Below are 57,671 nucleotides of genomic sequence, written 5' to 3' on the forward strand. Positions count from 1 at the left end.
ATCGCCAATATTTCGGCGTCGAAAGGGGATAAAGAGACCGCCGAGCTGTTCCGCCAGAAGGCCAGCGATCGCCGCGCGGCGGTGAACCGCTACCTGTGGGATGAAGAGAACGGCTGCTACCGCGACTACGACTGGCGCCGCGAAGTGATGGCGCTGTTCTCCGCGGCGAGCATTGTGCCGCTGTACGTGGGCATGGCCACCCATGAGCAGGCCGAGCGCCTGTCTGATGCGGTAAAAGCGCGCCTGCTGACACCGGGCGGGATTCTGGCAACCGAATACGAAACCGGCGAGCAGTGGGATAAACCCAACGGCTGGGCGCCGCTGCAGTGGATGGCGATTCAGGGGTTCAAGCAGTACGGCAACGACTCGCTGGGGGATGAAATCGCCTGGAGCTGGCTGCATACGGTGAACCACTTCTACAAGACGCACCACAAGCTGATTGAGAAGTACCACATCGCCAGCAGTACGCCGCGCGAAGGGGGCGGCGGGGAGTATCCGCTGCAGGACGGCTTCGGCTGGACGAACGGCGTGGTGCGGCGGTTGATTGGGTTGTATGGGGAGCCTTGAGAGGGGTGCGGTCTGGCCCCCTCACCCTAACCCTCTCCCCAGAGGGGCGAGGGAACTGCGCGGTGCGGTCTTTTCCCCCTCTCCCCTCTGGGGAGAGGGCAAGGGTGAGGGGTCGAATAACTTTAACGAATCACCTCATAAATGGCGGTCTGAATGGACTGCCATTTTTTTGTGGTGGCATCCGGCTGTGACTGCGCGCGTCGCGTTGCCATTTCAAGATCGTGCTTCTGGCGCTTCACCACGGCCGGCACGGTGCAGAACGCTTTCAAATACTCTTTACGTATTGAGGTCAGAGACTCGCCGTTCGACATGGCGTGGCTGAGCGTATTGATGAAACGACGACACGGCTTCTCTTCCGCCATGTTCTGCCGGTAGCGCAGCATAAGCTCCAGAACGTCGTCATAGCCGGCCGACATCGCCTCTTCGGTCCATGACAGCTTCCAGTCCATCCCACCCTGCAAGAAGAGCAGCGCCACGCGGGTATCGTTGCGGTTAATCGCCGAACGGAAATTATTGTCGTCCCAAGTCACCCCCATGCGCGTCAGCGTCTCGCGCGAGGAAGGGGTTTCACGCATCTCCTCCGGCGGAGCCGCTTGCGCCGTATTTTGCGCCGCAGGCTGCGGTTTGCCGCTGGTCACCAGCCAGAAGCCACCTACCACGATGGCAATCACCATCACACCAACCGCCCCCCATAACGCACCGGAGATAAGCTGCTCACGCTGTTCGGGCGTGCGCGGCGCGCGCTGGGTCGGCTTTTCAATCGTGTCGCGAACTTCAAACAGATCCCCACCGGTGACCCGATCCATTTTTTGCGCCTTTTCCCAGAAAGCGTGCAGCTCGCTGGCATCCACCGCCATGAATCCAGCCGGGTTGACGCGCGTTCTTCCCTCTTCAAACGCGCGTTGAACCGGCCGGGAGATCTGCATGTAGTAGTTATCCAGCAGCTGAATTTGCGCCGAACTTAACGTTTTCTGCACCGTGATGTTGTTGCGGATTTGCCGGATGTCGTCGAGAAATGTTTGCAGCGTTTTGCGCGGCTCTACCAGGAGCGTCAGCATGGACGGGTCGTTAAACAGCGAGGCGTAGTAGCGACTGAACTCTTTTTTATCCACCAGCATCTGCGCCAGTTCGCTGAACATCATGCCGCTCAGGACATCGTTGATTTCGCCATGCTTCAGCCAGCGTCGTACGCGGTCAGCGTTAAATAAGGTTTTAAGATGATTATTGAGCCGCACCTGATCGGGCCAGGCCTGCTGAATGAGGCCTTTAATCATTAACTCAATTGCGCGTACCTGCTTGTGCGCCTGCTGCTGCTGAAGCTCGCTACCCGGCACCAGCTCGGTGCTGTAGGTCAGAAGTGGCTGCTGCAGACGAAGATGTTCCAGGGTAGTCACAAACCGCATCGCCGCAATAAGCTGGTTTTCACTGACATCCTGCCCGCTTTCATACTGCGGGACGCGCTGCTGCAGCAGGCGCAGCTGTAGCGTAAATTCCGACATCCCGGCATCATTCAGGTTGAGCTTCTTCGCAACCGCAGCCCATCCTCCGAGGCCTAAACGCGCACTGTCCAGCTGTTCCAGAAACCAGCGTGGATCTTTTCCCTCAGAAACATGTACATTCAGAAGAAGCAAGATTTCCACCGACGCCTGGCGAATGACCGCCAGACAGTGTTCAAACTGTTCGCGGATATGATGTGATGTGCTGAGAGTCATTGTTTTCCTTAAGCGACAACGAAGACATCCGGAATAGGCACTAACGGCCGTTTTTCTTTTTATTTATACGCGCTTAACCATACCTGACTTTCTGTTGAAATAAAGTGACAACCCTAAAATCATTTAAAAAGCTTCAGGAGAATCTCAATGCCAGTTTTAATGACCTCGCGCCTGACCTGCACCCCCGTGCAGGAACAAGACTGGCCCTTTTTCCTGGCGCTGCAGCAGCATCCCGACGTCATGCGCTTTGTGGCGGAGGACCGCCCCGTGGCGGCGATCCGCGAGGCGTTTGATTCGCGCCTGACGCCCTGGACGCCGGGTAGCGCGCACTGGCTGTGCCTCGTCGTTCGTGATGCCCTCTCACAGACCCCGCTGGGCCTTACCGGGTATATTCATCGGGAGGAGGATTGCGCCGAAGTGGGCTTTCTTTTTGCCCCCGAGGCACAGGGAAAAGGTTACGGCTTCGAATCCCTGCAGGCGCTTTGCGATTACGCTTTTCATCAGGGCGGTATACGTCGGCTCACCGCCACCGTCACTGCAGGAAATGTCGCCTCCAGGCGCCTGCTGGAAAAAGCCCACTTCCGGCTGGAAGGCGAGCTACGCGAGAGCTATTACCTTTCCGGTCGCTGGCAAAATGACTGGTTATTTGGGTTATTGCGGCAGGAATACCTGAACAAAAATTCCTGAACAACAGCCATTTGGCGGATATTTCTCCTGCCTCGATTCCTCTACAGTATCGCCACTAAGAGGAAACGAATATGAAAGGTCATGCGCTGAATATTTCTTCCGCCGCCATTGAATTAATAAAGAAACATCAAGGGCTTTCACTGGAAAAATATCGTGATGAAAAGGGTTTATGGGTTATCGGCTACGGACATGCGATCCGCGAAGGGGAACATTTTCGCGGCCTTATCACGCCTCTTCAGGCTGAATATTTACTCTACGAAGATATTCAGCGGGTTGAGACGCTGCTGCAGGAAAAGGGGGTTGGGCCATTAACCCAGCAGCAGCATGACGCTGTAGTACTGATGATATTGAGTTTCGGCGCGGCGTCCGCGCTCCCGAAAGCGGTGCTTCAGGCTGTCGCCCGGGTATAGTACATGGCGGCCTGGGTTCGGTTTTTCACCTCCAGCCGGCGAAAAAGCGCTTCCAGATGTGCTTTTACCGTGGCCGCACTGATGTTGAGATTGCGGCCAATCTCTTTGTTTGATTCACCCGCCGCCAGCAGCTTCAGAACCTCTCGCTGACGCTCGCTCAACGAGAGTAACGCCTGCGCTGACGATTGCTGGCTGACCCACTCGCCGGGAAAGCAGACCATCCCTCTCGACACGGAATCCAGCACGGCAGCAAACCGCTCAGGGTTGGCGTTACGGGGGATAATAGCCATCACGTTTCGCTGCATGAGTTGCTCAACCCATCTGGTCTCTTTTTTTGCCAGAACCATCATCACCCGTACCGACGGGAAGCGATGCATGATTTCGTCCAGGAAAGAACTCTCCTCATCCTGAATTAAATTGCCGTCAATCATGACGATAGCAGACGGTGACGCGGATATTTGCGCCCATAAATCGTCTGCCTGACAAGTCCCCGTTATATTTATTTCAGGAATTAATTTCCGCAAACCGTGTATCGCTCCATGAATAAATATCGACTGCCTGTCAAACATGATTACTCGCATCGTATTTCTCCCTCTGAGAATAGCGAAGGGGGATTCTACAGAGGCGCAATTTAAGAAAAAACTCAATGAATGCAGAGGTTACAAATCCGCCAGTGGTTTTTATATTTACCCGTATTTTGACACATCCATATTAAGGATTTCCTTAAGGGGTTCCCTCCCCTTAACATCAGACATCACAGGAACATACCGCCTGACACTTCAATACGTTGCGCATTCATCCAGCCCAGCCTGTCGCTGAGCAGGGCCGCAATAGCATCGCCGATATCGTCCGGCAGCCCCACCCGCCCCAGCGCCGTCTGCGACGCCAGCATCTGGTTAAGCTGCGCGTTGTCGCGCACGCGTCCCTCGCCAAAGTCGGTTTCGATCGCGCCTGGCGCGATAATATTGACGGAGATTCCGCGCGCCCCAAGCTCCTTCGCCTGATAGCGGGTGAGCACTTCCATCGCCCCTTTCATGGCCGCGTAGGTTCCTGAACCTGGCTGGGTAAAGCGGGCCAGTCCGCTGGAGACGTTGAGGATCCGCCCCCCGTCGTTAAGCAGGGGCAGCAGGCGCTGCGTCAGGAAGAAAGGCCCTTTGAAGTGAATGTTCAGCGCTTCATCAAACTGGGCTTCCGTCGTGTCGGTGTAGGGTGCGTATAAACCCGTCCCGGCGTTGTTCAATAAATAATCAAAGGTTTCACGCTGCCAGACGCTGCTCAGGATCTCCTGAAGCTGGTGAGCAAAATTTTCGAAACTGGCAATATCACCGACGTTGAGCTGTAATGCCGCCGCCTTGACGCCTTTTCCCTGAATTTCGCGCACCACGTCCAGCGCTTCCTGCTGGCTACGATTGTAGGTCAGGATAATTCCCGTGCCGTCTGCCGCCAGCTTTAACGCAGCGTTTTTACCCAATCCACGGCTACCACCCGTCACTAATGCGATACGTTCAGTCATCATAAACCTCGTTTTGGCTATTATGGAGATTGAGAAAGAGCTTATTAGGTGATAGAAGATCAATAAAGATGGGTAATAACGCTTCACTGTTTCAATGCAAACAACAATGAGCTTCATCTATGGATAAAATTCACGCAATGCAGCTGTTTGTTCGCGTCGCGGAACTGGAGAGTTTTTCCCGCGCGGCAGAGACATTAACGCTTCCGAAAGGCAGCGTTTCCCGGCAAATCCAGGCTCTGGAAAACCGGCTTGGCACCCAGCTACTGCACCGCACCACGCGCCGCGTCAGCCTGACGCAGGACGGCATGGTCTATTACGAACGGGCAAAAGATCTGCTGGCGAACCTGGATGAACTCGACGGTATGTTTCAGCACGATCCCTCCAGCATCAGCGGAAGGCTCCGCGTGGATATGCCCGTCGGTGTTGCTCGAAATGTCGTCATCCCCAAACTGCCTGCTTTTTTACAGCAGTATCCGGGTATCGAACTGGAGCTCAGCAGCAGCGATCGCCTGGTGGATGTGATCCGCGAAGGGTTTGATTGCGTCGTCCGCGTGGGTTCTCTGAAGGATTCAGGGCTGATTGCCCGTCCGCTGGGCAAGCTGTCGGTGATCAACTGTGCCAGCCCTGATTATCTGGCGCGTTTTGGCTACCCCGACACGCTGGACGATTTAGGCTCGCACGCCGTGATTCATTACGCCGCGATGCTGGGAAGTCGCCCTCAGGGCTTTGAATTTTATAACGGCAGCACGACGCAGTGGATAAAAACGGGCGGGGTGCTAACCGTAAACAGCACGGAAACTTACCAGGCCGCCTGCCTTGCCGGGCTGGGGATCATTCAGGCCCCGCGCGTTGGGGTACGCGACCTGCTGCGCGCGAAGAAACTGATTGAGATCCTCCCGCAGTATCGCGCGGAACCGATGCCTGTCTCCCTGATTTACCCCCACCGGCGCAACCTCTCTCGCCGGGTTCATCTGTTTATGGAGTGGCTGACCGAACTCACAAAAGCTTACGTGGATTAGTCGCAAGCTATAATTCAGTAACATCCAGCCAAACGAAAAAGGAAAAGACGCGTGACGCCGGAAAATAACCCGCAACGACCCACCCAACATTTAGATTATGAACCCATCAAGAAGATGGAAACCGAGCCAGAAGAGGCTAAAGCCCCCGGTACCGCCAGCAAGGCGCTGGGCACCGTCACCAGCCTGGCGGAGAGAATTCAGCAGTTTCCCATGGTTGCGCATCTGATACGCGCGACCGAGCGCTTTAATGACCGCATGGGGAACCAGTTCGGTGCCGCGATCACCTATTTTTCGTTCCTGTCGATGATCCCCATCCTGATGGTGTCGTTTGCAGCGGCCGGTTTTGTGCTCGCGTCGCACCCGACGCTGCTGCAGGATATCTTCAATAAGATCCTGAATAACGTCAGTGACCCGACCCTTGCCACCACGCTGAAAAGCACCATCAATACCGCCGTTCAGCAGCGTACTACTGTCGGCATCGTCGGTTTGCTCATCGCCCTATATTCCGGCGTTAACTGGATGGGCAACCTCCGCGAGGCCATTCGCGCCCAGTCGCGCGACGTGTGGGAGCGCACGCCTCAGGATCAGGAGAAAATTTGGATTAAGTATTTCCGCGATTTTATTTCGCTGATTGGTCTGCTCGTCGCGCTGGTCGTGACGCTCTCGATCACCTCTGTTGCCGGTTCAGCACAGCAGATGATTATCTCTGCGCTCTATCTTGATTACATCGAATGGCTGAAGCCCGCCTGGCGCGGCATCGGGCTGGCGATTTCTATCTTCGCCAACTACCTGCTGTTCTTCTGGATTTTCTGGCGCTTGCCTCGGCATCGTCCGCGCAAGAAGGCGCTGCTCCGGGGCACGTTGATCGCAGCAATCGGCTTTGAGGTGATTAAGATCGTGATGACCTATACCCTCCCGTCGCTGGTGAAATCCCCCTCCGGCGCGGCGTTTGGCTCTGTGCTCGGACTGATGGCCTTCTTCTACTTCTTCGCCCGCCTGACCCTGTTCTGTGCGGCGTGGATTGCCACCGCCGAGTACAAAGGCGACACGCGGATGCCCGGAAAAACACACCGCTAACTCCGCTCTCGGGCTGATATTTCAGCCCGACTCATCATTTCAGCATATAAATCCAGCCCGTAACTTTTATTTAACCGAAAACCAGTTTTATCCACCAATATTTAAAAACTGTGAAGCATTTCATGGAAGCATTTTGGCTGGCCTGAACATTATCCGCTTTTTGTTGCTTTTATCACCAGAAAGCGGCTTTGTTACAGATTGAAATGTCGCTTTTGCTGTGCGTAATATGGCCTTTCGTTCGACAAAAATAAGAAAATATTATGCAATCAACAGCCACAACACTCGACTCAGGTTCGGAACACGTCCCGGTAAACTCGCGCAATAAAGTTGTCGTCGCATCGCTAATTGGCACCGCCATTGAGTTCTTCGACTTTTACATTTACGCCACCGCGGCGGTTATCGTTTTCCCGCATATTTTCTTCCCGCAGGGAGACCCGACGGCGGCAACGCTACAGTCTCTGGCGACCTTTGCTATCGCGTTTGTGGCGCGTCCGATTGGCTCTGCGCTGTTTGGACATTTTGGCGACCGCATTGGTCGTAAGGTCACCCTGGTGGCCTCGCTGCTGACAATGGGGATCTCCACCGTGGCGATTGGCCTGCTGCCGACCTACGAAACCATCGGCATTCTGGCGCCGGTTCTGCTGGCGCTGGCACGCTTTGGTCAGGGTCTGGGGCTGGGCGGTGAATGGGGTGGCGCAGCGCTGCTGGCGACCGAGAACGCCCCGCCGCGTAAACGCGCGCTGTACGGTTCATTCCCGCAGCTTGGCGCGCCGATTGGCTTCTTCTTTGCCAACGGGACCTTCCTGCTGCTCTCCTGGCTGCTGACGGACGAACAGTTCATGAGCTGGGGCTGGCGTATTCCGTTTGTCTTCTCGGCGGTACTGGTGCTGATTGGCCTGTACGTCCGCGTTTCCCTGCATGAGACGCCGGTGTTTGCGAAAGTGGCTGCGGCGAAAAAACAGGTAAAAGTGCCGCTGGGCACCCTGCTGACCAAACACCTCCGCGTAACCGTGCTTGGCACGTTTATCATGCTGGCGACCTACACGCTGTTCTACATCATGACGGTGTACTCCATGACCTACAGCACCGCCGCCGCGCCGGTAGGGCTGGGCCTGCCGCGTAACGAAGTGCTGTGGATGCTGATGATGGCGGTGATTGGGTTTGGCGTGATGGTACCGATTGCCGGCCTGCTGGCGGATAAATTTGGTCGTCGCGCAAGCATGATTACGATCACCACGCTGATCATTCTGTTTGCTCTGTTCGTCTTCCCGCCGCTGTTGAGTTCAGGTAACCCGGCGCTGGTGATGGCGTACCTGCTGATTGGCCTGAGCCTGATGGGACTGACCTTCGGCCCGATGGGCGCGCTGCTGCCGGAGCTGTTCCCGACGGAAGTGCGTTATACCGGCGCGTCGTTCTCCTATAACGTCTCCTCCATTCTGGGCGCGTCCGTGGCGCCGTATATCGCCACCTGGCTGCAGGCAAATTATGGTCTGTTCTACGTGGGGGTGTATCTGGCGGCCATGGCGGCGCTGACGCTGATTGCCCTGCTGCTGACGCACGAGACTAAGCATCAGGCACTGTAATTTATTGCGGCCTGATGCCCTCGCCCCGACCCTCTCCCTGTGGGAGAGGGAGAAAGGGAGCTACTTCTTCATCTGCGACAAAATCGTCCGGCACTGATTCGCTTCGCCTTCTGACGGCGAGATCAACGCCAGCAGCGCGGCGGCCGGGGTGACCAGCGTCGCGAGGGCTGCGGCCACCGCGCCACGCGCAATCAGCGGTCCGGGCTTGACGCCCGCCTGCGGATTTTTAAAGGTCCCGCGCACGTAAAGCGGCGAGCGCAGGGTAATAATACGAATCCCCTTACTTTCCGGGTCAATGGTCAAATCCAGCTGCTCCGAGGCCATGCTGGCAGTACCGGTCACGTTAATCACCGCGTTTTCCGTGTCGAAGGCAAAAATCTGCGGACGCGCCACGCCGTTAACCAGATCCACATTCGCCGCTGCGCAGTTCACCCGCACCTCATCATCGCCAAAGATTTGCCCGATGATAAAGTTACCGACGTTTAGCCCCAGGATCTCCATCAGGTTGCGGCTGACCAGCCCGTCGTTCATCAGCAGTTTCAGGTTACCGTTGCCGCTGCCCAGCAGCGCCGCCACGGAATTCCCCACCCCGCGAATGTCCGCATCGCCGTTCATTTCACCGAGGGTTTTCTGCATCAGCTCCACGTTCGGCATCAGCTCTTTCAGCTTCAATCGACGCGCCTGGATCTCCGCCCGTCCCTGCATCGGCTTCTTATCGCCTTCCAGGTGAATGTTGGAGGAAATTGTCCCGCCCGCCATGCCAAACTTCAGCGGTTGCAGGCGCAGATCGGCATTTTTCAGGATGATATGCGTCGACAGATCGCTCAGCGGAAGCGTGCTGCCATGCTCAATTTTACGCCCTTTGAAGCGCACATCCGCATCCATCACGTCCCATTTGTCAGTTTCAAAGCGGTCGTAAGGCAACACTTTACCCGCAGGCTGAACGTCCTTTTTGACCTCTTTTGATTTGGTGCCTTTTCCGGAATCCACGCCAATCAGCGGGCCAAGATCGGCCAGACGAAGCTGGCGAGATTCGACATCCCCTTCCAGTTTCGGCCGTGGTTTTCCGGTGGTGTAGGTCAGCGTGCCGTGGATATCGCTGTCGCCGATGCGGCCGTTGAAATCCCGGTAGTCAAAAACGGACGATTTTTCGGTGTCGATTTTGGCAACCAGATGCCCGTCCGTTTCGAACGGCGGGGTATCCGGCAGCAGTACGCCGGTCAGTTCATACAATTCACCCAGCGAGTCACCGGCAAACTTGAGCTGGAGGTCGACGCCCCCCATGTTCATCGGGTCATTAACCGTGCCCACGAACGCCACGCGCGTGTTCCCCGAGCGGAAATCCGCCTGCACCGGGAACGGCGTGCCTTCGCTCCGGAGCGCCAGCATGCCGCCGATTTTTCCTTTCCCGGTCAGCGGCTGGCCGTTATAGCGCCCTTTTGCCGTCAGGCCGAAGACATAGTCACCCGCTTTAGCGCTATCGTCTTTCGCTTTGTTGCCCGTGACTTCGCTAAATGGCAGCGGTTTGCCCAGCGGATCGACCAGGATCTCCACGTCCGCCTTGCTGACCTTATCGTCGATGGCGATCCGCCCGCGATCGAAAAGAATATTGTCGAGACGGAATGACCATGATGAGGGTTGAGCATTCGGATCCTTTTCACCGTCGCTGGCAAGGTTAAACGTCCAGTTATTGTTTTTTTCAGAGAGGCGGATCAGGCGCGCATCGGGCTGCTGGAGCTTGATCCACGGCAGATAGACGGTTTTGGTCAGCAGCGATAACGGTGCCAGCGTGGCCTCCACGCGCGGCAGATGGATCATGGTTACTTCGGGGATATCCGGCGGGTTGCCGAGAATGATGTCGTCGGCGTGGACGTGGGGCCAGGGGATCCAGCTTCGCCAGCCGGTCTCCTCTTTCTGACGCTCCCATACCACACCCAGATCGCCTCGGATGGCGAAGGGACGGTTCAGCTCAGCGGAGACTTTCTGGTTGATGGTCGGCTTAAGGCGGTTCCAGTCAAACGTCGCGATAATGACGACGACGATTGCGATCAACAACAAGAAAATCCCTGTAGTCCAGGAAATGACCCTGGTTGTTTTTGTCATTGTTATCCCCTTTCCTGATGACCTGTCCTGTAAAACTATAGTCCAGACAAAGGGAAGCGGGGTTATCAGAGGATCGTTCTGACGCTTTCGAGGAGATCCATCGGCACGGGGCGAGAGAGGAAATAGCCTTGCGCCGCCGCTGCGGGAGAGTTTTGCACGTCACGCCACTCTTCCAGTGTTTCCACACCTTCAACGATCACGCCCTGGCAATAGCGGTTCATCAGTTGCAATAACAGCGTAAACAGATTCCGTCCTTCCGGGGTCTGACGCAGCATGATAAACAGATCTCGGGCCACCTTGATGTAGTCATAACGCACTTCGCTGAGGGCCGAGAAGTTCGCCATACCGGTGCCAAAGTCATCCAGCCACAGCGGACCAAATTCACACATCGAAGCAAAAGAGGAATCCTGCGGCAGGCGAACATGCTCCACCAGCTCAAAGCGCAGCCACGGCAGAGTGGCGATCAGCTCCTGCAGTTTCGCATTCTGACGCAGCGCCAGCAGGGTCGGGCCGTCCACGTTAACCGAGGCGAGGATAGTATGCTGCTCGAAAAAGGCCTGTTTTGTCGCCAGCATACGGAGCTGCTCTTCCAGCACGTCCAGACGCTGGCGAACGGCAACTTCGGCAAAATAGCGATCCGGCGCGATACGCTGGGAAGGGTTTGACGGGTGCGTGACGACGGTCAAAACTTCAATTGCCATCAGTCGACCGTCCGTTCGGTAGATCGGCTGATACGTGTACGCACGCTCGCATTGCAGCCAGTAGCGATGCTCCTGCAAGTTCTCAATACTTGCCTCAGGCGTAGTGCTCAGCCGCTGGATAACCTGCTCTGACTTCATTTCAGATGTCCTGTTGTTGGGATGGCCTTTCTGGACTCGTCACTGGGTTATCGGCGCGATAATTGAGAACTTTATGTTCAATTCACCGTGAAAATGAAATTAAGATGACAGAAATTTGCCGGAACACGCGCTGGCTCAAATAAAATAATGGAACGTCGTTTTAATATAGTTGACCATCTAATTCACTCAGCGCACACTGCTGAAAATTCTTCTGTTCAGGTTCATGACTATGTCCAAAAAAATTGCCGTGATTGGCGAATGTATGATTGAGCTGTCACAAAAAGGCGCGGAAGTCAGCCGCGGATTTGGTGGCGATACGTTAAACACGTCCGTTTACATTGCCCGTCAGGTTGCGCCTGAAGCACTCACCGTGAACTACGTCACCGCCCTTGGTACGGACAGCTTCAGCCAGCAGATGCTGGAAGCCTGGCAGAGTGAACATGTTGAAACGTCGCTGATCCAGCGTATGGAAAACCGCCTGCCTGGGCTGTATTACATCGAAACCGACAGCACCGGCGAACGCACGTTTTATTACTGGCGTAACGAAGCCGCGGCCAAATTCTGGCTGGAGAGCGATGCTGCCGCAGCCATCTGCGAAGAGCTGGCGACGTTTGACTATCTCTATCTGAGTGGGATCAGCCTGGCGATTTTAAGCCCGGCCAGCCGCGAAAAGCTTCTCTCGCTGCTGCGCGAATGCCGCGCCAACGGCGGGAAGGTGATTTTCGATAACAACTACCGCCCGCGCCTGTGGGCCAGCCGCGAAGAGACGCAGCAGGTTTATCAGCAGATGCTTCAGTGCACGGACATCGCCTTCCTGACACTCGACGATGAAGACGCCCTGTGGGGTGAGAAGCCGGTCGATGACGTGATTGCCCGTACGCACGCAGCAGGCGTGAGCGAAGTGGTGATTAAGCGTGGTGCGGAGTCGTGCCTGGTCGCGATTGCGGGTGAAACGGTGGTTGAGGTCCCTGCGGTGAAGCTGCCCAAAGAGAAAGTGATTGATACCACCGCAGCGGGGGATTCCTTCAGCGCGGGCTACCTGGCGGTACGCCTGACGGGGGGAACGCCGGAAGCGGCGGCACAGCGTGGGCACCTGACGGCCAGCACCGTGATTCAGTATCGCGGGGCGATTATTCCGCGCGAGGCGATGCCTGTTTAGGCTCCCCTCACCCCGACCCTCTCCCCAAAGGGGAGAGGGTGTTTATCGTTCCCTCTCCCCTATGGGGAGAGGGTTAGGGTGAGGGGTCTACTGCCCCTGCGGAATATCCGTCGCGTCCTGGTGGAGATCGTCAGCCGTGGCGGGCTGCGAAGGCTGCGGCGCGGTAGCCATAATGGAATCCCAGGTCTTCTGAAGTTCCTTCATGTCATATTCCGGCTCGCCTTTCGGCTGTAGAAGTATCAACGCCATATCCTGCGACAGCTGCTGACGTAAATCCTGATTCAACATATTCACGGTCAGACCGTTCAGGAAGTCCTGACGAAGCTTCTGGTACTGCTCAGGCGCAATGTCGACAACCTGGTTCTGCAGGGAGCGAATACGCTGGCTGATCAGAATGTCAGTATCGGCGCGAGCGTAGGTGGCAAACAGCTTCTGCAGCTCCAGTTTTTTCTGGGCAACCAGCGCGTTGAACTCCTCTTCAGAGAGCCCCTCTTTACGCACTTTTGCCAGCTCTTTCGCCACCACACCGAGATTGGCATTCAGCTTATCGCCCGGCGATTCAACGTTAATGGCACATTGCGCACGCTGGAACAGCACGCGGCAGTCAAAGCCAAGGCCAATGTTCTTCACGTTGTTTTTGCTGAGCGTCTGCTGAACGTGCCAGAACAGCGCTTCACGCGCCAGATCGGCACGCCAGTAGCGCAGCAGCGCTGCGGACTCGCGAATAGGTTGCCAGGCGTTATCCCACATCACGGAGAGTCGGTCCTGACGCACGGTGTCCGTCATAATGCTGACAGGCTCGGCACGCAGCGGAGAGAGCGTCGGGACAGGGGCTGGCGTTTCGCGTTTGCCCTTCAGATCGCCAAACGCTTTGTTGATCTGCTCAACCACCGCGCGGCTATCCACATTGCCGACGACGATCAGCGTCATCGCGTCCGGGGTGTACCATTTCTGGTAGAACGATTTCACCTGCTCAACGTCCACCGGCTGCTTCAGCGGCTCCGCCGGGTCGTGCCCCAGCAGCGTTGAGCCTTTCAGACGGTAGCGCCACCAGCCCTCTTTGGTATCCGCAGGCCAGGTCGCCACCATGTCGCCGTTGCTCAACGCATAGTTCACGGTGTCCGGCGTAATCGCCAGGTTGCCAGAGGCATCAGAGAGATACGTAAGGGCTTCTTTAAGCAGGTCGTTACGGTTATTTGGCAGGCTCAGGTTAAACATAGTGTAGTCATAGGAGACCACGGCCGGAGGAAGGGGGCGTTTCGGATCGATGGCCTGTTGCCACAACGAACGCACCTGAACCGCTTGCAGGCTGCCGCTCTGCGTGAGCGCCAGACGGGGAATAAAATGGCTAAAACCGGTTTGCTGAGTGCTTTCCGTAAGGGAGCCGGTATTAACGGACAGACGGATTTCAATACGATCGCTGGGCCGCTGCGGGGTGGATAACACCTGCCACTGAAAACCGTTCGCTAACGTGCCTTGTTGCCAGGCCGGGTCTGGCTGGAGCGCATCTGCCTGCACATAACTGGCTGCTGCCATCATCAGCAAACCGCCGGTTAAGAGTCGAATTTTTGTGCCCTGCATGTGAACCCCTGATCAACATTCCTGGTTAAAAAGAGTGTCTCGCGACGCGCTGCACTCTAAAAGATGACGATGAAAACACGTCGATTAGACCGCGCGTTCGGCAAAACGTCACGGTCCGAAGTGAAATATACCCAAAAAAAATCTTGTCGAATTATGACAGGTATGAACAGTTATTATGCGCAGGAGCCCGCATCCCGACAAGGGAATGCGGGCAATTGTGACAAGATTAGGAGGTTAAACCAGGATTTTTGCTATCAGACGCGCGATTATTCAGCGTGTCGTTAAGCTTCTTGTGATCCAGCTCTTTCACCCATTTCGCGACCACCACCGTTGCCACGCCGTTACCCACCAGGTTGGTAAGGGCACGCGCCTCAGACATAAAGCGGTCAATACCAAGGATCAGCGCCAGACCCGCCACCGGCAGATGCCCCACCGCGGAAATGGTGGCCGCCAGTACGATAAAGCCACTACCCGTAACGCCCGCAGCCCCTTTAGACGACAGGAGGAGCACTACCAGCAGGGTAATCTGATGGAAAATATCCATATGGCTGTTGGTCGCCTGGGCGATAAACACGGCCGCCATCGTCAGGTATATCGAGGTACCGTCAAGGTTGAAGGAGTACCCCGTCGGGATCACCAGGCCGACCACCGATTTACGGCACCCGAGCTTTTCCATCTTATCGAGCATACGCGGCAGCGCCGATTCTGAAGAGGAGGTTCCCAGAACAATCAGCAGCTCTTCGCGGATGTAGCGAATGAATTTGAAAATGCTGAAACCAGTCGCACGGGCGATGGAGCCCAGCACCACCACCACGAAAAGAATACAGGTGATGTAGAAGCAGATAATCAGCTGACCCAGCTGTACCAGCGTGCCGACGCCATACTTACCGATGGTGAAGGCCATCGCACCGAAGGCACCAATCGGCGCCAGGCGCATGATCATATTGATAATGCCAAAGATGACCTGCGAGAAGCTTTCAATCACGTTGAAGATAAGCTGGCCTTTGCTGCCCAGACGGTGCAGAGCGAAGCCAAACATCACGGCAAACAGCAGCACCTGCAGAATGTTTCCGCTGGCGAAGGCGCCGATGACGCTGCCGGGAATAACGTCCAGCAGGAAGGCCACCACGCCCTGATCCTTCGCCTGTTCAGCATAGACCGCAACCGCTTTGGCATCCAGCGTAGAGGGATCAACGTTCATACCCGCACCAGGCTGCACCACGTTGACGATGACCAGACCAATAATCAGCGCAAGGGTACTGACCACTTCAAAATAGAGAAGCGCCACTGCACCGGTACGGCCAACCGCCTTCATGCTTTCCATGCCAGCGATGCCCGTTACCACCGTACAGAAGATCACCGGGGCGATGACCATTTTAATGAGCTTAACGAACGCGTCGCCAAGCGGTTTCATTTGCGCGCCCAGTTCAGGGTAATAGTGCCCCAGCAGAATACCGATGGCGATGGCTGTCAGGACCTGGAAATAAAGACTTTTGAAGAGTGAGGTTTTCATAGGGTGTCCTTGGGAAGAAAAACCACAGGCTTTGTAAGGTTATGGTTAACCTGCGGCTCTAAAATAACACCCGTATAACAGGACAGAAATAAACTCAGTTCAAATTTGAAACACAAATGTTAAGAACTTTGAACTGGCTCGCACAAGCCAGCAACAAAATTACACTTTTGCGTTATGGTCAGCGCCGGAAAGGTATCGCTGTTCGAAGACATCCGGCGGCACCGCGGGGGCAAAAAGGTAGCCCTGGCCGCTCTCGACGCCCGCCTCTGCAAGCCAGGCGCGTTGCGCTTCGGTTTCAATCCCCTCGGCAATAAGATGCAGGTTGAGACTGCGCGCCATCTGGACGATGGCCTGCACCATGCTGCTGTCCTCCGGCAGCCCGTCGACAAACGATTTATCGATTTTGAGCACGTCCACCGGCAGGGTTTTCATGTGCTGAAGCTGGCGCAGTCCGGCGTATCCCATACCAAAATCGTCCAGCGCGATGCGAATGCCGGCATTGCGCAGCGGCTTCAGGATGGCAACCGCGTCGTTAGGATCGTCAATGCGTCGGCTCTCCGTCACTTCCAGCGTCAGCGTATCGGGCTTGATCCGGTAACGATGGATCAGCTCCAGCATCTCGGAGACCATCGTTGGATGCATAAGCTGCAGCGCTGACAGATTGACCGACAGCGGCAGCGTAACGCCGCGCTCCTGCCAGGCGGCAAGCTGGCGGCAGGACTCCTCCAGCACCCAATAGCCAACGGTGACCATCAGACCACATGATTCGATGCGCTCAATCAGCCCTTCCGGCAGCTCCCATGAGCCATCCGGCTGCTGCATGCGGAGCAGCGCCTCGGCACTTTTCACTTCACCCGTCTGTAAATTCACCTGCGGCTGCAGCCAGAGGGCAAACTGACGGTTATCAAGCGCGGTCAGGATGTCGCTCTCTTCCGTCAGGCGCTGCTGCGCTTTTTCCATCTGCTCCGGGTCGAAGAACTGGATCTGATTTTTCCCTTTACGCCGGGCGGTAAACGCCGCGGAGAACGCGCGGCGGTACAGCTGCTCCGCCGTTAAATCACCGTAGTACATGGCGATACCGATGCTGGCGCTCGGACGAAGCTGGATACCCTGAACGGGCAGCCGCTCATTTATGACAGTGAGTACTTGCTGACCTAATGTAATGGCGTGCCACGGCTCTTTCACGCCGTTGGCAATCACCACCAGGTCGTAACCGCTGACCTGGGTCAGCACCATACGCGGGGCAAGGACGGACTTCACCTTTTCCACCAGCGTCAGCAAGAGCATTTCACGCTGGCTCTCCTTTAGCACGCCGGCCGTATCCTGCAGGGTTTCACAGGCGATCACCATCAGCGCCGTGGTTTGCTGCCGCGCAACGGTCTGCTCCAGCATCGCCATCAGAAACGCTTTATTGGGAAGCTCCGACACCGGGAAGCGCGTAGCGCTGTTGTTTAACTCATCCTGCTGGCGCTGGATGCGCTGCTGGTTGAGGTTGTAGCTGCGCACCAGCATCCCGATCTCATCGTCATGATGCAGGCGCGGCAGCTCAAGCTGGTGCCCCAGCTGATCCTGCGGCGCAAGCGAATTCAGCTCGCGGGCGATACGGCGCAGCGGGTGAACAATCAGCCGGTTAATGCACCAAGTCAGCGCCACGCTGAGGATAAGGGTCATAAGTAAGCAAGTGGTCACTAACGTAACCACCCAGCTCATGACGAATTTATACATCCGGTACGAGTCCGCCTGCAGAACCAGGTAGGCCAGCGGCTGCGGATTGGCAGGGCGCTCAAGCGAATAGACAGGCAGAGAAATTTGCACCGGCAGCTCAAACAGGCGCATCACCATCATCGGGACGGGACGCTCCGGGATAAAGCTCATCCGCAGCGCCTGGAACTGGTTGGGCAAGACGACATCGGCGCGGCTAACGACGCCGGCAGGCTGAATGCGTTTTAAGATGGTTTCCGCTTCGGGAATATCTCCTTTCAGGATCGAGGCGGAGAGCGGGCCGCGCACCGAGCGGGCGATACTTTCTAACTGCGAAGCCGTGTTATAGCGATTCTGCTGTACGGAATGAAACAGCAAAATTACGCAGAAGAGCAGTACAAACAGCATAGTGACGGCAGAGACCATCGCCATCTGTTTGATCGTTAAGGAACGGCTGACACGCAAAATGACTCTCCACAAAACTCGAAGCGCAGGGCGCGCCAGGGTGTAAACCTGGCGCGCCTGAGTATACCCGATTGCCGCGCTATTAAGAGAGACTTACAAATGGATTAAGGAAAATCCGATTACCAGTCTGCGTAAGGAATAAGCGGCTGCGGCGGTAAGTCCATATCACCCTGCCAGCCTGCAGCAGAGTAACGCACATAAATCAGCGCATGGCTTGGGGTATAGTCTTTCGCTTCCTGAATATCCACACCCATGCCCACAAACCAGTTGGACGTGACCCGGCGTTCGATAATCGCCCGCGCGGTATAACCCGTCCCGGAGGAGCTGCTGCCGGTTTCCATCGCGCCCCGGTCAGTATAGCGGCCTGGCTCATCGGTCGGGATCAGGCTCTGGATCGGGTAGCGCAGCTCGTCTTTGGTTTTGGAGTGGGACCAGGACACCGAGCCTCCCAGCTCCCAGGACCAGTTTTCCGTGCGCTTACGCCAGGTTACAGGCAGCGCGAAGGAGACATACTCCTGCGGACTGTAGTAGCCGCCCTGACCGAGGGAATAGCCGCTCAGATCTTTGTCGTAGTGCCAGAGCATATTGGACACGCCGACCGTCAGGCGCTCGTTGTTTTTATTGATGAGCTTGTAGTAGTAACCCGTCATCCAGCGGACGCGCCAGTTATCTTCCACATTTTTACCCGTCAGCGTTTCCGCGTTCAGGCTGGACCAGACGCCGTTCGCCTCACCTTTGTCATAGCTGATGCTCACGCCACCGCCGGTTGCGCGTACGCCGCCCCAGGTGGTGCCGGTATTGGTATCTTTTTGCCCGGCGAAGGCCAGCAGCGAACTGGAGATAGGCCGACGATGGGCGTTGACGGTATAGCCGATGGGACCTAAATCACTGCTGTAGCTGATGCCGCCCACCACGTCGACGACGTCAAAGCCCATTGGCGTGGTGCCAATATCCATCGCCCAGGTTTTATTCTGCCAGCCGACGGCGACGCTGGCGCCGCTGTCGCTCTGGCTGGTGTTGCCGCTACACGGCGTGTCGTAGCAGGTCCCCCATTTAGGATCGTAAGTCCCATTATTGTTATCAAAAGTACCGGCATCCATGTTGACCAGATCGCTTCTGAAGAACATGCGCCCGTCAGAGAGCGGTGCGTCCACCTGGAGCATGGTGGTATGCGCTTTCAGGTCGGAATAGCCGCCCGTGCCGCTGGAGCCCCAGTAGTCGTGCTGGAGCGTGACGTTAACATCCTGCTGACGGTACAAATCACCAGCGTCACTGCGCACGCCGCGCTTCAGCCAGTCATCTTTTTCATCGTTACGCGTCAGACGAGTGAAACTGTCGTTGTCCACCGGACGCGTCGTGGTGATGCCGGACGACACCATCGCATCTTTATACGTCTCCAGCGCCTGCTGCGGCTGGCCGTTTTGCGTCTGGAAGCGGGCAGCATCACGCAGCACCAGCGCGCTCTCCATGGAGGCGGGCTGCGATTTGGCCTGAGGAATGATTTTGCTGAAGGTCTGTTCAGCGGCAGCGGAATCGCCCAGGCCCGCCTGCGCCATCGCGATCCGGCGCTGCATATTGAGCGAGAGTGGCTGGTCATTTTGCCCGGCGGGCAGTTTCGCGAGCTCGGCACGGGCGGCATCTTTGTTACCTTCCGCGCTGTAAATCTCGGTCAAACCGAGGATCGCGTCCTCGTTCTGCGGCTCACGCTGCAGGACGGCGTTGTAGGTGGTTTTCGCCGACGCCAGATCGCCACGCTGCTGCGCCCAGTCCGCCAGCGTCAGGTCGATGCGGGTGGAGGTCGGCTGCTGGCGCAGAAGGTTTTCCGCCTCCTGCTCTTTTCCGCTGTCGCGCAGACGGTTAGCGGTTTCCAGCACCTGGTTGCTTTGCAGGCGGTCGGCAAGTTCCTGAATATTGCCGTTCCACTGGCTGCGCGGCAGGGTATCCAGATGCGCCAGCGCGGCCCGGTCCTGGTCGTTTCCGGAAAGATAGAGCCCGTTGGCATAGACCTGCTCCGGGTCAGACGGCTTCTGGCTGGCAAGCTGGCGCATCAGGGTATCCGCCTGGCTGCGCTGACCCGCGCTGTAGAGATCGCGCGAGAGACGATACGTTATCCAGACGTCACCGGGCGAGAGCGCCAGACGACGACGCTGGATTTCTGCCGCCTGAGCGTATTTCCCCTGACTCTCCAGCTGTTCTGCCTGGGCAGACAGCTGCTCGTTAGTCAGGCTACGCTCAATATCATCAATGCTCCGGCGCTGGCTGGCAGAGAGCGACTGGATAAACTGCGAGGCTTTCTCCGGGGACTGCGCGCGGTAAATATTGGCAAGCCCGCGAACCGCATTGCTGTTGCCGCTGTCCATACGCAGTGCCTGACGGTAATAACGCTCTGCCGCGTCGTTATCTTTACGCGCCGCGGCGGCATCTCCCAGCCCCAGCACCGCGTAGCTGTCGGTATTGTCGATGTTACGCGCCTGCTGAAAGTATCGTTCCGCCTGCGCCGGGTTATTCGCCTTCAGCGCCGCATCCCCCTGCTGGATCAGCAGCCAGTAGCGGTTAATCTTCAGTAAACTGTCCCATTTACCGCGGTTATCGCTCTGCGGATCGAGGGCAATCGCCTTTTCAAACTGTGCCACCGCGCGGGCGCGGTCGCCTTTCTGGGAATAGGCTTGTCCAAGGGCGCCCACCGCTTCACTGTCGGCATGGTTGGCGCTAACGGCTTTTTGCAGCTCCGCCACCGCCTTACTCCCCTGCCCGGCATCCACCGCCGCCAGCCCTTCTGCTTTCGCGCGGAACGCCGGGTCAGCGAGCTGTTTTTGCTGCGCCTCAAGCTGGGCGCGCGCCGCCGCGACGCTATCGCCGTCGCTGAATACGGTCAGGTATTTTTGCAGCGCGGTAACGCTGGCGCTGCTGGCGGGCTGGTCTTTAATCTGCTCATACCACATGTCAGACGCCTGGCTGCGGCCGCCGGTAGATTTAGCCATCTCCTGCAGGACCGCAAAGCCTTCATCACGGCGTCCGCTCTGGAACAGAAGCTGAGCCAGCGTCGCCTGCAGCTGCGTATTACCGGGGCTGCTGCTGTTAATTTTTTTTAGCTGGTTAATGGCCGAAGCGCGACGGGCAGGATCTTTCGCCACCACATTCCAGTATTCCGTCGCCACGTCGCCGCCCGGCGGGTTGCCGTCAAAGAGCTTGTCATAGGCGGCTATCGCCTCCTGCGTGTGCCCTGTTGTGGCGAGTAAGCGCGCCTGCTGAAGCTGCTGGCGGCCATCCGGCGTGGAAAGCAGCATCGTGTTGCGTGAGGACTGGTAGGCGCTGGAGCCCGGGGCGATCCCTTTCAGGCGATCCAGCTCTTTTTGCGCTCCGGCGTTATCGCCCTGGCGCAGCAGGTAGCGAAAGCGGGCGGCAATGACGTCAGGGTTGTTCGGATCGATCAGCTCAAGACGGTAGAGCGACTGCCGAACCAAATCCTCACGATGGGTCGATTCGCCCAGCCGAACCTGCTCCAGCAGCTGTTTCTGCTGCGGAGAGTTGACGGCCTGCGCCAGCGGCATCAGTGCCAGCCCAAGCGATAGAGTGAGTAGATTTACTGTGAACTTGCGCATTCCTGGCCCCAATCCGGTATTAATTCACCCTTAGCGGTGAAGCGAAAACGATGCTGATCCCGTCCCTGACCAAAGAGAGTCAATACATAGCTGTAGTAGGCATTTTTATCGGGAAAATGGTCTGCCACGCGCTGGCGCTGAACCGCCTGGGCATCGCGCTGTTGTAAAAACGGCAGCATGGCGGCAGAGAACCCGACCGGGCCATTGCCGGTGCGTTTCCCCGTCGCCACATCCACTTTCTCCGGTGGCACGCCCTGTTTGATTGTCGTTGCCGCCATCGGCTGGAAGCGCGTCAGCAGCCGGGCTTTTTGAGGATCTTTATCGCTCATCATGCCCACCCAAAGATAGACACGTATGGCGTCATAGCCCCCCACCAGCGTCTTATCCTGCTGTAACTGCCAGCCTCTGTTTTTCTGATACTGCACCCAGTCCGGCGAGAACCCCTTCGGCGCGCTTTCCAGCAGCAGCCGCAGATTGGTTTCACGCAGCGTGGTCCACGGGGCTCCGTAGCGGGTGAAATAGCTCGCTAGCTGTGGAGGAAGGTAGCTGGGGTTAAAGCGCCAGGCGTTTTCATCGGCAAAGCCGACTTTACCGGGAAGCAGCATTGAGCCGAGCCCCGGCACTTTCACCACTTCCTCGCTGGCAATGCGTTTTAGCAGCGCCTTGCCCGTTTGGGTATAGTCCGGGTGTTTCCATAACCGGCCCGCTTCGAGCAGCGACCAGGCAATCCAGACATCGGCATCTGAGGCGGAATTAGTATCAATCACCCCCCAGTTTTCTTTGTCTTTCTGCCCCCAGAGCCAGGCGGGCAGACGATCGTTGAGATTGCCGCTGGCAAGGTTATCGCGCGTCCAGGTCAGCAGCAGGTCAAACGCGTTGCGATCGTTAGCGGCCAGGGCAAAGAACAACGCATAGCTTTGCCCTTCCGACGTCGTAATTTTGCGCGTGTCACTGGGATCAATGACGCGCCCGCCCTCGCTGATGTAATCCTTTTTAAACTGCTCCCAGGCAGGCCAGGTACAGGCGGCGCGAAGCGGGAGCGCCGCCAGCATCAATGCTACAACTACACACCAGCGAATGGCTTTCATCACGTCTTACTCATCGGGGTTAAGGCGACGACGGCTGATGATACGCAGCAGACGCCACAGCACCCATGCCAGCAATACCACGCTGACCGCAGCCAGGATGGCGAGCAGAACCGGATGGTTAGACAGCGCATACCACAGACGTTCGAACCACGGCAGATGGCCGACGTAGTACACATCACCCACGCGCAGGCTGTTGACGCCGGACTCGCGGATCACCGACACCGAGCCAAACATCGCGGCGCGTTTACCGCTGTCGTTCATCGCGGTATTCAGCAGCTCATAGCCACGGGGGCTGTCCGCCAGCAGAGCTATCACGCTACGCTGATCGTTGTAAGGGGACTGGAAGCCCACCACTGCAGCCATCGCTCCCTGAGAGGTTACGGCCGTCTGCGCGCTGGCCTTGCGATCGTTCACATCCGGCATAATGCTCGGGAACTCGGTCTGACGCAGCGGCGTGTTAACCCAGGACTCAGTGGCTTTTACCAGCAGATCGATACGTTTTTCATCCTTCAGCTTATCCGGGATGGTGCCGATCACCATAATATCCGCATCTTTGTTCTGGATTTGGCTGCCATCATCCGTCAACGTGACGTTAATTGCCGGTAATCCAGTTTGCGCGCCTACGGTCGCCATGGTGTCGAGCAGGGTCGTCACCTGACCTTCGTTTGGCGCTTTTGGCATCACCACAATGGATTCAGAGAGATCGGCCATGCGGCTGAACGGGAAGCCCGCGTTAGCAAAGGCACGCAGATCCGGCATCGCCAGGAAATGGTAGTACTTCGAGAAGTCGATGGTCGACTCATCGCCGATCACGACGTGGTTCTGTACCGGCTGGAAGGTGATGCAGTTCTCCACCGAACCGCCAGGCATCGGGTTCATGTACTGGAAATCAAAACGCAGCTGGTTAATCGCGCCAAGCTTCAGTGCCGGAATAGAGACGTCCGTTTTGCCGTCCAGCAGCCCCTGCAGCACCGGCAGGCGGAGCATCAGCCGGTTAGTGTCCTGGGTGCTTTGCAGGCTGAACGATTGCAGGAACTGGTTGTTCAGGCTGATATCCATGCGCGAGCTGTCTTTCGTCGCCGGCGCGGTATAGCGATAGTTGAGATTGATATCAATGCCGTTGGTGCGCAGCAGGTACAGATCCGGCGGCAGGTTCAGTGACAGGTTAATCGACGATGGTTCCAGCCCGGACGCCTGCAGCTGCTCTTCATAGGTTTTCAGTTCACCAAACGTCACGGCACGATCGGTACGCACCCAGTTTGGCGCGTCATAAGGTTTACGTGCCAGCAGCGGCTTAACCTCGTCCACCACCACGCTGTTGCCGCGGAACAGGACGTTGCCCTGGGCAATTGCTTTTGCCGCCTGAACCAGATCTTTATCGTCACGACCAAAGACCACCAGCAGCTTCACGTACGGGTTATCCGGGTGGCTTATCATCTCAATAGTTGGCGCTTTGACTTCCGGGTGGTCGCGCAGGAAGGCCGGACGCTTGGCGTTAGTTGCAAAGACAATCGCGTTTCTGTCCGGCATTTTGTCATACATCACCGGGAAGTTCTGACCGCGCCAGCCGGAGCGGGAGCCAAACCAGGAGGCCACAATGGTCGCCGCCAGCTGCTCGGTCACGTCAGGGGATGACGCAAACACCATCGGCAGCGTGAGCGGACGGTTATCACGCGGATCGAAGAACGGAACCGGGAATGCCGAAAGATCGTTTTTCAGCGCCAGCGGCTGGTAGGTCATCTGCAGCGAGGAGTTGCGCCCGACGTCCAGCCACAGCGTGTTGCTGGCGGGGTTTTCGCAGACATCGCGGTAGTGACCAACAAACTCCAGACGGATACGGTTAAAGTCGGTGATGAACAGCGGGTTAATCGGTACCTGCGCCTGGGTTTTCTTACCCAGCTGCTCTTTGGTCACCGGCAGAACGTCCATCAGCTCATCATTGAGGTAGACCTTAAGCTGAGACTGCGTCGGCAGAAGGGATGGCGACGGCGTATATTCAAGGTTCAGTACCGCATTCGAAACAACCTCATCGCTGCGCATACCAAATTCAATGCTGCCGTTAGGATTGACGCCGCGCAGCACCATGCTGCCCGGCGGCGGCGCGATTTGCGCGAAGGTCAGCTTCACGTCCCGCGACGGTGTGTTCTCCGCGACAACGGGCGCGTTAGCCCCCCGCACGCCCGGCATCACCTGCCCGATGACCGGGTTCTCGGCCGGGAGGGTGTTCCCCTCCGTTGGCTGGTTCGGAATGATGTTTTCTGTTTGACCGGGTGCCGCCGTGATAACCGGATCGGTTGCCTGCGCGACGACAGGTACCGTCGGCGCAGGCGTAGCCGCTGCGTTACCAGGTGCTGCGTTAGCCATTGTTGCGGGGAGTGCACTCACTCCCATTGCCACTGCACATAACCAGGAAAGTTTTGTTTTCATCGCGTTATCATCATTGTTGAGCCATAACCGGGTCCGCCTGCTTCGCCTCATCCCGCTCAGGACGACGAGGAACAAACGACACGACCCAGGAAACCAGCGAAGTAAGTGACCGGAAAATTAATTTCACCGACGACGGGGCAAATTCTGCAAGGTGACGATAGCCACGGAACCCCAGCTTCAGAATATCCAGCAGGCTTTCCAGAGGTTTATCTTCCGGGAAGCTGTCCTGCCAGAGAGCCCATGTATCCGCACGGGCAAACGTACACTGCACAAAATCAATATGTTGCTTTTTGGTCAACGGCATCAGCTGCAGACCGACCTCACTGCCTGCCACACGCACCACCTGCGTCGGGAAGACATACTCTTGCTGGCCGCGCTTGAGCAGCAGGTTAACCTTCTGCCCTTCCAGCACTTTCGCCTGGCCGTTGATTTTGATCCCCAGACCACCGTCAGAGAAATCGTGCACCGTACAGGAGAAGAGGTGGCCATCTTCACGGGCAATCGCCGCAGGCATACAGATTTCAACGCGATGCGCGCGACGAACCTGTTTACTCTCCACCGACACCGCCACCGCGCCGCCGAGGATTATCAGGTTGTAGAACACCCAGGCCATACTCACAAACACGGTCAGGATTTCGTTTTCCGGGCCGTAGAAGTAGCGCCAGATGCCGGCGATAACGCCGACAATATTCAGCAGCACGAGGAAGATGTACGGGCGGGAGATCACCCAGTCGACGTACTCCTCTTCCACCAGACCGCCCTTCGCGGTGACGTTGAATTTACCTTTATGCGGGTTAATCAGCGCGACCATCGTCGGCGGCGCGATGTACCACGCCAGCACCGTTTCGTAGATTTCACTCCAGAAGGAGTGGCGGTATTTGCCCTGGATCTTCGAGTTCGTCAGGCTCGCGTGGATCATGTGCGGCAGAACGAACAGCGCAATCATCAGCGCGGGGGCGTAGATGATATAGGCGTGAAGGAGCAGGAACGCCAGCGGCGCGGTCAGGAAGATAAGCCGCGGGATGCCGGACAAGAAGTGGAACATAGCGTTGACGTAGCAAAGACGCTGCGCCAGCTTGAGGCCTTTCCCTATCAGCGGGTTATCGAGACGGAAAATCTGCACCATGCCGCGCGCCCAGCGAATACGCTGGCCAATGTGCGCCGAGAGTGATTCCGTCGCCAGACCGGCGGCCTGGGGGATACGCATATAGGCAGAGGTATAGCCCCGACGGTGCAGGCGCAGAGAGGTGTGCGCATCTTCGGTCACCGTCTCAACGGCAATACCGCCAATTTCATCCAGCGGCTTACGGCGGATAACCGCGCAGGAGCCGCAGAAGAAGGTGGCATCCCACATGTCGTTCCCGTCCTGCACCAGCCCATAGAACAGCGTGCCTTCGTTCGGGGTTTTGCGGAAGCGGCCAAGGTTACGTTCAAACGGGTCCGGCGAGAAGAAATGGTGCGGCGTCTGCATCATCGCCAGCTCTTTCTCTTTCAGGAACCAGCCCATGGTCATCTGCAGGAACGAGCGCGTTGGCACGTGGTCGCAGTCAAAGATCGAGACGAACTCCCCGGTGGCATACTTCAGGGCGTTGTTGATATTACCGGCCTTCGCATGCTCGTGAGTCGGACGGGCGATATACTCGACGCCGACCTCTTCTGCAAACTGGCGGAACGCCGGACGATTGCCGTCATCCAGGATCCAGACTTTGAGCTTATCTTTCGGCCAGTCGATGCCCAGCGCGGCATAGATGGTGTTTTTCACCACGCTCAGATCTTCGTTGTAGGTCGGGACGAAGAGATCGACAGTCGGCCACTGCGTGGTGTCCTTTGGCAGCGGAACCGGCTGGCGGTTGAGCGGCCAGATCACCTGGAAATAGCCCAGAACCAGCACAATCCAGGCATAGGTCTCAGCAAACAGCAGCACCAGACCGCACACCAGGCTGACCGGATCGTCCCAGTTCAGCGTTGAGGTGTAACGCCACCAGATGTAGCGGCAGGAAACCGTCAGCGACAGCACAATCAGCATCAGCGCCGAGAAGCGGCCCGGAATACGGCGAACCAGCAACGCCACGCCCCACAACAGGATCAGGAAGGTGAACTGCGCCAGGGGATTGAAGGGTTGCGTGATACAGACCAGCGCCAGAATGAGCGAGAACACGACAATCACGCCAAGGATAAAACGCCGCAAGCCCGGATGGAGGTGCCCGAGCTCTTTATGGTTATCCAGATGGCTGGTTTTATCGCTGACGCTATCGGGCAGTTTATCCAGCCACTGGTGATAGCGTTCTCGTAACTGCTGTACGCGGGAATAGCTGCGCCAGTGCGGCGTTATTTTCTCCGCACGGGATGACGTGACCGCCAGCCAAATGGTCTGAATAAGATAGCGCGCCGGATCCAAAGGCCGTGGCCGGTCGGGGTTAATGTGTGGATATAATTCGCCGTGGCGTGCACGTATGCGCTGCCAGCGCGGGTGTTCGAGTGGAATGAATGTCCAGGCCAGAATCAGCCAGAAACAGCCGAGCGCGGCGCTGAATGCCGGGGCACCATGCCGGCGAAAGTGCCGGTAATGGTCGCTTAAACGCGAACTGACCGGTGGGATAAGAAGCCAGCTGGCGAGTCGACTCATACCGAACTCCCTGCCGGCTCCGCCTTGCTGGCGAAGTTCAGCAGACACCAGTTAGCCAGCGTCAGGATCTCTTCTGCTGCCAGCGAGTCGCTGCGGTATTCGCCGAGCGGCTGCTTGGAGGCGAGGCATTCCGCCATCCCCTCATCGCGATGAATCACAATGGGCAGCAGACGGCGCTGGCTTTGCAGCCACACCTGATAGAGATCGTCCTGAATTTGGCTACCGATACGTAAATCGTTAATCAGAAGATGCGCGTTTTGAGGCAGACCCTGCTGATGCAGTCGAATATGGCAGTTCGCATCCACGTTCACCACGGAAAGTACATGGTCGCACTGGGCGATGAGCTGTCGGGTCAGCGTCCCGGCGCCGTGCGGCAGATCCAGCAGGATCCACTGGTAGTGCCCCTTTTCTTTCAGACTCTGCAGCGCAAGCGTGAACTGCGAAAACAGACGCTGATAGGCGGCCTCATTCTCGCGTTCCGTGGTGGTCAGTTGGCCAAAAGGCAACAAATCAAGCTGGGAGGTATAGCGCAGACCCGCATCCCGCCAGTCTTTGTCATCAAGCAGCGCGCGGGCCCAGCCCTCTTCGCGAGTGAAGTCGACGTTGAACGACATACGCAGCAAATTATCGGCGCAGGCATCAATCACCAGCACCGATTCACCTAAAAGCTGTAATGACCACGCCAGCGCCGCGGTAACAGATGTGGTACCCACACCGCCACGGACGCCCTGTAATCCGAGTATGGCCATCAATGGCTCCCTTATTGTTGATGGGCGAATTCAGCTAATAACGGCCAGCGTTTAATAGCCGCGGCCAACTGTTCCCGCTGGGAAATATCGGTGTAATCTATTTCAGGTAGAGAAAAGGCCTGCGCCAGCGCCAGAAAATCGTTTTGGAATGTGTAACCCAGAGTCGAATCGACTGGGGTTCCAGGTTCGTTATTATCCATTCTTATTCCATCCCTTTGAGGAAAATCGCACGCTCGGAAGTTGCAGGGCATCCTGCCCTGACAAATTTCATTTACATGCTAAATCTGATGTTCTTTAATTTCAATGTTAGGTTTATTTCTACGCTTTCGCTAGTAAACTGAGATACAGACAAATTAGACGAAAAGAGGGACATCGTGGACTCCATATTTTCTATTGGCATCCAGTCATTATGGGACGAATTGAGCCACATGCCAGTCGGTGGAGTCTGGTGGATTAATACGGATCGTAATGAAGATGCTATCAGCCTGGTAAACCAGACAATTGCCGCTCAGGGTAAGGATTCCCGCGTGGCCGTCATTAGCATGGGCGAAGAGCCGAAGAAAATTATCACGCTGGAAAGTGACTGCGGACCTCAAAAAGTACGTTTATTTTCCATGTCAGCGGAAGCGGATAGTCTATACTTTTTGCCCCGCGACGTTCAGTGCTCTATTGATCCGGATCACTATTTAGTGATTCTTAAATGCGCAAATAACACACTGCAAAATATTCCTGCCGAAAAACTGCTGTCGTGGCTGGAAAAAATCAATAAATGGGCAAAATTTCAAAATTGCACGCTATTGGTCGTCAACCCCGGCAGTAATAATGACAAGCTATTCTCACTTTTAATGGGTGAATATCGCTCCCTGTTCGGACTGGCAAGTCTTCGTGACCAGGCAGGCAGCTATCTCTACGATATTGCCTTCTGGTGCAATGAAAAGGGCGTGAGCGCCAGGCAACAGCTGACCCTTAAACCTGTTAAGGGGAAATGGCACCTGGCACAGCAGGAAGAAACTGTGGTGCAGCCGCGCAGTGACGAAAAACGCATCCTGAGCCATATTGCAGTTTTAGAAGGTGCTCCTGCGCTATCGGAAAACTGGTCGCTGTTTGAGTCTAACGAAGCGCTTTTTCATGAAGCGCGCACCACCCAGGCAGCCACCCTTGTTTTCTCGTTGATGCAGAATAACCAGATTGAGACGCTGGCGAGACAAATTCACACCCTGCGCCGCCAGCGCGGCAGCGCGTTAAAAATTGTGGTGCGCGAAAATAATACCAGCCTGCGCGCAACTGATGAGCGTCTGCTTCTGGGCTGTGGGGCAAATATGGTTATTCCATGGAATGCACCACTGTCACGCTGCCTGACGCTCATTGAAAGCGTTCAGGGCCAGCAGTTCAGCCGCCATGTACCGGAAGACATCTCCACGCTGCTCTCCATGACCCAGCCGATGAAGCTGCGCGGCTACCAGAAATGGGATACGTTCTGCGATGCCGTCGGCAACATGATGAGCAACACGTTACTCCCCGCGGACGGTAAAGGGGTCATGGTTGCCCTGCGCCCGGTACCGGGTATTCGCGTTGAGCAGGCGCTCACCTTATGCCGCCCGAACCGTACAGGGGACATTATGACCATTGGCGATAATCGCCTGGTGTTGTTTTTATCCTTCTGCCGGGTAAACGATCTTGATACCGCGCTTAACCACATCTTCCCCCTGCCTACCGGGGACATCTTCTCGAACCGTATGATTTGGTTCGAAGATAATGCTATTAGCGCGGAGCTGGTGCAGATGCGCGCACTTCAGCCTGAACAATGGGTTAAACCGCTCGCAATCACGAGCGATGTAAAACCGATCCTTAATGCCAGACATGATGGACATGTCTGGCGTCGGGTTCCGGAACCCCTTCGCTTATTAACTGAGAATGGGGAGAACGCACCATCATGAATATCAGCGATATCATTCAACTGGTCGTATTCTGTGCGCTGATCTTTTTCCCGCTTGGCTACTATGCGCGCCATTCCATACGCCGTATCCGTGATACGGCCAGAGTGATGTTTATAAAACCTCGCTATGTAAAACCAGCCGGAACACTGACACGGGCATCACACGTCAAGGCAGACCGTAAACATGACTAATTCTACCTATACCGCTTCGTCACCCTCGCCGCTCTGGCAATACTGGCGCGGCCTTTCCGGCTGGAACTTCTACTTTCTGGTGAAGTTTGGTCTGCTGTGGGCAGGCTATCTGAATTTCCATCCCCTGCTTAACCTGGTGTTTATGGCCTTCCTGCTGATGCCTCTGCCGAACATCAGGCTGCATCGTTTACGTCACTGGGTTGCCATCCCCGTCGGCTTTGCGCTGTTCTGGCACGATACCTGGCTTCCAGGACCGGAAAGCATAATGAGCCAGGGATCGCAGGTCGCGGGATTCAGTGCAGACTATATGCTTGACCTGGTTGAACGTTTCATTAACTGGCAGATGATTGGCGCCGTCTTTGTCCTGCTGGTTGCCTGGCTGTTCCTGTCTCAGTGGATCCGCGTCACGGTGTTTGTCGTCGCCATTATGATCTGGCTTAACGTGCTGACGCTGGCGGGGCCAAGCTTTTCCCTGTGGCCTGCCGGCCAGCCGACGACAACGGTGACCACGACGGGAGGAAGCGCAGCGGCTACCGTTACGACGGCAGGCGATACGCCGGTGGTGGGCGATATTCCAACGCAGACCGCACCGCCAACCTCCACCAATCTCAATGCGTGGCTTTCCAGCTTCTATACCGCAGAAGACAAGCGACAGACGAAATTCCCCGACGCGCTGCCGGCAGATGCTCAGCCGTTTGAGCTGCTGGTGATTAACATCTGTTCCCTCTCCTGGGCCGATGTGGATGCCGCCGGTTTGATGTCTCACCCGCTGTGGTCCCACTTTGACATCCAGTTTAAAGATTTTAACTCTGCCACCTCGTACAGCGGCCCGGCGGCTATACGCCTGCTGCGCGCAAGCTGCGGTCAGACTTCGCATAAAAACCTCTATCAACCCGCTGGTAACCAGTGTTATCTGTTCGATAACCTCGCGAAGCTAGGCTTTACGCAGCACCTGATGCTGGGGCATAACGGCCAGTTCGGTAACTTCCTGAAAGAGGTGCGTGAACAGGGTGGCATGCAGGCGCCGCTGATGGATCAGACCGGTCTTCCCGTTACGCTGCTGGGCTTCGACGGTTCGCCGGTTTATGACGATACCGCCGTGCTGCAGCGCTGGATGCAGACCATCGAAAAGGACAGTAATCCGCGCAGTGCGACGTTCTATAACACCCTGCCGCTTCACGACGGTAACCACTTCCCGGGCGTGAGCAAAACGGCGGATTATAAAGTGCGTGCGCAGAAATTTTTTGACGAGCTGGACGCGTTCTTCACGGAGCTGGAAAAATCCGGCCGTAAAGTAATGGTGGTAGTGGTACCTGAGCACGGTGGCGCGCTGAAGGGCGACAGAATGCAGGTGTCAGGTCTCCGTGATATCCCAAGCCCGTCCATCACCAACGTACCAGCAGGCATTAAATTCTTTGGCATGAAGGCACCGCACCAGGGTGCACCGATTGAGATCGCTCAGCCAACCAGCTATCTGGCGATCTCAGAACTGGTGGCCCGCGCCGTTGACGGTAAGCTGTTTGTGGAAGATAACGTGAACTGGGATCAGCTCACCAGTAACCTGCCGCAAACGGCAGAAGTCTCCGAGAATGCCAACGCGGTGGTGATTCAGTATCAGAACAAGCCGTACGTTCGTCTGAACGGCGGGGATTGGGTACCGTATCCGCAGTAACTGATTTACCCCTCACCCTAACCCTCTCCCCATAGGGGAGAGGGGATAGTCTGTGCGTTATTATTGCGCTGAAATCCGCACCAGCAGGTAGCGCAGACGGATTTTTGCATCGTTCACTCCATCCGGTTATTCGGCGCTTCGCAGGGAAATCTCACCGCCCACCCAGGGCTTGATCGCGCCATCCTGCTCCAGAAGCAGCGCGCCCTGTGCGTCAATACCGCGGGAAACCCCGTAGATTTCTTTATCACCAATCAGCAGTTTCACCGGGCGGTTAATAAAGTTATCCAGCTTTTCCCAACGAGACAGGAACGGTGCCAGACCTTCCTGTTCAAAAAGCGTGAGTGAGCTACGTAGCTCTTTAATCATGCGCACGGCAAGGGTGTTACGATCAATGACGATCCCCGCCTCCTGGAGGTTGGTCCAGGCCTGATTCACCACGTCATTCTGGACAGTACGCATCACCATATTGAGGCCCGCACCAATGACAATTTGCGCCGCATCACCGGTCTTGCCCGTCAGTTCGACCAGGATCCCGGCAAGTTTACGATCGTTGAGGTACAGATCGTTTGGCCATTTAACACGGACCCGATCGGCACCCAGATCGTGCAGTACTTCCGCCATGACAATACCAATGACCAGACTCAGGCCAATGGCTGCGGCAGGCCCCTGCTCCAGACGCCAGTACATGGACAGATAGAGATTAGCGCCAAATGGCGAGAACCATTTGCGACCGCGACGGCCACGACCGGCCTGCTGATACTCGGCAACACAGGCATCGCCGGATGAGAGTTCGCTCAGCCGATCCATAAGGTACTGGTTCGTCGAATCAATCACCGGCAGCACCGCAACATTGCCGTGTCCAAGCTGGCTGCGGATGACGTCTTCATTCAGCAATTGAATTGGCTCCGGCAGGCTGTAGCCTTTTCCGGGTACCGTGAACACATCAACACCCCAGTCGCGGAGGGTCTGAATATGCTTGTTAATGCCGGCACGGCTCATGCCAAGCTGCTCGCCCAGTTGCTCGCCAGAGTGGAACTCCCCGTCTGCAAGGATGCTAATCAGGGTTAACGGAATGGTATTGTCCTTCACGCAATGGTCTCCACGGCATTCACTTCACCTGTGCAACCAATGAAGCGGACTTCTGGCTCCAGCCAGACGTTAAACTTTTCGCCCACACGCTGACGAACATAATGAGCCAGCTGCACAACATCATCGCTGGTCGCATCGCATTGATTAATCAGTACCAGAGCCTGCTGCTGGTGAACGGCAGCGCCACCTACTGAAGCGCCTTTTAACTGGCATTGATCGATCAGCCAGCCTGCAGCCAGCTTCACGCTGCCATCGGTCTGAGGGTAATGTGGCGCAGTGGGCCATCCTTCAAGGAAGGCTTTTGCATTTTCGCTGCTGATAACCGGGTTTTTGAAGAAGCTTCCAGCATTTCCATTTACTTTCGGATCGGGAAGTTTAGTCATCCGCATATGGCAAACAGAGTCAAATACGTCGCGGGGGGTGACGGTAGCCGGATCGAGCCGCGTTAAATCACCGTAGGTGAGTACGGGCTGCCAGTTTTTCGACAGGCACAGGCCCACGGCGATAATCACGTAGCGATCCTGATATTCATGCTTGAAGATACTGTCACGGTAGCCGAAACGGCACTGCTCTGCCGTTAAGCGCTTAGCCGTTCCGGTCGCCAGTTCGATGCAGTCGACATACTCACAGACATGCTTCAGTTCAATGCCGTAAGCGCCGATGTTTTGAATGGGTGACGATCCGGCACAGCCTGGTATAAGCGCCAGGTTTTCCAGACCCGGCATCCCTTTTTCGAGGGTAAATTGCACCAGGTGATGCCAGTTTTCTCCGGCACCCACGTGCAGATGCCAGCTATCAGCGTGCTCTTCCACACCAATACCCATGATGCGGTTAACAATTACCGTGCCCGCGAAATCGTCGAGAAACAGGACATTGCTTCCTTCGCCCAGAATCAGTACGGGTTCGTTATTTTCTGTTGCGCTTTGCCATGCATCCAGCAGCTGCTGTGCTGTATCGGCACGTACAATTTGATTAGCATTACGTTGAATGCCAAAGGTATTCCAGGGCTTAAGGGAGTGGTTCATAGACGCTTTCCTGATGCAAAAACGCAGGTAGTTTACCGTATAAGCAGAGCGTTGGGGGATTAGTTTGTGCAGCGCAGAAACGCAAAAAGGCCATCCTTGCGGATGGCCTCTTCACTTAATTGATGCCTGGCAGTTCCCTACTCTCACATGGGGAGACCCCACACTACCATCGGCGCTACGGCGTTTCACTTCTGAGTTCGGCATGGGGTCAGGTGGGACCACCGCGCTAAAGCCGCCAGGCAAATTCTGTTAATCTGTATCAGGCTGAATATTGTTTGTGTCTCTCACCGCCAAAACACCTTCGGCGTTGTAAGGTTAAGCCTCACGGTTCATTAGTATCGGTTAGCTCAACGCATCGCTGCGCTTACACATCCGACCTATCAACGTCGTCGTCTTCAACGTTCCTTCAGGAGACTTAAAGTCTCAGGGAGAACTCATCTCGGGGCAAGTTTCGTGCTTAGATGCTTTCAGCACTTATCTCTTCCGCATTTAGCTACCGGGCAGTGCCATTGGCATGACAACCCGAACACCAGTGATGCGTCCACTCCGGTCCTCTCGTACTAGGAGCAGCCCCCCTCAATTCTCCAGCGCCCACGGCAGATAGGGACCGAACTGTCTCACGACGTTCTAAACCCAGCTCGCGTACCACTTTAAATGGCGAACAGCCATACCCTTGGGACCTACTTCAGCCCCAGGATGTGATGAGCCGACATCGAGGTGCCAAACACCGCCGTCGATATGAACTCTTGGGCGGTATCAGCCTGTTATCCCCGGAGTACCTTTTATCCGTTGAGCGATGGCCCTTCCATTCAGAACCACCGGATCACTATGACCTGCTTTCGCACCTGCTCGAGCCGTCACTCTCGCAGTCAAGCTAGCTTATGCCATTGCACTAACCTCCTGATGTCCGACCAGGATTAGCTAACCTTCGTGCTCCTCCGTTACTCTTTGGGAGGAGACCGCCCCAGTCAAACTACCCACCAGACACTGTCCGCAACCCGGATCACGGGTCCACGTTAGAACACCAGCCATTAAAGGGTGGTATTTCAAGGACGGCTCCACGCAGACTGGCGTCCACGCTTCAAAGCCTCCCACCTATCCTACACATCAAGGACCAGTGTTCAGTGTCAAGCTATAGTAAAGGTTCACGGGGTCTTTCCGTCTTGCCGCGGGTACACTGCATCTTCACAGCGAGTTCAATTTCACTGAGTCTCGGGTGGAGACAGCCTGGCCATCATTACGCCATTCGTGCAGGTCGGAACTTACCCGACAAGGAATTTCGCTACCTTAGGACCGTTATAGTTACGGCCGCCGTTTACCGGGGCTTCGATCAAGAGCTTCGCGTTGCCGCTAACCCCATCAATTAACCTTCCGGCACCGGGCAGGCGTCACACCGTATACGTCCACTTTCGTGTTTGCACAGTGCTGTGTTTTTAATAAACAGTTGCAGCCAGCTGGTATCTTCGACTGATTTCAGCTCCACCCGCAGGGGCTTCACCTACATATCAGCGTGCCTTCTCCCGAAGTTACGGCACCATTTTGCCTAGTTCCTTCACCCGAGTTCTCTCAAGCGCCTTGGTATTCTCTACCTGACCACCTGTGTCGGTTTGGGGTACGATTTCGTGTTACCTGATGCTTAGAGGCTTTTCCTGGAAGCAGGGCATTTATCACTTCAGCACCGTAGTGCCTCGTCATCACGCCTCAGTGTTAAAGTGAACCGGATTTGCCTGGAACACACACCTACACGCTTAAACCGGGACAACCGTCGCCCGGCTGACATAGCCTTCTCCGTCCCCCCTTCGCAGTAACACCAAGTACAGGAATATTAACCTGTTTCCCATCGACTACGCCTTTCGGCCTCGCCTTAGGGGTCGACTCACCCTGCCCCGATTAACGTTGGACAGGAACCCTTGGTCTTCCGGCGAGCGGGCTTTTCACCCGCTTTATCGTTACTTATGTCAGCATTCGCACTTCTGATACCTCCAGCAGCCCTCACAGGCCACCTTCGACGGCTTACAGAACGCTCCCCTACCCAACAACGCATAAGCGTCGCTGCCGCAGCTTCGGTGCATGGTTTAGCCCCGTTACATCTTCCGCGCAGGCCGACTCGACCAGTGAGCTATTACGCTTTCTTTAAATGATGGCTGCTTCTAAGCCAACATCCTGGCTGTCTGTGCCTTCCCACATCGTTTCCCACTTAACCATGACTTTGGGACCTTAGCTGGCGGTCTGGGTTGTTTCCCTCTTCACGACGGACGTTAGCACCCGCCGTGTGTCTCCCGTGATAACATTCTTCGGTATTCGTAGTTTGCATCGGGTTGGTAAGCCGGGATGGCCCCCTAGCCGAAACAGTGCTCTACCCCCGAAGATGAGTTCACGAGGCGCTACCTAAATAGCTTTCGGGGAGAACCAGCTATCTCCCGGTTTGATTGGCCTTTCACCCCCAGCCACAGGTCATCCGCTAATTTTTCAACATTAGTCGGTTCGGTCCTCCAGTTAGTGTTACCCAACCTTCAACCTGCCCATGGCTAGATCACCGGGTTTCGGGTCTATACCCTGCAACTTAACGCCCAGTTAAGACTCGGTTTCCCTTCGGCTCCCCTATACGGTTAACCTTGCTACAGAATATAAGTCGCTGACCCATTATACAAAAGGTACGCAGTCACACCACGAAGGTGCTCCCACTGCTTGTACGTACACGGTTTCAGGTTCTTTTTCACTCCCCTCGCCGGGGTTCTTTTCGCCTTTCCCTCACGGTACTGGTTCACTATCGGTCAGTCAGGAGTATTTAGCCTTGGAGGATGGTCCCCCCATATTCAGACAGGATACCACGTGTCCCGCCCTACTCTTCGAGTTCACAGCCTGTGCATTTTCGTGTACGGGAGTATCACCCTGTACCCTGCGACTTTCCAGACGCTTCCACTAACACACAAGCTGATTCAGACTCCGGGCTGCTCCCCGTTCGCTCGCCGCTACTGGGGGAATCTCGGTTGATTTCTTTTCCTCGGGGTACTTAGATGTTTCAGTTCCCCCGGTTCGCCTCGTTAACCTATGTATTCAGTTAACGATAGTGTGTCGGAACACACTGGGTTTCCCCATTCGGACATCGCCGGGTCAAAGGTTCATATCACCTCGCCGGCGCTTTTCGCAGATTAGCACGTCCTTCATCGCCTCTGACTGCCAGGGCATCCACCGTGTACGCTTAGTCGCTTAACCTCACAACCCGAAGATGTTTCACTTCTGATTGCGAAAATTTGAGAGACTCGAACACACATAACATGTGTGTCGTTTCAATTTTCAGCTTGATCCAGATTTTTAAAGAGCAAAACTTCTTAATGCACTCAAAAGTACATTCAGAAGTTCATCATTCATCAGACAATCTGTGTGAGCACTGCAAAGGCAGGTTCTTTAAGGTAAGGAGGTGATCCAACCGCAGGTTCCCCTACGGTTACCTTGTTACGACTTCACCCCAGTCATGAATCACAAAGTGGTAAGCGCCCTCCCGAAGGTTAAGCTACCTACTTCTTTTGCAACCCACTCCCATGGTGTGACGGGCGGTGTGTACAAGGCCCGGGAACGTATTCACCGTGGCATTCTGATCCACGATTACTAGCGATTCCGACTTCATGGAGTCGAGTTGCAGACTCCAATCCGGACTACGACGCACTTTATGAGGTCCGCTTGCTCTCGCGAGGTCGCTTCTCTTTGTATGCGCCATTGTAGCACGTGTGTAGCCCTACTCGTAAGGGCCATGATGACTTGACGTCATCCCCACCTTCCTCCAGTTTATCACTGGCAGTCTCCTTTGAGTTCCCGGCCTAACCGCTGGCAACAAAGGATAAGGGTTGCGCTCGTTGCGGGACTTAACCCAACATTTCACAACACGAGCTGACGACAGCCATGCAGCACCTGTCTCAGAGTTCCCGAAGGCACCAATCCATCTCTGGAAAGTTCTCTGGATGTCAAGAGTAGGTAAGGTTCTTCGCGTTGCATCGAATTAAACCACATGCTCCACCGCTTGTGCGGGCCCCCGTCAATTCATTTGAGTTTTAACCTTGCGGCCGTACTCCCCAGGCGGTCGACTTAACGCGTTAGCTCCGGAAGCCACGCCTCAAGGGCACAACCTCCAAGTCGACATCGTTTACGGCGTGGACTACCAGGGTATCTAATCCTGTTTGCTCCCCACGCTTTCGCACCTGAGCGTCAGTCTTTGTCCAGGGGGCCGCCTTCGCCACCGGTATTCCTCCAGATCTCTACGCATTTCACCGCTACACCTGGAATTCTACCCCCCTCTACAAGACTCTAGCCTGCCAGTTTCGAATGCAGTTCCCAGGTTGAGCCCGGGGATTTCACATCCGACTTGACAGACCGCCTGCGTGCGCTTTACGCCCAGTAATTCCGATTAACGCTTGCACCCTCCGTATTACCGCGGCTGCTGGCACGGAGTTAGCCGGTGCTTCTTCTGCGGGTAACGTCAATCGACAAGGTTATTAACCTTATCGCCTTCCTCCCCGCTGAAAGTACTTTACAACCCGAAGGCCTTCTTCATACACGCGGCATGGCTGCATCAGGCTTGCGCCCATTGTGCAATATTCCCCACTGCTGCCTCCCGTAGGAGTCTGGACCGTGTCTCAGTTCCAGTGTGGCTGGTCATCCTCTCAGACCAGCTAGGGATCGTCGCCTAGGTGAGCCGTTACCCCACCTACTAGCTAATCCCATCTGGGCACATCTGATGGCAAGAGGCCCGAAGGTCCCCCTCTTTGGTCTTGCGACGTTATGCGGTATTAGCTACCGTTTCCAGTAGTTATCCCCCTCCATCAGGCAGTTTCCCAGACATTACTCACCCGTCCGCCACTCGTCACCCGAGAGCAAGCTCTCTGTGCTACCGTTCGACTTGCATGTGTTAGGCCTGCCGCCAGCGTTCAATCTGAGCCATGATCAAACTCTTCAATTTAAGTTTGATGCTCGTGAATTAAACTTCGTAATGAATTACGTATGTTCACTCAGAGACTTGGTATTCATTTTTCGTCTTGCGACGTTAAGAATCCATGTCACTTTGAGTGCCCACACAGATTGTCTGATAAATTGTTAAAGAGCAGTGCCGCTTCGTTTTCGCTGCGGCGCGGGGTGTGCATATTACGCTTTCCCGCTTCAGAGTCAAGCGTTTATTTTGCTTTTCTCTGCTGACCCGGCGGCGTGTGTGCCGTTGTTCCGTGTCAGTGGAGGCGCATTATAGGGAGTTATTCTTCAGTGACAAGCACAAAATACAAAAAACTTTTCGTTCGCTCACTTTTCAAACTTAACGCTTATTTAAGTCGCGAATCGCCCGCTAAATGCGCAATTTCCCGTGCAAAACCGGCTACCTGAGACCAGTCGGTATAAACCACTTCTTTACGCGTATCGGTTTCCCCCCCGGTCATCTTCATAATCAGGCGGATCATAAAGCGGTCATACCAGCGGTAGCGAGGGTAGCGCAGCGCGCCGGCAAAAACGGCACACAGGTCTGGCTGCCACGGCGAGCTGAGCAAAAACTTGCGCGTGTAGCTGTTGGTCTGCGGCGTACGCTTCTCGGCTTTACGGGCAACCAGATTGACCGAGTAAAACGCGCCCGGCAATTTGTTGAGTACCGCCGTGTGCTTTTTCACGAAGCGATCCAGCGCCGGATGGAAATGCCCGTAACGAATGGAGGCGCCAATCACCACGCGATCGTACTCCTGCCAGGCAATCTGCTCCGCGCGATTCAGGTTCACCACATCCGAGTAAATGCCCAGCTCTTTTAATTCCGACGCCAGATACGCGGCAATCTCACGCGTTTGCCCGTCTCGCGTAGAGAAAAGAATCAGTGTTTTCATCAACGGCTCCTTATTCGCGCCAGAATGTTGGGGTGAACAGCACCAGCAGGGTAAAGACCTCAAGACGACCAAACAGCATATTGGCAATGAGGATCCATTTCGCGACCGGGTTCATACTGGCAAAGTTATCCGCCACAACCCCCAGGCCAGGCCCGAGGTTGTTCAATGTTGCGACGACGGACGCAAAGGCGGAAAAATCATCCACCCCCGTCGCGATGATCGCCAGCATGCTGACGATAAAGACCAGCGCATACGCCGAGAAGAACCCCCACACCGCCTCGAGGATACGTTCCGGCAGCGCGCGGTTACCCAGCTTGATGCTGTAGACCGCATTCGGGTGAACCAGACGCTTCAGCTCACGGTTCCCCTGCTTGAACAGCAGCAGAATACGAATCACCTTCAGGCCACCGCCCGTAGACCCGGCGCAGCCGCCGATAAAGGCAGAGCACAGCAGCAGTACCGGCAGGAACAGCGGCCAGCGCGCGATGCTGTCCGTGGTAAACCCAGCGGTCGTCGCCATCGACACCACCTGGAAGAACGCCTGATTAAGCGTGGTTAGCGCAGAGTTGTAAACATCATGGAACCACAGCACCAGGGTGCAGATGACGACCAGTGTAAGCTGGACGCCAATGAACATGCGGAACTCAGGATCGCGCGAGTACACCTTCAGGCTACGCCCGCTGAGTAACGAGAAGTGCAGACCGTAGTTACAACCGGAGATCAGCAGGAAAATGGCAATGATGGTGTTTATCGTTGGACTGTCGAAGTAGCCCACGCTGGCGTCGTGGGTGGAGAACCCGCCGATAGCAATTGTCGCAAAGCTGTGTCCGATAGCATCGAAAGCAGGCATCCCGGCAAACCAGAGCGCCAGCGCGCAGGCTACCGTCAACAGAACATAAATCAGCCACAGGGTTTTCGCCGTCTCGGCAATACGCGGGCGCATCTTGTTGTCTTTCAGCGGTCCCGGCATTTCAGCCCTGTACAGCTGCATCCCCCCGACGCCCAGAATCGGGAGAATAGCCACCGCCAGAACGATGATCCCCATCCCCCCGAACCACTGCAGCATCTGGCGATAAAAGAGAATAGCGTGCGGTAACGAATCCAGCCCCACCAGCGTCGTCGCCCCGGTGGTCGTTAATCCGGAGAAGGATTCAAAAAAGGCGTCCGTGATGCTGAGATTAGGCTGTTCAGAGAAGATAAAGGGCAGCGAACCGACGCTTCCCAGCACCGTCCAGAACAGGACCACAATCAGAAATCCTTCGCGAGATTTCAGCTCACCTTTCTGACGACGGTTCGGCCACCACAGCAGCGAGCCGATCGCCAGCGCGACAAAGAAGGTCTGGGTAAATGCCCGCCCCGCGCCGTCCCGGTAGATAAGCGCCACCAGTCCTGGGAGAATCATCGTCCCCGAAAAGAGTATGACCAGCAGTCCAACGATTCGGGTTATGGCACGAAAATGCATCTCTGCCGTTTCCTTTGGTATTCAAAAAAGTGAGGTGGGGATTATTCTTCAATCGGCAGCAATTGCAACGAACCGCGACTGAAATCAGCCAGTTTTGCTGAAAAAGCAGCCAGTTCCGCCTGAGGAAGCGCCACGCGTAATTGCACCATTGCCTGGTAATCACTGTGCGCAATCACGCCGTTAAATTGTTTGAGCAGCGTTTCAATGCCCGATAGCTGAGCGTAATCGCACAACAAAGTATATTCGGTGAGCGGCGTTTTGCGGATGGTCGTCAGGATATTCAGTGCCTGCTGAACTCCGCCACCATACGCTTTAACCAGCCCGCCCGTACCTAACAGAATGCCGCCGTAGTAGCGCACCACCACGGCGGTAATTTCACCCACGCCGCTGCCCATCAGCTGTGAAAGCATGGGTTTACCGGCCGTGCCCGCCGGTTCACCATCGTCGGAAAACCCCAGTTGTTGTGAATCGTCAGGCGGCCCTGCCACCCACGCCACGCAGTGGTGACGTGCGTCAGGATGCTCGGCCCGGACGGACTCGACAAACGCCTTTGCCGCCTCTACGCCATCGGTATGCGCCAGCAGCGTAATAAAGCGGCTTTTCTTGATTTCCTCGACAAAGGTGACCGGTTCAGCCGGTATCAACCAACTTTCCATCAGGCCAGCTTCAGGTCTCGCGTCATATTCTCGATACCGTTTTCGTGAACCACCACGTTATCTTCGATACGAATGCCGCCAAACGGCTTCAGCGCGTCGATTTTTTCCCAGTTGAAGTGTTTGCTGAACTGACCTTCACGCCACGGCGCCAGCAGGGATTCGATAAAGTAGATCCCTGGTTCAATCGTCAGTACCATACGCGGCTCAAGAATACGGGTGCAACGCAGGTAAGGATATTTAGACGGTGCCGCCAGGTGCGTGCCGGTATCATCCTGCATAAAGCCCGCAACGTCGTGAACCTGCAGGCCCAGCGGGTGGCCGATACCGTGCGGCATAAATGGCCCGGTCAGATCGTTCTCGACCATCGCCTCTTCGCTCATGTCTTTCACAACCTGATGCTTACGCAGCAGTTTGGCGATGCGCTGATGGAACTGGATGTGGTAATCCACGTAGCTGGTTCCGGCTTTCATGGTGCCAATCAGCGCCAGCTGTTCATCGTTCACGTCTTTAATCAGCTGCGCGAAATCGGTGTCCGCATTTGCCGCCCAGGTACGGGTCAGGTCGGCCGCATAGCCGTTGTACTCTGCGCCTGCATCCAGCAGGAAGCTGCGCATCTCAGACGGAACCTGGTGATCCAGTTTGGTGTAGTGGAGAACAGACGCATGCTCGTTCAGCGCGACGATGTTGCTGTACGGCACGTCGGTGTCGCGGTGACCGGTTGCGGTCAGGTAGGCCTGGTTAATGTCGAACTCGCTCATGCCTGACTGGAACGCCTCGTGCGCGGCACGGTGGCCATTCACCGCCGTTTTTTGCGCTTCACGCATGCAGTAAAGTTCGTAGTCAGTCTTATACGCGCGATAGTAATGAAGGTAATCCAGCACGCCTTTCGGGTTGAGTTTATCTGCCGGAATATCCAGACCGAGCGCACGTTCAGGTACGGGGCCGATGTAGCCGATGTTGCCGCGCGCCGCTGGCAGCTGGCTGCCAATACCGTCCGCTTTCGGCAGAGCAATAACCTCAATTTCTTCCGTCCAGAAAGAGGTCGGCAATGGTTCAACGTTGTGCCAGTAATCGACCGGCAGGTAGAACCACAGTTTCGGCTTGTTCACGCCATCCACCAGCAGCCAGCAATTTGGAACCTGAGTCACCGGCACCCAGGCTTTAAACTGCGGGTTGACCTTAAACGGGTAGGCGTGATCATCAAGAAAAGTATTCATCAGCTCGCCGGAGTGGATCAGCAGGGCATCCAGCTTGAAGCGGGCCAGTACATCGCGGGTACGTTCCTGTAGGGTAACGATATGATTTTTATAAAGCGAAGCCAGTGAGTCCATCATTCTTCCTTTCGTTTTTTTGACCTCAAGTCATCGCATCTTAGCACACCTCACTCCGGCTGCGTGATTTCCACCGACCGTGATCAATGCAGCATTTTCTTAATGAGTAATTTGCATTTTATTAACATAAATTCCACACTCCGTTTCATCTGGTATGACCAGATCCACTTGCTGGATTCAGGAGACTGACATGCTTTACAAAGGCGACACCCTGTACCTCAACTGGCTGGAAGACGGCATTGCCGAACTGGTGTTCGATGCCCCCGGCTCAGTGAATAAGCTTGATACCGCGACGGTGGCCAGTCTTGGCCAGGCGCTGGAAGTGCTTGAAAAGCAATCTGAATTAAAAGGGCTGCTGCTGCGCTCTAACAAAGCGGCCTTTATTGTCGGTGCCGATATCACCGAATTCCTTTCGCTGTTCCAGGTTCCGGAAGAACAGCTGAGCCAGTGGCTGCACTTTGCCAACAGCGTCTTTAATCGCCTGGAAGATCTGCCTGTTCCAACGATCTCTGCCGTGAACGGCTACGCGCTGGGCGGCGGGTGCGAGTGCGTGCTGGCGACCGACTACCGTTTGGCGACGCCGGACCTGCGCATCGGCCTGCCGGAAACCAAGCTGGGCATTATGCCGGGCTTTGGCGGATCCGTGCGCATGCCGCGCATGCTGGGTGCAGACAGCGCCCTGGAAATCATTGCCGCTGGTAAAGACGTAGGCGCGGAACAGGCGCAGAAAATCGGCCTGGTCGACGGCGTCGTGAAGCCAGAGAAGCTGGTTGAAGGCGCACTTGCCATACTGCGTCAGGCGATTAACGGCGATCTCGACTGGAAGGCCAAGCGCCAGCCGAAGCTGGAGCCGTTAAAGCTCAGCAAGATTGAAGCCACCATGAGCTTCACCATGGCCAAAGGCATGGTGATGCAGACGGCGGGTAAACACTACCCGGCGCCAATTACGGCGGTGAAAACCATTGAAGCGGCAGCCCGATTTGGCCGCGACGAAGCCCTGAAGCTCGAAAATCAAAGCTTTGTTCCGCTGGCGCACACCAATGAAGCCCGCGCGCTGGTTGGCATCTTCCTCAACGATCAGTTCGTGAAGGGCAAAGCCAAACAGCTGACCAAAAACGTTGAGACGCCAAAACATGCGGCAGTGCTCGGCGCCGGTATTATGGGCGGCGGCATCGCTTACCAGTCGGCCTGGAAAGGCGTACCGGTAGTGATGAAAGACATCAACGAGAAATCTCTGACGCTGGGCATGACCGAAGCGGCCAAGCTGCTGAATAAGCAGCTGGAACGCGGAAAAATTGACGGGCTGAAGCTTGCAGGCGTGATCTCCACCATTCAGCCTGTGCTGGAATACAGCGGTTTCGACCGTGTCGACGTGGTGGTCGAAGCCGTCGTCGAGAACCCGAAAGTCAAAAAAGCGGTGCTGGCGGAAACGGAAGACAAGGTTCGTCCTGAGACCGTACTGGCCTCTAACACCTCCACCATTCCAATCAGCGAGCTGGCGAGCGTGCTGAAGCGTCCGGAAAACTTCTGCGGGATGCACTTCTTCAACCCGGTACACCGTATGCCGCTGGTCGAAGTGATCCGTGGGGAAAAAACCTCTGACGAAACCATTGCTAAAGTGGTGGCGTGGGCAAGCAAGATGGGTAAAACACCGATCGTCGTTAACGACTGCCCGGGCTTCTTTGTTAACCGCGTGCTGTTCCCGTACTTCGCCGGTTTTAGCCAATTGCTGCGCGACGGCGCGGACTTCCGCAAAATCGACAAAGTAATGGAAAAACAGTTCGGCTGGCCAATGGGCCCGGCATATCTGCTGGACGTGGTGGGCATTGATACCGCCCACCACGCCCAGGCGGTGATGGCGGCAGGCTTCCCGCAGCGCATGCAGAAAGATTATCGCGACGCCATTGACGCGCTGTTCGACGCCAACCGCTTCGGCCAGAAAAACGGCCTGGGCTTCTGGCGCTATAAAGAAGACAGCAAAGGTAAACCGAAGAAAGAAGAAGATGCCGTGGTCGATGGCCTGCTGGCCGACGTTAGCCAGCCGAAGCGCGACTTCACGGACGATGAGATCATCGCCCGGATGATGATTCCAATGATCAACGAAGTGGTGCGTTGCCTTGAAGAAGGCATTATCGCCAGCCCGGCAGAAGCCGACATGGCGCTGGTATACGGCCTCGGCTTCCCTCCGTTCCACGGCGGCGCGTTCCGCTGGCTGGACACGCTCGGCAGCGCCCGCTATCTCGATATGGCCCAGCAGTACCAGCACCTCGGCCCGCTTTATGAGGTGCCGGAAGGGCTGCGTAACAAAGCGCGCCATAACGAACCCTACTATCCAGCAGTTGAGCCAGCCCGTCCGGTTGGCGAGCTGAAAACGGCTTAAGGAGTCACAATGGAAAAGGTTGTCATTGTTGATGCGATTCGCACCCCGATGGGCCGTTCAAAAGGCGGCGCGTTCCGTAACGTGCGTGCGGAAGACCTCTCCGCGCACCTGATGCGTAGCCTGCTGGCGCGTAACCCGGCACTGGACCCGGCAGCGCTGGATGATATCTACTGGGGCTGCGTACAGCAGACCCTGGAGCAAGGTTTCAACATCGCCCGTAACGCGTCGCTGCTGGCGGAGATCCCACACTCGGTTCCGGCGGTCACCGTCAACCGTCTGTGCGGTTCGTCCATGCAGGCGCTGCACGACGCGGCGCGCATGATCATGACCGGCGATGCCCAGGCCTGCATGGTGGGGGGCGTGGAGCACATGGGTCACGTACCGATGAGCCACGGAGTCGATTTCCACCCGGGCATGAGCCGCAACGTGGCGAAAGCCGCGGGGATGATGGGTTTGACCGCCGAGATGCTCTCTCGTCTGCACGGCATCAGCCGTGAAATGCAGGATGCCTTTGCCGCGCGCTCTCACGCTCGCGCATGGGCGGCGACGCAGTCCGGTGCCTTTAAAAATGAAATCATCCCCACCGGCGGTCACGACGCGGACGGCGTACTGAAGCAGTTCAGTTACGACGAAGTCATCCGCCCGGAAACCACCGTAGAATCGCTTTCCACGCTGCGCCCTGCGTTTGATCCGGTCACCGGTACGGTATCGGCGGGTACTTCGTCAGCGCTGTCCGACGGCGCCGCCGCGATGCTGGTAATGAGCGAAAGTCGCGCCCGCGAGCTGGGTTTAACGCCTCGCGCTCGGGTACGTTCGATGGCGGTGGTGGGCTGCGATCCTTCGATCATGGGCTACGGACCGGTTCCGGCCTCGAAGCTGGCGCTGAAAAAAGCGGGGTTAACCGCCAGCGATATCGATCTGTTCGAGATGAACGAAGCGTTCGCCGCGCAGATCCTGCCGTGCATTAAAGATCTGGGGCTGATGGAGCAGATCGACGAGAAGATCAACCTCAACGGTGGCGCGATCGCTCTCGGTCACCCGCTGGGCTGCTCCGGGGCGCGTATCAGCACCACGCTTATCAACCTGATGGAACGCAAAGATGCCCAGTTTGGTCTGGCAACGATGTGTATTGGTTTGGGTCAGGGTATCGCGACGGTGTTTGAAAGAGTGTAAATCAGGAAAAGTATCTCAAAGCCTATGGCGTCAGAACGAGCGCAGCCAACGCAGTTATGGCGTCATTGGCGAAGAGAGACAGTTTAGTTGCCGTTCTTCCCGCCTGTCAGGGGCGGGTTTTTTATTTAGATAAACGCAAACGCATCACCGAACAGACGGTCTTCACGCGCGTCACGTTCGTTACAGAACAGATCGCGGGCAATTTTCGCCATCTCGAAACGGCCTGCAATGTAGATATCATGTCCCGCCAGCGTACCGTGATCCTGCAGTACCGCCGTCAGCACCGTTCCACTACGTCCACGCCAGCCCTCTTCAGGCTGCTCGACCACTGGCTCGATGCGCAGATTTGGATGGTTGATGCTCAGCGCTTCCAGTTCAGACAGGTCATACAGGTGCTTCTCTTCGCGGCCGCCCCAGTAGATGGTGATATCACGTTCCGGGTTACGCGCCAGTGCGGTCAACAGAATAGAGCGCACATATGAGAAGCCTGTACCACCAGCGATCAGGATCAGTGGACGGTCTTCGTCATCACGTAACCATGCCTCGCCGTGAGGAATATCGACCACAATCTCACGCTCTTTCAGGATGCGGTCCATCACGGCCATCGCGTACAGGTTAAGCTCAGACGCACCAATATGCAGCTCAATAAATTCCTGCTCTGCTGGCGTAGAGGCCATAGAGAAAGGACGCTTATCACGCTCATCCATCACGACCATCAGGTACTGGCCAGCACGGAATGAGAATGCCGCTTCAGGAACCAGGCGGACGCGATATACGGTGTCGGTAATAGCATCTACCGACGTCACTTTACAGCTTAAGGTTGTCATTCGCTCTCTCTGTCGGGAAGTCTATAGGGCTTAACGGTCAGCTCAGGGTTTACCGTTATTCATTATGGCCAGTTCGTCCCAGATCGCGTCAATTCGCGCGGTCACGGCAGGATCTTTTTTGATCGGGCGACCCCATTCACGGTCGGTTTCGCCAGGCCATTTATTTGTGGCATCCAGTCCCATCTTTGAGCCAAGACCGGAAACCGGCGAGGCAAAATCCAGATAATCTATCGGCGTGTTTTCGACTAACACCGTATCACGCGCAGGATCCATTCGCGTGGTGATTGCCCAGATGACGTCATTCCAGTCGCGGGCGTTAACGTCATCATCGCAGACAATAACAAATTTGGTATACATAAACTGGCGCAGGAAAGACCATACGCCCATCATCACGCGTTTAGCATGACCTGGGTACTGTTTCTTCATCGTAACCACCGCCATGCGATACGAGCATCCTTCAGGCGGCAGATAAAAATCAACGATTTCCGGGAACTGCTTTTGCAGGATCGGCACAAATACTTCGTTCAGCGCCACGCCCAGCACCGCCGGTTCATCCGGTGGACGGCCAGTATAGGTAGAGTGATAAATCGCATCTTCACGCTGGGTAATGTGCGTGACGGTAAACACCGGGAAGTTATCCACTTCGTTGTAATAGCCGGTATGGTCGCCGTAAGGGCCTTCTGGCGCCATTTCACCCTGCTCAATGTAACCTTCCAGCACAATTTCTGCACTGGCCGGTACTTCGAGATCGTTAGAGATACACTTCACGACCTCGGTTTTGGTCCCGCGCAGCAGGCCGGCAAAGGCATATTCAGAGAGCGTATCCGGGACGGGCGTGACCGCCCCCAGAATGGTGGCCGGATCGGCGCCTAAGGCGACAGACACCGGGAAACGTTCACCCGGATGCGCAGCACACCACTCCTGGAAATCCAGCGCGCCGCCGCGATGCGACAGCCAGCGCATGATGAGCTTATTTTTGCCAATCAGCTGCTGGCGATAAATACCGAGGTTTTGCCGCTCTTTATGCGGCCCGCGCGTCACGGTGAGGCCCCAGGTGATCAGCGGCGCAGCATCTTCAGGCCAGCACTGCATAATCGGAATTTTGGTGAGATCCACCGCCTCACCTTCCAGCACTTTCTGCTGGCACGGCGCGCCGCGCAGTCGTTTGGTGGGCATGTTCAGCACCTGCTTAAACTGCGGCAGCTTGTCGAACAGATCGCGGAAGCCTTTCGGCGGCTCTGGCTCTTTCAAAAATGCCAGCAGTTTACCCACTTCACGCAGCGCGGTAACGTCTTCCTGCCCCATCCCCAGGGCGACACGACGCGGAGTGCCGAACAGGTTGCACAGCACCGGCATGGAGTAACCTTTGGGATTTTCAAACAGTAATGCGGGACCACCGGCACGCAGAGTCCGGTCAGCAATTTCTGTCATTTCCAGATAAGGATCAACAGGAAGCGTAATGCGTTTCAATTCACCCTGCTGTTCCAGCAGCGTCAGGAAGTCGCGGAGATCGTGGTATTTCATGCAGTTAGTCATGGCCTCTCTGTAAGCGCTTCATTATACGGCGTAAGCCTTCTCGATGCTGTAATTTTGTTAAATTCGCGTGAACTTATCCGTTGTGTTCGAATTTCCCCCATTATAATCAACTTAGCGATCCCTCCAGGGTTTTGATATGCTTGCGCCCCGAACTAAGGGAAAGAGTGATTATGCAGGCCTGGTATTTACTGTATTGCAAACGCGGGCAACTTCAGCGCGCGCAGGAACATCTTGAACGTCAGTCAGTAAATTGTCTGACACCCGTGATCACGCTTGAAAAAATGCAGCGCGGGAAGCGCACAACCGTCAGTGAGCCTCTATTCCCGAACTATCTGTTCGTGGAGTTCGACCCTGAGGTGATCCACACCACCACCATCAGCGCAACGCGCGGCGTCAGCCACTTCGTTCGTTTTGGTGCCCACCCGGCCACGGTTCCGTCGACCGTCATTCATCAGCTGTCTGTTTATCAACAGCCTGAAGGGATCACCGATCCGGAAACCCCTTACGCGGGCGATAGCGTCGTCATTACGGAAGGCGCATTCGAAGGCCTGCAGGCGATTTTCGCCGAGCCGGACGGTGAAGCACGCTCAATGCTGTTGCTCAATCTGCTGAACAAGCAGGTGCTGCAGAGCGTGAAAAACACCGACTTCCGCAAAGTCTAAACGTTTATCCCGAACAGGCGACGCACGTTGTCATCCGTCTGCGCGGAAAGCCAGTGCGGATCCTCTCCGCGCCAGTGCGCTACGCGCTCAACAATGTGCCCCAGCCAGGCGGGCTCATTTCGCCGCGATGCCGGTTTGGGCTTCATATCTCGCGGCAGCAGATATGGCGCATCGGTTTCAAGAAGCAAGCGTTCTGCCGGGATCGCCGGCAGCAGCTCGCGAAGCTCAAGCCCGCGACGCTCATCGCAAACCCAACCGGTAATGCCCAGATAAAGCCCTCGCTTCAGGCAATCTAGCGCTTCCTGCCGTGAACCGGTGAAGCAGTGCAGCACTGCGCCCGGCAGTTTATCCAGCCACGGGTCGAGCAGTGCGAGAAAACGTTCATGCGCATCGCGACAGTGCATAAAGACGGGCATCTCAAGCTCTGCAGCCAGCGCAAGCTGGGCAGTGAATGCCTTTTCCTGTTCGTCAGGCGTCGAGAAGTTGCGGTTGAAATCGAGCCCGCACTCGCCAATAGCCACCACCTCTGCTGTTTTCGCCAGCGCGCGCAGTGTTTCTGCGCCCTCCTCAGTCCACTGACTGCTGTCATGAGGGTGAACGCCTGCGGTTGACCAGCAGCGTTGATAACGTTGCGCCAGCCGCTGCGCCTGCTCACTCTCATGCAGGTTGGTCCCGGTCAGCAGGAGTCCTTTGACGCCGGCGTCAAAAGCCCGTGCAACCACCTCGTCACGATCTTTCGCAAACTGTGAACTGGTCAGGTTGAGTCCGATATCAAACATGCGAATCCCCATAGAACAACCGCCCTGACGGGCGGCTGGTTTTACTCTTCAGTGGTCTTTTCGGACGCGTCGTCTTCATCGTCCGACCGGCGTCCTTTACCCACGTAAAAACGCGAGAAGAAGACGCCAACCTCAAACAGGCAGTACATCGGTATTGCCAGCAGCGTTTGCGAGAAGACGTCCGGCGGCGTCAGCAGCATGCCGACTACGAAGGCGCCTACCAGGATATACGGACGCTTCTTACGCAGGTCATCAGGGGTGGTTACCCCAACCCAACAAAGCAGCACAATGGCCACCGGCACTTCAAATGCCACGCCGAACGCCATAAACAGCGCCATCACAAAGCTGAGGTAGCTGGCGATATCCGTCGACACCTGGACACCTTCCGGCGCGGTGTGCGTCAGGAAGCCGAAGGCCAGCGGGAAGACAACGAAGTAGGCAAACGCCATGCCGATATAGAACAGCAGCGAACTGGATACCAGCAGCGGGATGACCAGCTTGCGTTCGTGCTTATACAGTGCCGGCGCAACAAACGCCCATACCTGATAAAGGATGACCGGAGCAGAGGCAATCAATGAAACCCAGAAGGTCAGCTTAATCGGGGTAAAGAACGGAGAAGCAACGTCTGTTGCAATCATCGTTGCGCCCAGCGGCATCTGCTTGATCAGCGGCGCAGAGACCACCTGATAGATATCGTTGGCGAAATAGACCAGGCAAAGGAATATGAGGAATACCGCAATAATGCAGTTTAACAGGCGCTTACGCAGCTCAATAAGGTGCGTAATAAGCGGTTGAGTATCATCTACTGCCATGGTTACGCTTTATCACTCGACGAGGGGGATGATTCGGAAACGGGCGCGGCGGGTTTAGCTTCAGCCGTTTTTACTATCGGCTCTTCCGGCTGTGCCTGTTTTTTCAGTTCAGTTTCCTGCGGCGTTTGCTCAGGCACTGCGGCCTGGTGCTCCGCACTCGCTGGCGTCACGCCCTCACGCTGCGCTTCGCTGTCCTTCACCACCGGGTTATGAATAGTGTTCGCTTCATCGCTCGCTTTTTCAGGATCGTTAACGCTGTAAGAGCGCTTCATGGATTCCGCCGCTTCGCGCAGTTCATCCATTGAGGCTTTCAGTTCCGGCGTCAGGTTATCCATGCTCGCCTTCTCGACCTTTTTCAGGCTTTCCTGAAACTCCTGCAGCTTAAGTTCCTGCGCCAGCTCATTCTGAACGGTCGAGGCCAGCGATCTTAGCGCACGAACCCAGCCCACGACGGTTTTTACCGCAACCGGCAGACGCTGCGGTCCCAGCACGATCAGACCAATCACAAAGACCAGCAGCAGCTCACTAAAACCAATGTCGAACACGACTTACACCTGCTCTTTATCGTGGCGTTTAGCGTCTTCCTTTTTGGCATCTTCTTGCTTGTCGGAGATGGATTTAGCAGTAAAGTCAGCGTCCTGGCTGGTTTTATCCTGCTTGCTCTCATCATCGCTCATCGCTTTCTTGAAGCCTTTGATAGACGCGCCCAGATCGGAACCAATAGAACCGAGCTTTTTGGTGCCAAACAGCAGCACGACGATGACGGCAATAATGACTAATTGCCAGATACTGATACCACCCATACATATTCCTCAGGGATAGATGATTAATTGGTCAGATCGCATTATACGTATGCGACCCGTCGATGGCGACGCAAACTCAGCGCGTTTTTCTCCATCCTGCAAGCCAGACAACAACCCCGCCAGCCATCAACCAGGCGGGCATCATCTGCCAGTCAGGACGGTTGATCAGCAGCAGCGTACCGCTCAGCAGCAGCGTTGCGCCAATCCCAAAAAGATAGCGTGACTGTCCCTGGCGCACACGGCTGGACTGAAGCTCGCGGGCGATTTTATCCATGCTGTGCTGAAGATTCTTGCTCTGACGCAAACTGTCGTAAACCAGCTCAGGAATTTCAGGCATTTTTTCTATCCAGAACGGGCCTTTCTCTTTAAGAGACCGAACCAGCGCCGGAAGGCCAACCTGATCCTTAATCCAGGATTCCAGGAAAGGTTTAGCCGTCTTCCACAAGTCTAACTGAGGATAGAGTTGTCGACCTACACCTTCAACGTAAAGTAATGTTTTCTGAAGTAAAACTAACTGCGGCTGAACTTCCATATTAAAGCGGCGAGCCGTATTGAACAGGTTTAACAATACGTGGCCAAAGGAGATTTCTGCCAGCGGTTTTTCAAAAATTGGTTCGCAAACGGTCCGGATCGCAAACTCGAACTCTTCGACGTTGGTGTCCGGCGGAACCCAGCCGGAATCAACGTGCAGCTCAGCCACTTTTCGGTAGTCGCGGTTGAAGAACGCGATGAAGTTTTCAGCCAGATAACGTTTATCTTCTTTGTTCAGCGAGCCCACAATCCCACAGTCGATACCGATGTACTTCGGATCCTCAGGATGCTCGTAGCTCACGAAGATATTACCCGGGTGCATGTCCGCGTGGAAAAAGCTGTCGCGGAAGACCTGGGTAAAGAAGACCTGAACGCCACGTTCGGCCAGCAGCTTCATGTTCGTTCCCTGCTTCTCCAGGGCCACCACGTCCGAAACCGGAATACCGTAGATGCGCTCCATGACCATCATGTTTTGGCTGCAGTAGTCAGAATAGACTTCAGGCACATAGAGCATCGGGCTGTTTTCAAAGTTCCGACGCAGCTGAATAGCGTTTGCCGATTCGCGCAGCAGATTAAGCTCATCAATCAGCGTTTTTTCATACTCCCGCACCACTTCCATCGGGCGCAGTCGGCGACCATCAGGTAACAAACGCGGTACCCAACGCGCCAGACGATAAATCAGCTTCATGTCGGCTTTGATGATCGGCAGGATATCCGGGCGGATCACCTTGATCACCACCTCTTTACCGTTCTCTTTCAGACGCGCAGTGTGCACCTGAGCGATAGAAGCCGACGCCAGCGGTTCTATTTCGAAATCGTCAAACCAGGCTTCAACGGGAAGATTTCCCATCGCCTCTTCGATCTGTTTCTTCGCTCTCACCCCATCAAACGGGGCGACACGGTCCTGAAGCATCGCCAGTTCATCGGCAATGTGCGGCGGGAAGAGATCGCGGCGGGTTGAGAGCATCTGCCCGAACTTAATCCATACCGGGCCGAGCTCCTGCAGCGCCAGACGCAGGCGTTCACCCAGCGGCTGACCTTTATGGCGATTTGGCATCCAGAACAGCGTCCGCCGCCAGATTCTGAGCGGCAGCGTGATACGCATTTTGGGGATAAGCTCGTCGAGCCCGTAACTCAAAAAGGTGTGGATGATAAAATAGAGGCGCCGAATTTCACCAGGCGTCATTTGCCCTCCAGTTTTTCCAGCCGTTTGGTTAACGCATCAACCGCGCGTTCAACAGCAGCAGTCTCTTCCGCAAACCACGCCACTTCCAGCGGTCCGGGGGCCATGCGCCACTCTTCCGTCAGTACTTCCGCGGCATAGCGCTGTTGACGTTGCAGATTTTTGCGCAGGAACGCCGTGCCGCCATGAATAACTTTCCCGATCCCTTCAGCGGCGATGTCACCAATAAAAGGCGCCAGCAGCTCTGCCGGATCGAATTCAGCCAGATCGCTGAGCGCAACAAAGTTCTGCACGACCTGGATGTCACCTTCTACTTCCAGCTCACCGCTGCGGATAAGCGCCGTTAATTGCTGGCGATCGCGCAATTTTGGCAGCACGCTCATATGGGTAATGACCGAGCAATCAGCCTCGCCTTCCCACTCACCCAGAACGTCAAGCTGGCGTTCGCTGAAGACCAGCACGAGCGGCGTCGAGAACTCTTTTAATACAATGCGCAGTACCTTCCCGTTTAGCCGCTGACGTGCGGCTTTCAGCGCCGGAGCGCGATACAGGAAGGCATTCAGCACATTCTCGATGCCTGCGGTGACTAAGGGTTTAAAGGGCACGGGACACCTCCACTCAGAATTTGTAACCGCGATGCAGCGCGACGACACCCGCCGTCATGTTGAAGTATTCAACGTTCTCAAATTCTGCATCCTGCATCATGGCTTTTAAGGTGTCCTGATCCGGGTGCATGCGAATTGATTCCGCCAGATAGCGATAGCTTTCCGCGTCGTTTGCCACCAGCTCGCCAATACGCGGCAGCACGTGGAAGGAATAGGCGTCGTAGGCTTTGCTCAGCGGGTCGATAATCGGTTTAGAGAACTCGAGCACCAGCAGGCGTCCACCCGGCTTCAGCACGCGGTACATGGAGCGCAGCGCTTTTTCTTTATCGGTGACGTTACGCAGACCGAAGGAAATAGTGATGCAGTCAAAGGTATTGTCCGGGAACGGCAGCGCTTCGGCGTTGGCCTGCACGTATTCCACGTTACCCACCACGCCGATGTTACGCAGCTTTTCGCGTCCCATTTTAAGCATGGAGTCATTAATATCAGCCAGTACAACGCGACCGGTTTCACCCACCAGACGGGAGAATTTCGCCGTCAGATCGCCCGTACCGCCAGCCAGATCGAGAACCGTTTGTCCACGACGCACACCGCTGCAGTCAATGGTGAAGCGCTTCCACAAGCGATGAATGCCGAACGACATCAAGTCATTCATCACATCGTACTTCGCCGCCACGGAATGAAATACGTGGGCCACCATGTCAGCTTTCTGCGCTTTGGCTACTGTCTGAAAGCCAAAGTGCGTCGTGTCTTGTGAATCGTCAACCATCTCAGAGCCTGCTAATCAGTCAAATGTTCGTGAAGTGTAACAGATTGGGCGCAATTGCCCTACGATTCAACCACCGCGAAAGAAACGCGCCGGCTGTTCATCTGGCGATAAACCTGCCGCTAAATCGTTGTCCTGGCTGAGGGTATTTTGTTCATCCCTGCCCTCACGCAGACGGAACTCTTCGTCCTGCGCTGTCGCCTGTTCGACCAATTCCGGATTAATCTCGCGTTTAACCTCCACCCCCAGGCTGCGGAATGCTTCAGCCTGCGCAAGCAGGTTGCCACGCCCCGAGGAGAGCTTTTTCATCGCCTGGCGGTAGTTATCCTGCGCACGGTCCAGGCTTTGTCCGACGGAAGACATATCGTCCACGAACAGACGCATTTTGTCGTACAGCTTGCTGGCGCGATCGGCAATCTGCTGGGCATTGCGGCTCTGGTGCTCATAGCGCCACAGGTTGGCAATGGTCCGCAAGGCCACTAACAGCGTGGTGGGGCTGACCAGCATAATGTTATTTTTCAGCGCTTCAGTGATAAGCTCAGGCTGTCTGTCGAGCGCCAGCAAAAACGCGGGTTCGACCGGGATAAACATCAGCACGTAGTCCAGCGAGCGCAGCCCCGGCAGCTGCTGATAATCCTTTCTGCCCAGCAGGCGAATATGGTTACGCACGGAAGCAATGTGCTCCTGCAGCGCCGATTCGCGCGTGTAGTCATCTTCGGCATTGAAGTAACGCTCATAAGCCACCAGCGTCATTTTGGCGTCAATGACCACATCTTTGCCCTGTGGCAGCCGCACAATCACATCCGGCTGCATGCGCGAGCGGGCGTCGTTTTCGATACTTACCTGCGTTTCGTATTCATATCCTTCCCGCAGGCCGGAGGCTTCCAGCACGCGGGTAAGTACCACTTCCCCCCAGTTACCCTGAGTTTTGTTATCGCCTTTCAGCGCCCGCGTCAGGTTGACCGCCTCCTGTGCCATCTGCGCATTCAGCTGCTGAAGATTGCGAATCTCATGGGCCAGCGTGTGGCGCTCGCGGGCTTCCTGACCAAAGCTGTCCTGCACCTGACGGCGAAAGCCGTCCAGCTGTTCGCGCAGCGGCGTCAGGAGGCTGTTCAGGCTCTGGCGATTCTGTTCGTCAACGCGGCGGTTGCTGTGCTCGAAAATGCGGTTAGCGAGGTTCTCAAACTGCTCGCTGAGGCGCTGCTCGCTGTTGATCATCTGGCGGATTTTGTCTTCGGCGTGCAACTGAGTGGACTCAAGGCGGGTAGTCACTTCGCGGAGATCGGCCTCCAGCGAGGTATTGATATCACGCAGGTTACGCAGTTCGTTATTGAGCAGCTCGCACTCGTCGCGCCAGTGGTCGCTCAGCGCAACCTGTTGTTTTGCCGCGCTAAGCTCGGCGACGATCTCTTCCCGCTCAGCCAGCTGCTCGGCTTTCTGCTGCGCGTGCTGGTAACTGGAAATCAGCCAGCCTATCCCTACGCCCGCCAGCGCAATCACCGCATAAATCAGGATTGAGATATCCACAATGCCCCCTGCATCAACGTATTACCCGCACAAAATAAGATTGTGCTGTATAAACGTCCAGTTTGAAAGGGTTTTCCTGCGAGGCGCTACGCAAAAAATAAAGGCCGAACGCGTCGGCCTTTTATCTCAGAGAGGAGAACTAGATCAGGCGGCGAGCCGCTTCAACCACGATTTTCACCGCATGACTTTCGGTCTGCTTCATGGTTTCGGCGTTCGGGATCTCCTGCTGGGTACGGTTGACGATAACGCCCGCCACCATACCGGCACGCAGACCCTGGCTTGCGCACATGGTCAGCAGCGTTGCGGATTCCATTTCGTAGTTCATCACGCCCATAGACTGCCACTCTTCCATTGAGCCTTTGAAGCGGCTTACCACGCGGCCAGAGAAGGTGTCGTAACGCTCCTGGCCCGGGTAGAAGGTATCGGAAGAGGCGGTTACGCCCACGTGAGT

Annotated in this window: 44 protein-coding genes and 3 rRNA genes (2 of these 47 only partly in view); 13 read left to right on the top strand and 34 right to left on the bottom strand. The window is 55.9% G+C overall.

Features of this window, described 5'->3' with window-relative positions; genetic code table 11:
* Positions 1-567: the end of an alpha,alpha-trehalase gene (locus ACR42C_RS21690; protein ID WP_116342834.1), read on the top strand. Its footprint begins 1,083 nt before the window's first position; the window shows 567 of its 1,650 coding nt (coding positions 1,084-1,650); its start codon lies off the left edge, out of view; its stop codon occupies positions 565-567.
* A gap of 122 nt (positions 568-689) precedes the next feature.
* Here the strand turns inward: ACR42C_RS21690 and ACR42C_RS21695 are convergent, their stop codons facing one another.
* On the bottom strand, positions 690-2,279 hold the full coding sequence (locus tag ACR42C_RS21695) for an STY4199 family HEPN domain-containing protein (protein ID WP_479984553.1): 1,590 nt from the start codon (positions 2,277-2,279) through the stop codon (positions 690-692).
* A 147-nt stretch (positions 2,280-2,426) separates the two neighbouring features.
* Between ACR42C_RS21695 and ACR42C_RS21700 the strand changes: the two genes are divergently transcribed.
* Together ACR42C_RS21700 and ACR42C_RS21705 are read left to right on the top strand one after the other, a co-directional pair.
* Positions 2,427-2,966 carry a GNAT family N-acetyltransferase gene (locus ACR42C_RS21700; protein WP_479984554.1) on the top strand — a complete coding sequence of 180 codons (540 nt, stop codon included), beginning with the start codon at positions 2,427-2,429 and terminating at the stop codon, positions 2,964-2,966.
* A 71-nt stretch (positions 2,967-3,037) separates the two neighbouring features.
* A complete protein-coding gene (locus tag ACR42C_RS21705) occupies positions 3,038-3,376 on the top strand; it encodes a glycoside hydrolase family protein (RefSeq protein ID WP_320719796.1) in 339 nt (112 codons plus the stop codon).
* Here ACR42C_RS21705 and ACR42C_RS21710 read toward each other — a convergent pair.
* Positions 3,355-3,957: a response regulator transcription factor gene (locus tag ACR42C_RS21710; protein ID WP_163331100.1), complete on the bottom strand. Its 603-nt coding sequence runs from the start codon at positions 3,955-3,957 to the stop codon at positions 3,355-3,357. The genes ACR42C_RS21705 and ACR42C_RS21710 overlap by 22 nt on opposite strands.
* A 173-nt stretch (positions 3,958-4,130) precedes the next feature.
* A complete protein-coding gene (locus ACR42C_RS21715) occupies positions 4,131-4,889 on the bottom strand; it encodes an SDR family NAD(P)-dependent oxidoreductase (RefSeq protein ID WP_166712748.1) in 759 nt (252 codons plus the stop codon).
* Between the two features lie 119 nt (positions 4,890-5,008).
* On the opposite strand from ACR42C_RS21715, the gene ACR42C_RS21720 reads away from it, so the two are divergent.
* From ACR42C_RS21720 to ACR42C_RS21730, 3 genes are all read left to right on the top strand, one after another.
* Positions 5,009-5,908 carry a LysR family transcriptional regulator gene (locus ACR42C_RS21720; protein WP_151413439.1) on the top strand — a complete coding sequence of 300 codons (900 nt, stop codon included), beginning with the start codon at positions 5,009-5,011 and terminating at the stop codon, positions 5,906-5,908.
* Positions 5,909-5,959: 51 nt separating this feature from the next.
* A complete protein-coding gene (gene yhjD, locus ACR42C_RS21725; RefSeq protein WP_320719798.1) occupies positions 5,960-6,985 on the top strand; it encodes an inner membrane protein YhjD in 1,026 nt (341 codons plus the stop codon).
* A 260-nt stretch (positions 6,986-7,245) separates the two neighbouring features.
* Complete coding sequence (locus ACR42C_RS21730; protein WP_116342850.1) at positions 7,246-8,568, top strand: MFS transporter; 1,323 nt, start codon at positions 7,246-7,248, stop codon at positions 8,566-8,568.
* Between the two features lie 60 nt (positions 8,569-8,628).
* Here ACR42C_RS21730 and ACR42C_RS21735 read toward each other — a convergent pair whose 3' ends face one another.
* Together ACR42C_RS21735 and pdeH are read right to left on the bottom strand one after the other, a co-directional pair.
* Positions 8,629-10,671 carry an AsmA family protein gene (locus tag ACR42C_RS21735; RefSeq protein WP_479984555.1) on the bottom strand — a complete coding sequence of 681 codons (2,043 nt, stop codon included), beginning with the start codon at positions 10,669-10,671 and terminating at the stop codon, positions 8,629-8,631.
* 65 nt (positions 10,672-10,736) lie between these two features.
* Positions 10,737-11,510, bottom strand: coding sequence for a cyclic-guanylate-specific phosphodiesterase (pdeH, locus tag ACR42C_RS21740; RefSeq protein WP_479984556.1), 774 nt, complete (start codon positions 11,508-11,510; stop codon positions 10,737-10,739).
* A gap of 229 nt (positions 11,511-11,739) precedes the next feature.
* Between pdeH and kdgK the strand changes: the two genes are divergently transcribed.
* Positions 11,740-12,669, top strand: coding sequence for a 2-dehydro-3-deoxygluconokinase (kdgK, locus tag ACR42C_RS21745; protein ID WP_479984557.1), 930 nt, complete (start codon positions 11,740-11,742; stop codon positions 12,667-12,669).
* A gap of 87 nt (positions 12,670-12,756) precedes the next feature.
* Here kdgK and ACR42C_RS21750 read toward each other — a convergent pair whose 3' ends face one another.
* From ACR42C_RS21750 to bcsR, 9 genes are all read right to left on the bottom strand, one after another.
* A complete protein-coding gene (locus tag ACR42C_RS21750; RefSeq protein ID WP_479984558.1) occupies positions 12,757-14,250 on the bottom strand; it encodes a M16 family metallopeptidase in 1,494 nt (497 codons plus the stop codon).
* Between the two features lie 226 nt (positions 14,251-14,476).
* Entirely contained in the window at positions 14,477-15,763 is a 1,287-nt protein-coding gene (locus ACR42C_RS21755) for a dicarboxylate/amino acid:cation symporter (protein ID WP_028014754.1), read from the bottom strand.
* 159 nt (positions 15,764-15,922) lie between these two features.
* Positions 15,923-17,929 carry a biofilm formation regulator HmsP gene (gene hmsP / locus ACR42C_RS21760; protein WP_479984559.1) on the bottom strand — a complete coding sequence of 669 codons (2,007 nt, stop codon included), beginning with the start codon at positions 17,927-17,929 and terminating at the stop codon, positions 15,923-15,925.
* 119 nt (positions 17,930-18,048) lie between these two features.
* Positions 18,049-21,531: a cellulose synthase complex outer membrane protein BcsC gene (gene bcsC / locus ACR42C_RS21765; protein WP_479984560.1), complete on the bottom strand. Its 3,483-nt coding sequence runs from the start codon at positions 21,529-21,531 to the stop codon at positions 18,049-18,051.
* A complete protein-coding gene (bcsZ, locus tag ACR42C_RS21770) occupies positions 21,513-22,619 on the bottom strand; it encodes a cellulose synthase complex periplasmic endoglucanase BcsZ (RefSeq protein WP_479985218.1) in 1,107 nt (368 codons plus the stop codon). The genes bcsC and bcsZ overlap by 19 nt, the downstream gene beginning before the upstream one ends.
* 6 nt (positions 22,620-22,625) lie before the next feature.
* Entirely contained in the window at positions 22,626-25,046 is a 2,421-nt protein-coding gene (gene bcsB, locus ACR42C_RS21775; RefSeq protein WP_116342866.1) for a cellulose biosynthesis cyclic di-GMP-binding regulatory protein BcsB, read from the bottom strand.
* A gap of 10 nt (positions 25,047-25,056) precedes the next feature.
* Entirely contained in the window at positions 25,057-27,672 is a 2,616-nt protein-coding gene (gene bcsA / locus ACR42C_RS21780) for a UDP-forming cellulose synthase catalytic subunit (RefSeq protein WP_479984561.1), read from the bottom strand.
* The gene (bcsQ, locus tag ACR42C_RS21785) at positions 27,669-28,421 is read right to left on the bottom strand and encodes a cellulose biosynthesis protein BcsQ (RefSeq protein WP_028014760.1); all 753 of its coding nucleotides are present in this window, start codon (positions 28,419-28,421) and stop codon (positions 27,669-27,671) included. Before bcsQ ends, bcsA begins: the two co-directional genes overlap by 4 nt.
* 11 nt (positions 28,422-28,432) lie before the next feature.
* Complete coding sequence (gene bcsR, locus ACR42C_RS21790; RefSeq protein ID WP_116342870.1) at positions 28,433-28,621, bottom strand: cellulose biosynthesis protein BcsR; 189 nt, start codon at positions 28,619-28,621, stop codon at positions 28,433-28,435.
* A 174-nt stretch (positions 28,622-28,795) separates the two neighbouring features.
* Between bcsR and bcsE the strand changes: the two genes are divergently transcribed.
* From bcsE to bcsG, 3 genes are read left to right on the top strand one after another with little or no spacing between them, the layout of a single operon-like run.
* On the top strand, positions 28,796-30,358 hold the full coding sequence (gene bcsE, locus ACR42C_RS21795; RefSeq protein WP_320719806.1) for a cellulose biosynthesis c-di-GMP-binding protein BcsE: 1,563 nt from the start codon (positions 28,796-28,798) through the stop codon (positions 30,356-30,358).
* On the top strand, positions 30,355-30,549 hold the full coding sequence (bcsF, locus tag ACR42C_RS21800; RefSeq protein ID WP_014885605.1) for a cellulose biosynthesis protein BcsF: 195 nt from the start codon (positions 30,355-30,357) through the stop codon (positions 30,547-30,549). Before bcsE ends, bcsF begins: the two co-directional genes overlap by 4 nt.
* The gene (gene bcsG, locus ACR42C_RS21805) at positions 30,542-32,221 is read left to right on the top strand and encodes a cellulose biosynthesis protein BcsG (protein ID WP_320719808.1); all 1,680 of its coding nucleotides are present in this window, start codon (positions 30,542-30,544) and stop codon (positions 32,219-32,221) included. The genes bcsF and bcsG overlap by 8 nt, the downstream gene beginning before the upstream one ends.
* A gap of 126 nt (positions 32,222-32,347) precedes the next feature.
* On the opposite strand, the gene birA is transcribed toward bcsG, so the two are convergent.
* The 9 genes from birA to pepQ all read right to left on the bottom strand — a co-directional run bounded on the left by birA (position 32,348) and on the right by pepQ (position 43,636).
* Positions 32,348-33,310, bottom strand: a complete 963-nt coding sequence (gene birA, locus ACR42C_RS21810) for a bifunctional biotin--[acetyl-CoA-carboxylase] ligase/biotin operon repressor BirA (RefSeq protein WP_116342876.1) — start codon at positions 33,308-33,310, stop codon at positions 32,348-32,350.
* Positions 33,307-34,335 (bottom strand): UDP-N-acetylmuramate dehydrogenase, encoded by a 1,029-nt coding sequence (gene murB / locus ACR42C_RS21815; RefSeq protein WP_479984562.1) that lies wholly within the window; start codon positions 34,333-34,335, stop codon positions 33,307-33,309. Before murB ends, birA begins: the two co-directional genes overlap by 4 nt.
* A gap of 124 nt (positions 34,336-34,459) precedes the next feature.
* Positions 34,460-34,575: ribosomal RNA gene (gene rrf, locus ACR42C_RS21820) — 5S ribosomal RNA — on the bottom strand.
* Positions 34,576-34,646: 71 nt separating this feature from the next.
* Positions 34,647-37,551 (bottom strand): 23S ribosomal RNA (locus ACR42C_RS21825).
* A gap of 198 nt (positions 37,552-37,749) precedes the next feature.
* Positions 37,750-39,289 (bottom strand): 16S ribosomal RNA (locus ACR42C_RS21830).
* The 16S, 23S and 5S rRNA genes sit together here, the layout of an rRNA operon.
* A gap of 352 nt (positions 39,290-39,641) precedes the next feature.
* Positions 39,642-40,187 carry a menaquinone-dependent protoporphyrinogen IX dehydrogenase gene (hemG, locus tag ACR42C_RS21835; RefSeq protein WP_192984991.1) on the bottom strand — a complete coding sequence of 182 codons (546 nt, stop codon included), beginning with the start codon at positions 40,185-40,187 and terminating at the stop codon, positions 39,642-39,644.
* Positions 40,188-40,197: 10 nt separating this feature from the next.
* A complete protein-coding gene (trkH, locus tag ACR42C_RS21840; protein WP_116343725.1) occupies positions 40,198-41,649 on the bottom strand; it encodes a Trk system potassium transporter TrkH in 1,452 nt (483 codons plus the stop codon).
* 41 nt (positions 41,650-41,690) lie between these two features.
* Entirely contained in the window at positions 41,691-42,305 is a 615-nt protein-coding gene (locus tag ACR42C_RS21845; RefSeq protein WP_063155602.1) for an IMPACT family protein, read from the bottom strand.
* Complete coding sequence (pepQ, locus tag ACR42C_RS21850; RefSeq protein ID WP_316380886.1) at positions 42,305-43,636, bottom strand: Xaa-Pro dipeptidase; 1,332 nt, start codon at positions 43,634-43,636, stop codon at positions 42,305-42,307. Before pepQ ends, ACR42C_RS21845 begins: the two co-directional genes overlap by 1 nt.
* A 190-nt stretch (positions 43,637-43,826) precedes the next feature.
* Between pepQ and fadB the strand changes: the two genes are divergently transcribed.
* Together fadB and fadA are read left to right on the top strand one after the other, a co-directional pair.
* The gene (gene fadB, locus ACR42C_RS21855) at positions 43,827-46,016 is read left to right on the top strand and encodes a fatty acid oxidation complex subunit alpha FadB (RefSeq protein WP_163330929.1); all 2,190 of its coding nucleotides are present in this window, start codon (positions 43,827-43,829) and stop codon (positions 46,014-46,016) included.
* 9 nt (positions 46,017-46,025) lie between these two features.
* On the top strand, positions 46,026-47,189 hold the full coding sequence (gene fadA, locus ACR42C_RS21860) for an acetyl-CoA C-acyltransferase FadA (protein ID WP_479984563.1): 1,164 nt from the start codon (positions 46,026-46,028) through the stop codon (positions 47,187-47,189).
* 125 nt (positions 47,190-47,314) lie between these two features.
* Here fadA and fre read toward each other — a convergent pair whose 3' ends face one another.
* Positions 47,315-48,016: an NAD(P)H-flavin reductase gene (gene fre, locus ACR42C_RS21865; protein ID WP_116343720.1), complete on the bottom strand. Its 702-nt coding sequence runs from the start codon at positions 48,014-48,016 to the stop codon at positions 47,315-47,317.
* Positions 48,017-48,058: 42 nt separating this feature from the next.
* Positions 48,059-49,552, bottom strand: a complete 1,494-nt coding sequence (ubiD, locus tag ACR42C_RS21870; RefSeq protein ID WP_162874999.1) for a 4-hydroxy-3-polyprenylbenzoate decarboxylase — start codon at positions 49,550-49,552, stop codon at positions 48,059-48,061.
* 170 nt (positions 49,553-49,722) lie between these two features.
* On the opposite strand from ubiD, the gene rfaH reads away from it, so the two are divergent.
* A complete protein-coding gene (rfaH, locus tag ACR42C_RS21875) occupies positions 49,723-50,214 on the top strand; it encodes a transcription/translation regulatory transformer protein RfaH (RefSeq protein ID WP_020882871.1) in 492 nt (163 codons plus the stop codon).
* Here the strand turns inward: rfaH and tatD are convergent.
* The 9 genes from tatD to udp form a co-directional block, all read right to left on the bottom strand.
* Positions 50,211-50,993 carry a 3'-5' ssDNA/RNA exonuclease TatD gene (gene tatD / locus ACR42C_RS21880; protein ID WP_163330931.1) on the bottom strand — a complete coding sequence of 261 codons (783 nt, stop codon included), beginning with the start codon at positions 50,991-50,993 and terminating at the stop codon, positions 50,211-50,213. The genes rfaH and tatD overlap by 4 nt on opposite strands.
* Positions 50,994-51,034: 41 nt before the next feature.
* A complete protein-coding gene (tatC, locus tag ACR42C_RS21885; RefSeq protein WP_116343717.1) occupies positions 51,035-51,805 on the bottom strand; it encodes a Sec-independent protein translocase subunit TatC in 771 nt (256 codons plus the stop codon).
* A 2-nt stretch (positions 51,806-51,807) separates the two neighbouring features.
* Entirely contained in the window at positions 51,808-52,350 is a 543-nt protein-coding gene (gene tatB / locus ACR42C_RS21890) for a Sec-independent protein translocase protein TatB (RefSeq protein ID WP_320720840.1), read from the bottom strand.
* Between the two features lie 3 nt (positions 52,351-52,353).
* The gene (tatA, locus tag ACR42C_RS21895; protein WP_013099238.1) at positions 52,354-52,608 is read right to left on the bottom strand and encodes a Sec-independent protein translocase subunit TatA; all 255 of its coding nucleotides are present in this window, start codon (positions 52,606-52,608) and stop codon (positions 52,354-52,356) included.
* A gap of 76 nt (positions 52,609-52,684) precedes the next feature.
* Complete coding sequence (gene ubiB, locus ACR42C_RS21900) at positions 52,685-54,325, bottom strand: ubiquinone biosynthesis regulatory protein kinase UbiB (RefSeq protein ID WP_080330389.1); 1,641 nt, start codon at positions 54,323-54,325, stop codon at positions 52,685-52,687.
* Complete coding sequence (gene ubiJ, locus ACR42C_RS21905; RefSeq protein ID WP_192984995.1) at positions 54,322-54,927, bottom strand: ubiquinone biosynthesis protein UbiJ; 606 nt, start codon at positions 54,925-54,927, stop codon at positions 54,322-54,324. The genes ubiB and ubiJ overlap by 4 nt, the downstream gene beginning before the upstream one ends.
* Before the next feature lie 13 nt (positions 54,928-54,940).
* A complete protein-coding gene (gene ubiE / locus ACR42C_RS21910; RefSeq protein ID WP_028014779.1) occupies positions 54,941-55,696 on the bottom strand; it encodes a bifunctional demethylmenaquinone methyltransferase/2-methoxy-6-polyprenyl-1,4-benzoquinol methylase UbiE in 756 nt (251 codons plus the stop codon).
* A gap of 66 nt (positions 55,697-55,762) precedes the next feature.
* Positions 55,763-57,220, bottom strand: coding sequence for a DNA recombination protein RmuC (rmuC, locus tag ACR42C_RS21915; RefSeq protein ID WP_116343714.1), 1,458 nt, complete (start codon positions 57,218-57,220; stop codon positions 55,763-55,765).
* 139 nt (positions 57,221-57,359) lie between these two features.
* A protein-coding gene (gene udp / locus ACR42C_RS21920) for a uridine phosphorylase (RefSeq protein ID WP_003860792.1) crosses the window boundary here: on the bottom strand, positions 57,360-57,671 show its 3' portion. Its footprint extends 450 nt past the window's final position; 312 of the gene's 762 nt are visible here — the last part of the coding sequence; the start codon falls outside the window, past its right edge; its stop codon occupies positions 57,360-57,362.

Source organism: Enterobacter sp. MG-EB028, from assembly GCF_056673305.1.

Excerpts from the sequence above, each read along its gene's own strand:
- ACR42C_RS21695 (WP_479984553.1), bottom strand. The coding sequence starts at position 2,279 with ATGACTCTCAGCACATCACATCATATCCGCGAACAGTTTGAACACTGT.
- ACR42C_RS21700 (WP_479984554.1), top strand. The coding sequence starts at position 2,427 with ATGCCAGTTTTAATGACCTCGCGCCTGACCTGCACCCCCGTGCAGGAA.
- ACR42C_RS21705 (WP_320719796.1), top strand. The coding sequence starts at position 3,038 with ATGAAAGGTCATGCGCTGAATATTTCTTCCGCCGCCATTGAATTAATA.
- ACR42C_RS21710 (WP_163331100.1), bottom strand. The coding sequence starts at position 3,957 with ATGCGAGTAATCATGTTTGACAGGCAGTCGATATTTATTCATGGAGCG.
- ACR42C_RS21715 (WP_166712748.1), bottom strand. The coding sequence starts at position 4,889 with ATGACTGAACGTATCGCATTAGTGACGGGTGGTAGCCGTGGATTGGGT.
- ACR42C_RS21720 (WP_151413439.1), top strand. The coding sequence starts at position 5,009 with ATGGATAAAATTCACGCAATGCAGCTGTTTGTTCGCGTCGCGGAACTG.
- ACR42C_RS21730 (WP_116342850.1), top strand. The coding sequence starts at position 7,246 with ATGCAATCAACAGCCACAACACTCGACTCAGGTTCGGAACACGTCCCG.
- ACR42C_RS21735 (WP_479984555.1), bottom strand. The coding sequence starts at position 10,671 with ATGACAAAAACAACCAGGGTCATTTCCTGGACTACAGGGATTTTCTTG.
- pdeH (WP_479984556.1), bottom strand. The coding sequence starts at position 11,510 with ATGAAGTCAGAGCAGGTTATCCAGCGGCTGAGCACTACGCCTGAGGCA.
- kdgK (WP_479984557.1), top strand. The coding sequence starts at position 11,740 with ATGTCCAAAAAAATTGCCGTGATTGGCGAATGTATGATTGAGCTGTCA.
- ACR42C_RS21750 (WP_479984558.1), bottom strand. The coding sequence starts at position 14,250 with ATGCAGGGCACAAAAATTCGACTCTTAACCGGCGGTTTGCTGATGATG.
- ACR42C_RS21755 (WP_028014754.1), bottom strand. The coding sequence starts at position 15,763 with ATGAAAACCTCACTCTTCAAAAGTCTTTATTTCCAGGTCCTGACAGCC.
- bcsC (WP_479984560.1), bottom strand. The coding sequence starts at position 21,531 with ATGCGCAAGTTCACAGTAAATCTACTCACTCTATCGCTTGGGCTGGCA.
- bcsZ (WP_479985218.1), bottom strand. The coding sequence starts at position 22,619 with ATGAAAGCCATTCGCTGGTGTGTAGTTGTAGCATTGATGCTGGCGGCG.
- bcsB (WP_116342866.1), bottom strand. The coding sequence starts at position 25,046 with ATGAAAACAAAACTTTCCTGGTTATGTGCAGTGGCAATGGGAGTGAGT.
- bcsA (WP_479984561.1), bottom strand. The coding sequence starts at position 27,672 with ATGAGTCGACTCGCCAGCTGGCTTCTTATCCCACCGGTCAGTTCGCGT.
- bcsQ (WP_028014760.1), bottom strand. The coding sequence starts at position 28,421 with ATGGCCATACTCGGATTACAGGGCGTCCGTGGCGGTGTGGGTACCACA.
- bcsR (WP_116342870.1), bottom strand. The coding sequence starts at position 28,621 with ATGGATAATAACGAACCTGGAACCCCAGTCGATTCGACTCTGGGTTAC.
- bcsF (WP_014885605.1), top strand. The coding sequence starts at position 30,355 with ATGAATATCAGCGATATCATTCAACTGGTCGTATTCTGTGCGCTGATC.
- bcsG (WP_320719808.1), top strand. The coding sequence starts at position 30,542 with ATGACTAATTCTACCTATACCGCTTCGTCACCCTCGCCGCTCTGGCAA.
- murB (WP_479984562.1), bottom strand. The coding sequence starts at position 34,335 with ATGAACCACTCCCTTAAGCCCTGGAATACCTTTGGCATTCAACGTAAT.
- hemG (WP_192984991.1), bottom strand. The coding sequence starts at position 40,187 with ATGAAAACACTGATTCTTTTCTCTACGCGAGACGGGCAAACGCGTGAG.
- trkH (WP_116343725.1), bottom strand. The coding sequence starts at position 41,649 with ATGCATTTTCGTGCCATAACCCGAATCGTTGGACTGCTGGTCATACTC.
- ACR42C_RS21845 (WP_063155602.1), bottom strand. The coding sequence starts at position 42,305 with ATGGAAAGTTGGTTGATACCGGCTGAACCGGTCACCTTTGTCGAGGAA.
- pepQ (WP_316380886.1), bottom strand. The coding sequence starts at position 43,636 with ATGGACTCACTGGCTTCGCTTTATAAAAATCATATCGTTACCCTACAG.
- fadB (WP_163330929.1), top strand. The coding sequence starts at position 43,827 with ATGCTTTACAAAGGCGACACCCTGTACCTCAACTGGCTGGAAGACGGC.
- fadA (WP_479984563.1), top strand. The coding sequence starts at position 46,026 with ATGGAAAAGGTTGTCATTGTTGATGCGATTCGCACCCCGATGGGCCGT.
- fre (WP_116343720.1), bottom strand. The coding sequence starts at position 48,016 with ATGACAACCTTAAGCTGTAAAGTGACGTCGGTAGATGCTATTACCGAC.
- ubiD (WP_162874999.1), bottom strand. The coding sequence starts at position 49,552 with ATGACTAACTGCATGAAATACCACGATCTCCGCGACTTCCTGACGCTG.
- rfaH (WP_020882871.1), top strand. The coding sequence starts at position 49,723 with ATGCAGGCCTGGTATTTACTGTATTGCAAACGCGGGCAACTTCAGCGC.
- tatD (WP_163330931.1), bottom strand. The coding sequence starts at position 50,993 with ATGTTTGATATCGGACTCAACCTGACCAGTTCACAGTTTGCGAAAGAT.
- tatC (WP_116343717.1), bottom strand. The coding sequence starts at position 51,805 with ATGGCAGTAGATGATACTCAACCGCTTATTACGCACCTTATTGAGCTG.
- tatA (WP_013099238.1), bottom strand. The coding sequence starts at position 52,608 with ATGGGTGGTATCAGTATCTGGCAATTAGTCATTATTGCCGTCATCGTC.
- ubiB (WP_080330389.1), bottom strand. The coding sequence starts at position 54,325 with ATGACGCCTGGTGAAATTCGGCGCCTCTATTTTATCATCCACACCTTT.
- ubiE (WP_028014779.1), bottom strand. The coding sequence starts at position 55,696 with ATGGTTGACGATTCACAAGACACGACGCACTTTGGCTTTCAGACAGTA.